The sequence below is a fragment of the Streptomyces antibioticus genome, from assembly GCF_002019855.1.
In the GTDB taxonomy this organism is placed as follows: Bacteria; Actinomycetota; Actinomycetes; order Streptomycetales; family Streptomycetaceae; genus Streptomyces; species Streptomyces antibioticus_B.
This window is the reverse complement of sequence record NZ_CM007717.1, coordinates 4,178,657-4,236,327: the sequence shown is the minus strand read 5'-3', so window position 1 is coordinate 4,236,327 and position 57,671 is coordinate 4,178,657. Positions and strand designations below refer to the sequence as shown.

The 57,671-nt window shown below is 71.5% G+C and carries 42 protein-coding genes, 6 tRNA genes, 1 rRNA gene, 1 pseudogene and 1 riboswitch (1 of these 51 cut by a window edge); of the genes and pseudogenes, 31 read left to right on the top strand and 19 right to left on the bottom strand.

Going from position 1 to position 57,671, the window contains the following annotated elements:
- The 4 genes from purL to purM all read left to right on the top strand — a co-directional run.
- Positions 1–888 carry the final stretch of a phosphoribosylformylglycinamidine synthase subunit PurL gene (gene purL / locus AFM16_RS19035; protein ID WP_037877251.1) on the top strand. It extends 1,371 nt beyond the left edge of the window, so only the last 888 of its 2,259 coding nucleotides appear in the window; its start codon lies off the left edge, out of view; its stop codon occupies positions 886–888.
- A 141-nt stretch (positions 889–1,029) separates the two neighbouring features.
- Positions 1,030–1,827: a maleylpyruvate isomerase family mycothiol-dependent enzyme gene (locus AFM16_RS19030; protein ID WP_078634039.1), complete on the top strand. Its 798-nt coding sequence runs from the start codon at positions 1,030–1,032 to the stop codon at positions 1,825–1,827.
- 221 nt (positions 1,828–2,048) lie between these two features.
- Entirely contained in the window at positions 2,049–3,575 is a 1,527-nt protein-coding gene (gene purF, locus AFM16_RS19025; protein WP_030798026.1) for an amidophosphoribosyltransferase, read from the top strand.
- Between the two features lie 34 nt (positions 3,576–3,609).
- Complete coding sequence (gene purM, locus AFM16_RS19020) at positions 3,610–4,680, top strand: phosphoribosylformylglycinamidine cyclo-ligase (RefSeq protein ID WP_078634038.1); 1,071 nt, start codon at positions 3,610–3,612, stop codon at positions 4,678–4,680.
- Between the two features lie 99 nt (positions 4,681–4,779).
- Here the strand turns inward: purM and AFM16_RS19015 are convergent, their stop codons facing one another.
- Both AFM16_RS19015 and AFM16_RS19010 read right to left on the bottom strand, forming a co-directional pair.
- The gene (locus AFM16_RS19015) at positions 4,780–5,037 is read right to left on the bottom strand and encodes a DUF3073 domain-containing protein (protein ID WP_030798031.1); all 258 of its coding nucleotides are present in this window, start codon (positions 5,035–5,037) and stop codon (positions 4,780–4,782) included.
- A gap of 310 nt (positions 5,038–5,347) precedes the next feature.
- Positions 5,348–6,442, bottom strand: coding sequence for a Leu/Phe/Val dehydrogenase (locus tag AFM16_RS19010; protein ID WP_078634037.1), 1,095 nt, complete (start codon positions 6,440–6,442; stop codon positions 5,348–5,350).
- A gap of 221 nt (positions 6,443–6,663) precedes the next feature.
- Between AFM16_RS19010 and AFM16_RS19005 the strand changes: the two genes are divergently transcribed.
- On the top strand, positions 6,664–7,506 hold the full coding sequence (locus AFM16_RS19005; RefSeq protein WP_030798037.1) for a DUF8083 family protein: 843 nt from the start codon (positions 6,664–6,666) through the stop codon (positions 7,504–7,506).
- A gap of 565 nt (positions 7,507–8,071) precedes the next feature.
- Positions 8,072–8,278 carry a developmental transcriptional regulator BldC gene (bldC, locus tag AFM16_RS19000; protein ID WP_003980577.1) on the top strand — a complete coding sequence of 69 codons (207 nt, stop codon included), beginning with the start codon at positions 8,072–8,074 and terminating at the stop codon, positions 8,276–8,278.
- Positions 8,279–8,733: 455 nt separating this feature from the next.
- Here bldC and AFM16_RS18995 read toward each other — a convergent pair whose 3' ends face one another.
- The 7 genes from AFM16_RS18995 to AFM16_RS18965 all read right to left on the bottom strand — a co-directional run bounded on the left by AFM16_RS18995 (position 8,734) and on the right by AFM16_RS18965 (position 15,269).
- Positions 8,734–8,928, bottom strand: coding sequence for a DUF6274 family protein (locus AFM16_RS18995; protein WP_030798044.1), 195 nt, complete (start codon positions 8,926–8,928; stop codon positions 8,734–8,736).
- A 128-nt stretch (positions 8,929–9,056) separates the two neighbouring features.
- Positions 9,057–9,131, bottom strand: a tRNA-Asp gene (locus tag AFM16_RS18990).
- Positions 9,132–9,225: 94 nt separating this feature from the next.
- On the bottom strand, positions 9,226–13,170 hold the full coding sequence (gene hrpA, locus AFM16_RS18985) for an ATP-dependent RNA helicase HrpA (protein WP_078634036.1): 3,945 nt from the start codon (positions 13,168–13,170) through the stop codon (positions 9,226–9,228).
- Positions 13,171–13,277: 107 nt separating this feature from the next.
- Positions 13,278–13,351: transfer RNA gene (locus tag AFM16_RS18980), tRNA-Phe, on the bottom strand.
- A 24-nt stretch (positions 13,352–13,375) separates the two neighbouring features.
- Positions 13,376–13,450, bottom strand: a tRNA-Asp gene (locus AFM16_RS18975).
- A gap of 49 nt (positions 13,451–13,499) precedes the next feature.
- Positions 13,500–13,572: transfer RNA gene (locus tag AFM16_RS18970), tRNA-Glu, on the bottom strand.
- An 80-nt stretch (positions 13,573–13,652) separates the two neighbouring features.
- Positions 13,653–15,269: a metallophosphoesterase family protein gene (locus tag AFM16_RS18965; RefSeq protein ID WP_078634035.1), complete on the bottom strand. Its 1,617-nt coding sequence runs from the start codon at positions 15,267–15,269 to the stop codon at positions 13,653–13,655.
- 123 nt (positions 15,270–15,392) lie between these two features.
- Here AFM16_RS18965 and AFM16_RS18960 point away from each other — a divergent pair, with 123 nt between their 5' ends.
- The 5 genes from AFM16_RS18960 to AFM16_RS18940 all read left to right on the top strand — a co-directional run bounded on the left by AFM16_RS18960 (position 15,393) and on the right by AFM16_RS18940 (position 20,845).
- Positions 15,393–15,743: a metallopeptidase family protein gene (locus AFM16_RS18960; RefSeq protein WP_030798051.1), complete on the top strand. Its 351-nt coding sequence runs from the start codon at positions 15,393–15,395 to the stop codon at positions 15,741–15,743.
- Between the two features lie 124 nt (positions 15,744–15,867).
- The gene (locus AFM16_RS18955; protein WP_078634033.1) at positions 15,868–16,422 is read left to right on the top strand and encodes a hypothetical protein; all 555 of its coding nucleotides are present in this window, start codon (positions 15,868–15,870) and stop codon (positions 16,420–16,422) included.
- A 240-nt stretch (positions 16,423–16,662) separates the two neighbouring features.
- Complete coding sequence (locus AFM16_RS18950) at positions 16,663–18,984, top strand: DEAD/DEAH box helicase (RefSeq protein ID WP_078634032.1); 2,322 nt, start codon at positions 16,663–16,665, stop codon at positions 18,982–18,984.
- 148 nt (positions 18,985–19,132) lie between these two features.
- On the top strand, positions 19,133–20,671 hold the full coding sequence (locus tag AFM16_RS18945; protein WP_078634031.1) for an amino acid permease: 1,539 nt from the start codon (positions 19,133–19,135) through the stop codon (positions 20,669–20,671).
- 101 nt (positions 20,672–20,772) lie between these two features.
- A tRNA-Lys gene (locus AFM16_RS18940) sits at positions 20,773–20,845 on the top strand.
- Positions 20,846–20,988: 143 nt separating this feature from the next.
- On the opposite strand, the gene AFM16_RS18935 is transcribed toward AFM16_RS18940, so the two are convergent.
- Positions 20,989–21,489, bottom strand: a complete 501-nt coding sequence (locus tag AFM16_RS18935) for a hypothetical protein (RefSeq protein WP_245177735.1) — start codon at positions 21,487–21,489, stop codon at positions 20,989–20,991.
- Positions 21,490–21,632: 143 nt separating this feature from the next.
- Between AFM16_RS18935 and AFM16_RS38600 the strand changes: the two genes are divergently transcribed.
- The 9 genes and pseudogenes from AFM16_RS38600 to AFM16_RS18890 all read left to right on the top strand — a co-directional run bounded on the left by AFM16_RS38600 (position 21,633) and on the right by AFM16_RS18890 (position 27,697).
- Positions 21,633–22,055 (top strand): hypothetical protein, encoded by a 423-nt coding sequence (locus AFM16_RS38600; RefSeq protein WP_107419116.1) that lies wholly within the window; start codon positions 21,633–21,635, stop codon positions 22,053–22,055.
- Between the two features lie 78 nt (positions 22,056–22,133).
- On the top strand, positions 22,134–22,256 hold the full coding sequence (locus tag AFM16_RS40090) for a hypothetical protein (protein ID WP_256861323.1): 123 nt from the start codon (positions 22,134–22,136) through the stop codon (positions 22,254–22,256).
- Positions 22,257–22,564: 308 nt separating this feature from the next.
- Positions 22,565–22,773 (top strand): annotated as a pseudogene (locus AFM16_RS40085) (hypothetical protein).
- Between the two features lie 5 nt (positions 22,774–22,778).
- Entirely contained in the window at positions 22,779–23,315 is a 537-nt protein-coding gene (locus tag AFM16_RS18920) for a DUF6879 family protein (protein WP_078634029.1), read from the top strand.
- Positions 23,312–24,154: a helix-turn-helix domain-containing protein gene (locus AFM16_RS18915; RefSeq protein ID WP_078634028.1), complete on the top strand. Its 843-nt coding sequence runs from the start codon at positions 23,312–23,314 to the stop codon at positions 24,152–24,154. Before AFM16_RS18920 ends, AFM16_RS18915 begins: the two co-directional genes overlap by 4 nt.
- A 478-nt stretch (positions 24,155–24,632) precedes the next feature.
- The gene (locus AFM16_RS18910; protein ID WP_078634027.1) at positions 24,633–25,241 is read left to right on the top strand and encodes a hypothetical protein; all 609 of its coding nucleotides are present in this window, start codon (positions 24,633–24,635) and stop codon (positions 25,239–25,241) included.
- A gap of 515 nt (positions 25,242–25,756) precedes the next feature.
- Positions 25,757–25,993, top strand: a complete 237-nt coding sequence (locus AFM16_RS18905; RefSeq protein WP_245177734.1) for a hypothetical protein — start codon at positions 25,757–25,759, stop codon at positions 25,991–25,993.
- Positions 25,980–27,203 (top strand): glycosyltransferase family 2 protein, encoded by a 1,224-nt coding sequence (locus AFM16_RS18900; RefSeq protein ID WP_245177733.1) that lies wholly within the window; start codon positions 25,980–25,982, stop codon positions 27,201–27,203. The genes AFM16_RS18905 and AFM16_RS18900 overlap by 14 nt, the downstream gene beginning before the upstream one ends.
- Before the next feature lie 95 nt (positions 27,204–27,298).
- Positions 27,299–27,697, top strand: a complete 399-nt coding sequence (locus AFM16_RS18890) for an ASCH domain-containing protein (protein WP_078634025.1) — start codon at positions 27,299–27,301, stop codon at positions 27,695–27,697.
- A gap of 7 nt (positions 27,698–27,704) precedes the next feature.
- On the opposite strand, the gene AFM16_RS18885 is transcribed toward AFM16_RS18890, so the two are convergent.
- Both AFM16_RS18885 and AFM16_RS18880 read right to left on the bottom strand, forming a co-directional pair.
- On the bottom strand, positions 27,705–28,388 hold the full coding sequence (locus AFM16_RS18885) for a GTP cyclohydrolase II (RefSeq protein WP_078634024.1): 684 nt from the start codon (positions 28,386–28,388) through the stop codon (positions 27,705–27,707).
- A gap of 119 nt (positions 28,389–28,507) precedes the next feature.
- Positions 28,508–29,032, bottom strand: coding sequence for a MarR family winged helix-turn-helix transcriptional regulator (locus AFM16_RS18880; protein WP_030798069.1), 525 nt, complete (start codon positions 29,030–29,032; stop codon positions 28,508–28,510).
- Positions 29,033–29,115: 83 nt separating this feature from the next.
- On the opposite strand from AFM16_RS18880, the gene AFM16_RS18875 reads away from it, so the two are divergent.
- The 4 genes from AFM16_RS18875 to AFM16_RS18860 all read left to right on the top strand — a co-directional run bounded on the left by AFM16_RS18875 (position 29,116) and on the right by AFM16_RS18860 (position 32,954).
- The gene (locus AFM16_RS18875; protein WP_078634023.1) at positions 29,116–30,246 is read left to right on the top strand and encodes a dihydrofolate reductase family protein; all 1,131 of its coding nucleotides are present in this window, start codon (positions 29,116–29,118) and stop codon (positions 30,244–30,246) included.
- 47 nt (positions 30,247–30,293) lie between these two features.
- Positions 30,294–30,367: transfer RNA gene (locus AFM16_RS18870), tRNA-Met, on the top strand.
- Positions 30,368–30,680: 313 nt separating this feature from the next.
- Positions 30,681–30,847, top strand: a riboswitch (cyclic di-AMP (ydaO/yuaA leader).
- A gap of 9 nt (positions 30,848–30,856) precedes the next feature.
- Positions 30,857–31,912, top strand: coding sequence for a M23 family metallopeptidase (locus AFM16_RS18865; RefSeq protein WP_078634022.1), 1,056 nt, complete (start codon positions 30,857–30,859; stop codon positions 31,910–31,912).
- Positions 31,913–32,006: 94 nt separating this feature from the next.
- Positions 32,007–32,954 carry an aldo/keto reductase gene (locus tag AFM16_RS18860; RefSeq protein WP_078634021.1) on the top strand — a complete coding sequence of 316 codons (948 nt, stop codon included), beginning with the start codon at positions 32,007–32,009 and terminating at the stop codon, positions 32,952–32,954.
- A gap of 794 nt (positions 32,955–33,748) precedes the next feature.
- Here AFM16_RS18860 and AFM16_RS18855 read toward each other — a convergent pair.
- The 4 genes from AFM16_RS18855 to AFM16_RS18840 form a co-directional block, all read right to left on the bottom strand.
- Complete coding sequence (locus AFM16_RS18855) at positions 33,749–35,131, bottom strand: PrsW family intramembrane metalloprotease (RefSeq protein WP_078634020.1); 1,383 nt, start codon at positions 35,129–35,131, stop codon at positions 33,749–33,751.
- A gap of 51 nt (positions 35,132–35,182) precedes the next feature.
- Positions 35,183–35,941, bottom strand: a complete 759-nt coding sequence (trmB, locus tag AFM16_RS18850) for a tRNA (guanosine(46)-N7)-methyltransferase TrmB (RefSeq protein WP_037877257.1) — start codon at positions 35,939–35,941, stop codon at positions 35,183–35,185.
- 260 nt (positions 35,942–36,201) lie between these two features.
- Positions 36,202–37,434 (bottom strand): L-2-hydroxyglutarate dehydrogenase, encoded by a 1,233-nt coding sequence (gene lhgD, locus AFM16_RS18845; protein WP_078634018.1) that lies wholly within the window; start codon positions 37,432–37,434, stop codon positions 36,202–36,204.
- Between the two features lie 84 nt (positions 37,435–37,518).
- Positions 37,519–38,946 (bottom strand): NsdA family TPR-like regulatory protein, encoded by a 1,428-nt coding sequence (locus AFM16_RS18840; RefSeq protein ID WP_030798085.1) that lies wholly within the window; start codon positions 38,944–38,946, stop codon positions 37,519–37,521.
- 706 nt (positions 38,947–39,652) lie between these two features.
- Between AFM16_RS18840 and AFM16_RS18835 the strand changes: the two genes are divergently transcribed.
- Positions 39,653–41,755, top strand: a complete 2,103-nt coding sequence (locus tag AFM16_RS18835) for an asparagine synthase-related protein (protein WP_078634017.1) — start codon at positions 39,653–39,655, stop codon at positions 41,753–41,755.
- 568 nt (positions 41,756–42,323) lie between these two features.
- Positions 42,324–45,797: an AfsR/SARP family transcriptional regulator gene (locus AFM16_RS18830; RefSeq protein ID WP_078634016.1), complete on the top strand. Its 3,474-nt coding sequence runs from the start codon at positions 42,324–42,326 to the stop codon at positions 45,795–45,797.
- A gap of 6 nt (positions 45,798–45,803) precedes the next feature.
- Here AFM16_RS18830 and AFM16_RS18825 read toward each other — a convergent pair whose 3' ends face one another.
- Positions 45,804–47,729 carry a sigma-70 family RNA polymerase sigma factor gene (locus AFM16_RS18825; RefSeq protein WP_078634015.1) on the bottom strand — a complete coding sequence of 642 codons (1,926 nt, stop codon included), beginning with the start codon at positions 47,727–47,729 and terminating at the stop codon, positions 45,804–45,806.
- Between the two features lie 233 nt (positions 47,730–47,962).
- On the bottom strand, positions 47,963–48,799 hold the full coding sequence (locus AFM16_RS18820; RefSeq protein WP_030798563.1) for a TetR/AcrR family transcriptional regulator: 837 nt from the start codon (positions 48,797–48,799) through the stop codon (positions 47,963–47,965).
- 379 nt (positions 48,800–49,178) lie between these two features.
- On the opposite strand from AFM16_RS18820, the gene AFM16_RS18815 reads away from it, so the two are divergent.
- From AFM16_RS18815 to AFM16_RS18805, 3 genes are all read left to right on the top strand, one after another.
- Positions 49,179–50,558, top strand: a complete 1,380-nt coding sequence (locus AFM16_RS18815; RefSeq protein ID WP_030798561.1) for an NAD(P)/FAD-dependent oxidoreductase — start codon at positions 49,179–49,181, stop codon at positions 50,556–50,558.
- A 264-nt stretch (positions 50,559–50,822) separates the two neighbouring features.
- Positions 50,823–52,496 (top strand): ATP-binding SpoIIE family protein phosphatase, encoded by a 1,674-nt coding sequence (locus AFM16_RS18810; protein ID WP_078634014.1) that lies wholly within the window; start codon positions 50,823–50,825, stop codon positions 52,494–52,496.
- Positions 52,497–52,600: 104 nt separating this feature from the next.
- Positions 52,601–53,392: a class I SAM-dependent methyltransferase gene (locus AFM16_RS18805; RefSeq protein ID WP_078634013.1), complete on the top strand. Its 792-nt coding sequence runs from the start codon at positions 52,601–52,603 to the stop codon at positions 53,390–53,392.
- Between the two features lie 70 nt (positions 53,393–53,462).
- On the opposite strand, the gene AFM16_RS18800 is transcribed toward AFM16_RS18805, so the two are convergent.
- The gene (locus AFM16_RS18800; protein ID WP_078637016.1) at positions 53,463–54,737 is read right to left on the bottom strand and encodes an MFS transporter; all 1,275 of its coding nucleotides are present in this window, start codon (positions 54,735–54,737) and stop codon (positions 53,463–53,465) included.
- Positions 54,738–54,860: 123 nt separating this feature from the next.
- Here AFM16_RS18800 and AFM16_RS18795 point away from each other — a divergent pair, with 123 nt between their 5' ends.
- Together AFM16_RS18795 and AFM16_RS18785 are read left to right on the top strand one after the other, a co-directional pair.
- Positions 54,861–55,409, top strand: coding sequence for a MarR family winged helix-turn-helix transcriptional regulator (locus AFM16_RS18795; RefSeq protein ID WP_030798546.1), 549 nt, complete (start codon positions 54,861–54,863; stop codon positions 55,407–55,409).
- A 662-nt stretch (positions 55,410–56,071) separates the two neighbouring features.
- Positions 56,072–57,597: ribosomal RNA gene (locus AFM16_RS18785) — 16S ribosomal RNA — on the top strand.
- Positions 57,598–57,671 lie beyond the last annotated feature (74 nt).

Sequence of the window (57,671 nt, the reverse complement as noted above, 5' to 3'; positions counted from 1 at the left end):
TCCGGCATGATCCGGATCGACGAGGAGACCGGCCTCGGCGTCGCCATCGCGACCGACGGCAATGGCCGGTACGCCAAGCTCGACCCGTACCACGGCGCCCAGTTGGCCCTGGCCGAGGCGTACCGCAACGTCGCCACGACCGGTGCCAGGCCGCTCGCCGTCTCCGACTGCCTGAACTTCGGCTCGCCCGAGGACCCGGCGGTGATGTGGCAGTTCGCGGAGGCCGTGCGCGGTCTTGCGGACGCCTGCCTCCAGCTCGGCACGCCGGTCACCGGCGGCAACGTCTCGCTCTACAACCAGACGGGCGAGGCGGCCATCCACCCGACCCCGGTGGTCGCCGTCCTCGGCGTGATCGACGACGTCGCCCGCCGGACGCCGGTCGCCTTCCAGGAGGAGGGCCAGTTGCTGTACCTCCTCGGCGACACCCGCGAGGAGTTCGGCGGCTCGGCCTGGTCGCAGGTCGTCCACGACCACCTCGGCGGCCTGCCCCCGAAGGTCGATCTGGAGCGCGAGCGCCTGCTGGCCGAGATCCTGATCTCCGCCTCCCGCGACGGCATGATCGACTCCGCGCACGACCTGTCCGACGGCGGTCTGATCCAGGCGGTCGTGGAGTCGGCGCTGCTCGGCGGCAAGGGCGCGCGCCTGGTCGTCCCCGACGGCCTGGACGCGTTCACGTTCCTCTTCTCCGAGTCCGCCGGCCGCGCCGTCGTCGCGGTCCCGCGCTCGGAGGAGGTCCGCTTCAACGACATGTGCGGCGCCCGCGGCCTCCCGCTCACCCGCATCGGCGTGATCGACGGCGACACGATCGACCTCCAGGGCGAGTTCACCCTCCCCCTGGAAACCCTCCGCACCACCCACGAGGCCACGATCCCGGCCCTGCTGGCGTAGCCCCACACCACGACGAAGCCCGCGCCCGGACACCTGCTCCGGACGCGGGCTTCGCCGTGCGCGCGGTGGGGGCGTCCCCCTCGTACGGCTGAGCCCTGGTGCCGCCACCCCGACCCGCCCGCAAGGCATAAAGTCGCGCCCATGCCTCCCGCCAAAAAACGCCCCCGCACCTACGACCCCTCCCGCACCCGTGCCGCCGTCCTGGCGCAGCTCGGGAATGTGCGGGCCGGTGTGGCCGGGCTGTCGGAGGTGCAGCTTGCCGGGGCGACGAGGCTCGCCGGGTGGAGTGTGCGGGAGCTGGTGGCGCACATCGGGATGGCGGTGACCGCCGTGCACCGGGCGCTGGAGCTGCCCGAGCCGCCGCGGGCGGACGCCGTGCTGCTGGACTGGCCGTTCGCCACTGTGGACAGTGCCCCGGCGATCGATGGTTTCACTCGGGACCTCGTGAAACGGCATCCCGATCTCGGCGTCTATCTCGCCGGTGTCGAGCGGAGTCTGCCCGAGCTGCTCGACTCGCATCCCGGCAGCCGGCTGCTCCAGACCAACGCGGGTGCGCTGTCCCTGGCGGACTACCTGGTCACCCGTACCGTCGAACTCGTCGTCCACACCGACGACCTCAACGCGGCCGTGCCGGGCCTGGACATCCCGTACGACCGGCAGGCCCTCGCCGCCGCCACGCGGCTGCTCGCCGACGCGCTCGCCGTGAAGGCGCCCGGTGGCGCGACGGAGGTGCGGATCCCGCCGTACGCCGTCGTGCAGTGCGTGGAGGGGCCGCGGCACACCCGGGGCACCCCGCCGAACGTCGTCGAGACCGATCCGCTGACCTGGCTGCGGCTGGCGACCGGGCGGGTGAGCTGGGGGCATGCCCTCGGGGAGGCGAAGGTCGCCGCGAGCGGGGAGCGGGCCGATCTGGGAGCGCTCCTCCCGGTCATGTCCTGAGCGGGACGAGGGCGAATGATGTGCGACACCTCACTCATGAGACCGGAACGCGGCCGAGGGAGGCGGTCAGGGGGCGATGGACGATCATCGTCCGAGTCCCGTTCAGGCCATCTGACCTGCGGTAATCAGTCGATCATGGAGTGGGTCGCCGAACGGTGATCCAGTTACCCGCGGGTATCCCCAATTCGGACCAGTGGTCGATCTCGCCTACACTCGATGGCGTGCCACGTGGTGACGGTCGACTCAGTCATGATCTGCTCCCCGGCGAGAAAGGTCCTCAGGACGCCTGCGGCGTCTTCGGGGTCTGGGCTCCCGGTGAAGAGGTCGCCAAGCTCACTTACTTCGGGCTCTACGCCCTCCAGCATCGGGGTCAGGAATCCGCGGGAATCGCGGTCAGCAACGGCTCCCAGATCCTCGTCTTCAAGGACATGGGCCTCGTGTCCCAGGTCTTCGACGAGACCTCGCTCGGTTCGCTCCAGGGTCATATCGCGGTCGGACACGCCCGCTACTCGACCACCGGCGCCTCCGTGTGGGAGAACGCCCAGCCGACGTTCCGCGCCACCGCGCACGGCTCGATCGCGCTCGGTCACAACGGCAACCTCGTCAACACCGCCCAGCTCGCCGAGATGGTCGCCGACCTGCCCAAGCAGGAAGGCCGCACCCCGCGCGTCGCGGCGACCAACGACACCGACCTGCTCACCGCGCTCCTCGCGGCCCAGGTCGACGCCGACGGCAAGCCGCTGACCATCGAGGAGGCCGCCCACTCGGTCCTCCCGCAGGTCCGGGGCGCCTTCTCGCTCGTCTTCATGGACGAGCACACCCTGTACGCCGCCCGGGACCCCCAGGGCATCCGCCCGCTGGTCCTCGGCCGTCTGGAGCGCGGCTGGGTCGTCGCCTCCGAGTCCGCCGCCCTGGACATCTGCGGCGCCGCGTACGTCCGGGAGATCGAGCCGGGCGAGTTCATCGCGATCGACGAGAACGGCCTGCGCACCTCCCGATTCGCGGACGCGAAGCCCAAGGGCTGTGTCTTCGAGTACGTGTACCTGGCCCGCCCCGACACCGACATCGCCGGCCGGAACGTCTACCTCTCCCGCGTGGAGATGGGCCGCAGGCTGGCCGCCGAGGCCCCCGTCGAGGCCGACCTGGTGATAGCGACCCCGGAGTCCGGCACCCCGGCCGCCATCGGGTACGCGGAGGCGAGCGGCATCCCCTTCGGCGCCGGCCTCGTCAAGAACGCCTATGTGGGCCGGACCTTCATCCAGCCCTCGCAGACGATCCGCCAGCTCGGCATCCGGCTGAAGCTGAACCCCCTCAAGGAAGTCATCAAGGGCAAGCGCCTGGTCGTCGTCGACGACTCGATCGTGCGCGGCAACACCCAGCGGGCCCTGGTCCGGATGCTCCGTGAGGCCGGCGCGGCCGAGGTCCACATCCGGATCTCCTCGCCGCCCGTGAAGTGGCCCTGCTTCTTCGGCATCGACTTCGCCACCCGCGCCGAGCTGATCGCCAACGGCATGACCATCGAGGAGATCGGCACCTCGCTCGGCGCCGACTCCCTGTCGTACATCTCCATCGACGGCATGATCGAGGCGACCACCATCGCCAAGCCGAACCTCTGCCGCGCCTGCTTCGACGGCGAGTACCCGATGGAGCTCCCGGACCCGGAACTGCTCGGCAAGCAGCTCTTGGAGACCGAGCTGGCGGCCGGTCCGGCCGCCACGGCCGCGGCCGACGCGATCCGTCGCCCGTAAGCCTCGTAGAAACCAACCCGAAAGATCCCAGGCAATGTCTGAGACCAGCCCCACCGGTGCTTCCTACGCGGCTGCCGGCGTCGACATCGAGGCGGGCGACCGCGCCGTCGAGCTGATGAAGGAGTGGGTGAAGAAGACGCAGCGCCCCGAGGTCCTCGGCGGCCTCGGCGGTTTCGCCGGCCTCTTCGACGCCTCCGCCCTCAAGAACTACGAGCGGCCCCTGCTGGCCTCCGCCACGGACGGCGTCGGCACCAAGGTCGACATCGCCCGCCGGCTGGGCGTCTACGACACCATCGGCCACGACCTCGTCGCCATGGTGATGGACGACATCGTGGTCTGCGGTGCCGAGCCGCTGTTCATGACCGACTACATCTGCGTCGGCAAGGTCCACCCCGAGCGGGTCGCCGCCATCGTCAAGGGCATCGCCGAAGGCTGTGTGCTGGCCGGCTGCGCCCTGGTCGGCGGTGAGACGGCCGAACACCCCGGCCTGCTGGGCGAGGACGACTTCGACGTCGCCGGCGCCGGTACGGGCGTCGTGGAGGCCGACCGGCTGCTCGGCGCGGACCGTATCCGCACGGGTGACACCGTGATCGCCATGGCGGCCTCCGGCCTTCACTCGAACGGGTACTCGCTGGTCCGGCACGTGCTGCTGAACCAGGCCGGTCTGTCGCTGGAGTCGCGCGTCGACGACCTGGGCCGCACCCTCGGCGAGGAGCTGCTGGAGCCCACCAAGATCTACTCGCTGGACTGCCTGGCCCTGACCCGTACGACCGATGTGCACGCCTTCTCGCACATCACCGGCGGCGGACTCGCGGCCAACCTGGCCCGGGTCGTCCCGGACGCGCTGCACGCCGTCGTGGACCGCTCCACCTGGACCCCCGCCCCGATCTTCGACCTCGTCGGCAGGACCGGCGACGTCGAGCGGCTGGAGCTGGAGAAGACCCTGAACATGGGCGTCGGCATGATGGCGATCGTGCCGCAGGAGTCCACGGACGTGGCCCTGGCCACCCTCGCCGACCGCGGCGTCGAGGCATGGGTCGCCGGTGAGATCACCGAGCGCGGCGAGCACACCACCGGCGCGGAGCTGGTGGGGGACTACGCCTGAGTCCGTGCGGCGGGCAGCCGTACGGACTGTGACCGTGTGGACAGCACAAGACCCGGTCGGTGACCGAAGTCACCGACCGGGTGAGTGCGCAGAACAAGGTCAAGCGCCGCGACGGTGTTGTTGCGAGGAGTCCTCGTCGTCGTCCTCGTCGTCGGCCCCGTACAGCTCGGCGTACCGTGCGTACGGGTCGTCGTCTTGCTCATCGTCATCGTCCTCGAACGGTTCACCATTCGGCGGAATGTTCGATGGCGATGCGCCCAGCTCTTCGGCCAGGCGTGAGAGATCCGTCCCGCCGCTGTTGTACTTCAGCTGGCGGGCGACCTTCGCTTGCTTGGCCTTGGCCCGGCCGCGCCCCATGGCTCGACCCCCTCAACGACGGGGCTCGACGGCCCCAGGTTGACACGCGTTCATGATCCAGGACGGTCTCTCCTCGGAGAGCCCGTCGTAGGGCTCCCACGGTACCTGAGCCCACGCCCGTACGGTACGTCGCCCGTAGCACGCGCGTGTGCGCAGGACCTTTGAGGCGCCCCGTCCTCGCTGGTCAGTGGCGATTTTAACCACTTATCGGCGGACGACCCGCCGGGAAGAGTGAGAGTTCTCTCCAACTTTCCTCCCGGCGGTACCGCCGAAACCCTCGAGGCGCCCCCGCGGAGGCCGTCCCGGAACGTCAGCGTCCGCGCGCGTGCGCCGCCTCGTGCATCCGCTGCTCGGCGATCCGGTCGGCCGCGGCGGCCGGCGGAATCCCGTCTTCCTTCGCACGTGCGAAGATTGCGAGGGTGGTGTCGAAGATCTTCGACGCCTTCGCCTTGCACCGATCGAAGTCGAAGCCGTGCAGCTCGTCCGCGACCTGGATGACCCCGCCCGCGTTCACCACGTAGTCCGGCGCGTAGAGGATCCCGCGGTCCGCGAGGTCCTTCTCCACCCCCGGATGGGCGAGCTGGTTGTTGGCCGCGCCGCAGACCACCCGGGCGGTCAGCACCGGCACCGACGCGTCGTTCAGAGCGCCGCCGAGCGCGCAGGGGGCGTAGATGTCGAGCCCCTCGACGCGGATCAGGGCCTCGGTGTCGGCGACCGCCGTGACCCCTTCGGGGTGCCGGTCCAGGATCCGGCCGACGGCGTCCTCGCGGACGTCGGTGACGAACACCTGGGCGCCCTCGCTCCGCAGGTGCTCCACCAGGTGGTGGCCGACCTTGCCGACGCCGGCGACGCCGACCCGGCGGTCCCGCAGCGAGGGGTCGCCCCACAGGTGCTGGGCGGAGGCCCGCATGCCCTGGTAGACGCCGAAGGCGGTCAGCACCGAGGAGTCGCCGGCGCCGCCGTTCTCCGGGGAGCGCCCGGTGGTCCAGCGGCACTCGCGCGCGACCACGTCCATGTCGGCGACATAGGTGCCGACGTCGCAGGCGGTCACGTACCGCCCGCCGAGCGAGGCGACGAACCGGCCGTACGCCAGCAGCAGCTCCTCGGTCTTGATCACCTCGGGGTCGCCGATGATCACGGCCTTGCCGCCGCCGTGGTCGAGCCCGGCCATGGCGTTCTTGTACGACATCCCGCGCGCGAGGTTCAGCGCGTCGGCGACGGCCTCCGCCTCGCTCGCGTACGGGTAGAAGCGGGTACCGCCGAGCGCGGGGCCGAGGGCGGTGGAGTGGAGTGCGATGACGGCCTTCAGACCGCTGGCACGGTCCTGGCAGAGCACGACCTGCTCATGACCCCCCTGATCCGAGTGGAAGAGGGTGTGCAGGACGCCGTTGGATACGTCGGTCACGGTGGTGACTCCTGGGTAACTCGCGGCGATCGGGACGAGGGCTCCCGTACGGGTGGCGGGGCCTGTGGGACGAGGGTAGGGCCTGCGCGCCCCACCGGCGCCGCAGTGGTCGGGATCACCTCCGCACGGGGTACCGGCGTGCGACGATGCGGAGGGTTCCGCCGTGTCCGCGGGCACGGCCCCGCAGGTTTCCCGGCCGTCCCGGAGGGGAGGGAGCAGGCGTGCCCAAGGTGTCCTCGGTGATCGTCCCGTACGCGTCCTATCTGCGGGTGTACGAGCCGCTGGCCGCCTTCCCCGAGCCCGAGCGCACCCACTGGGCGCGCTACGCCCGCCGCCCCGAGCGCCCCTCCTACCAGGACGAGCTGCGCCGCTCGCTGGCCGATCTGCTGCCCACCCCGCCGGTGCCGGTCCCGGTGCACGAGAGCGCCGACGCGTTCGTCCTCGACGTGGACGGCGTGCTGTGCGTGTGCCCCTGGCGGACCCGGCTGCGCGGCTGGCGGGCGCTGGCCGAGCTGGGCGAGGAACTGCCCCGTCCGGTCCTGGAGGCGGTGCTCCCCGAGGTGGTGCGCCGGCAGGCCGCCCAGGACTACGAGCGCTGGCTGGAACGCAACCCCGACGCCCGGCCCTGGATCCGCACGGCCACCTGGCAGGTGCCGCTGAGCTGGTTCGTCCTGGTGGCCGACGAGGAGCGGACCTACGAGAAGGGCACCGCGGAGGTGGCGCCCGTGCTGCGCTACCGCACCCCGATGGTGCAGGCGCGGCGGCGGGTGGCCCGGGGGCTGCGGGCGCTCAAGGACGCGATGGACGAGGGTCCGCTGATCGACGGACTGCTGGACGTGGGGCGCTGGCTGGAGGAGTTCCATCCGCGTTCGCTGGTGGAACTGGACTACGGCGGTCTGGTCCACGCGGTGCCGGCCGGCGATCTGGAGGACGACCACTCGGCGCGGGACGTGGCCGACGGGATCGCCGCCCTGCGCGGCGGGGACGGCGCGGCGGCGGGGGCTGCGTACGCGCGGCTCGCGGAGCGGTGGCGGTCGGTGCGGGAGCGGCGTTCGGCCAACTGACGGCCGACGGCTGACGATGTGACAGACGCGACAACGTTTTCCAGGAGTGACCTGCGTCACGGACGAAATGGTTCGAACAGCGTACGGTCAACGCCACTTCACGGAACTGACGGGACGTAGGTCCCGATCCGGGCTTATGTCGCAAGGGTGATGGACCGCACGTACACGGCCCTTGCGTCGCTTGCCCCTCCTCGTGCCAAAATAGGACAAGGAGTCCGGGGAGGGCTCCGTCCGCCTACTTATGCTCCATCGTGGGGGGAATCTCGGCATTGCACTGTTTTAGGGGGTCTTGTGACTCCTGCACGCCACTGTGACTGATCGTCACAGTGGCGTGACTGTCCGCTATGGCATGGTCCATCGGCTTCCGTCGCCGATGAACACCTGGGGGGCAATTCCATCGGTTTGGCCGACGCGGCTGGACAGATGGTGTAGTTGTAGTGCCGAGGACAAGCCGTTCGTCCTATAACCGACTCGACTCGCGTCCGCCATTTCGGGCAACGCGGGTCAAGGTGCAGAATTTAGAGGAAAGAACCGAGAAGGTTCGGTTCTCCCGAGGAGGCCGCTCATGACCGCTCGCACCCCTGATGCTGAGCCGCTGCTGACCCCGGCTGAGGTCGCCACCATGTTCCGTGTGGACCCGAAGACGGTCACACGGTGGGCGAAGGCCGGCAAGCTCACGTCGATCCGCACGCTCGGCGGACACCGCCGATACCGCGAGGCTGAGGTCCGCGCGCTGCTGGCGGGCATTCCGCAGCAGCGCAGCGAGTCCTGAACAACTGAATAACCGGGCGAATCGTCAGGTCCCCCAACCTGCCGGGCCGTCCGGACCCTGGCCACGAGCGACGCGGGTCTGCCCCAACAGGCCCGTCGCCCACAGGGAGCGTCTTCGATCGCGCTGGACTCCGCCGGGTCCAGCGCGATCTTTTTTGTGCGTCCGGGGCGACCCGAGGGGGCGTATCAGGTGGCTCTGTGAGCGGGCTTGTCGGAGTCTGGGGAGGCTCTGGGAGGGTTCCGGGAGGCATCCTCCAGAGTAGTGCAATTGCACATATTAAATTGACCTGTTGTAGGAGACCGGTAAGAACACCCGGTTCCAAAACTTATGCGGTGACTCCCGTCACATGCCAGTGGCCTTGTCGCCCGCCGCCCGGGTGCGCTATTGGAAGCGCTTGCCGGTCGGCCTCCCTCCATCGCCCCTTCCCTGTACGGCCGTTGACGCCGTCTCGGGCCTCAGGCGGGCGAGGGGCGCTCGTCCTCGGCGGCGGCCTCCTCAGGGGCCCCCGCGCCCCGTGGGGCGCCGTCCATGGCCAGCCGCTGCAAGCGGTGGCAGATCGGACAGTGGCGGGTCAGATGCCGGTAGGACGACGCGGCCGACAGATGCGCGCGGAGCAGGGCCCGCGTCTCGTGCCTGACCGATGCCGCCATACGCCACCTCCCGAGGGCCGCGCGGGGAACGGGCCCTGAGTTCTGGGGTACCGAGGGAAAGTGACGGCGTCAAGGGCATACGAGGAAGGCCCGCGTCCCTCACGGGATGCGGGCCTTCTTCTCAACTGCGGTCCTGACGGGATTTGAACCCGCGGCCTCCACCTTGACAGGGTGGCGAGCACTCCAAACTGCTCCACAGGACCAGGTTTTGCGGCACTTCGTCTTGCGTTGTGCTGCGAGAAGGACTGTACAGGAGGGTGGGCTCCCTGGTCGAACTCACCCTCCGTACGGGCTCCGTCACGGAGCCGCGGCGTCGATGGCCTTCACGATCCGCTTGTCCGAGACCGGGTACGCCGTGCCCAGCGCATGGGCGAAGTAGCTCACCCGCAGCTCCTCGATCATCCAGCGGATGTCCAGCACCTGCTGCGGCACCGGCATGCCCTGGGGAAGCTGCTCCAGGAGCCAGGCGTACTCGTCCTGCATCTCATGGACCTTCTCCATGCGGGCGGTGTCCCGCTGCGCGCCGGTCGCCATCTGCTGGAGCCGGCGGTCGGCGGCCACCAGGTAGCGCATCAGGTCCGGCAGCCGCCGAAGGCCCGCCCATGTCACAAAACCGGGCTTCACCAGGGCGTCGAGCTGCCCCCGCACATCCGTGAGGTTCGCGAGCAGGGTGGGGCTGCGGACGCCCTTCAGACGCCGCTCGCACGCCTGCCAGGCCGCGAGGACCTGCTGCACCTGCCCGACCGTGCGCACCGTGGTGTCGACGATCTCCGCGCGGACCTTGTCGTACAGCTTCCGGTACGACTCCTCGTCCCAGGCGGGACCGCCGAACTCCGCGATCAGCCGGTCCGCCGCCGCCATCGCGCAGTCGTCGAACAGGGCCTGTATCGACCCGTGCGGATTGGCCGACAGGGCGAGCTTCTGGGCGTTGGTGAGCTTCTCCGACGCGAACTTCGCCGGATTCACCGGGATGTTGCGCAGGATCAGCCGGCGGGTGCCCTTCCACATCGCCTCGGCCTGCTCCGCCTCCGTGTCGAAGAGCCGTACGGAGACCGTGTCGCCGTCGTCGACCAGCGCCGGGTACGCCTTCACGGGCTGGCCGGCCCGGCGGGTCTCGAAGACCCGGGTGAGCGAGCCGATCGTCCAGTCGGTCAGACCGGAACGCTCCAGGGACTCCCCGCCCCGGCGCTCGGCGGTCGCCGCGGCCGCCTGCGAGATGGCCTGGCGCGCCTTCGGCCGCAGGCGCAGCCTGAGGGCCTCCAGGTCCTTGTCCTCGGCCAGCTTGCGGCGCCGTTCGTCGACGATCCGGAAGGTGATCTTCAGATGGTCGGGGACCCTCGACCAGTCGAAGTCCGCCGCCTCGAAGGGCACCCCGACCATGCGCTTCAGCTCCCGCGCCATGGCGGTGGTCAGCGGCTTCTGGAGCGGCACCGCCCGGTCCAGGAAGCGCTGCGCGAAGTTCGGCGCCGGCACGTAGTTGCGGCGGATCGGCTTGGGCAGCGAACGGATCAGCTCGGTGACGACCTCCTGCCGCAGGCCCGGGATCTGCCACTCGAAGCCGTCGTCCGTGACCTGGTTGAGCACCTGGAGCGGGATGTGGACCGTGACACCGTCGGCGTCCGCGCCCGGCTCGAACTGGTACGTCACCCGGAACTTCAGCGGCCCCTGGCGCCAGGAGTCGGGATAGTCGGCCTTGGTGACCGCCTCCGCCGACTCCCGGATGAGCATCTCGCGCTCGAAGTCCAGGAAGTCGGGCTGCTCATGCCGCTTGTGCTTCCACCAGGAGTCGAAGTGGGCGCCGGAGACGACGTGTTCGGGCACCCGCTGGTCGTAGAAGTCGAACAGCGTCTCGTCGTCCACCACGATGTCCCGGCGCCGGGCGCGGTGTTCCAGCTCCTCGACCTCGCTGAGCAGCCTGCGGTTGTCGCTGAAGAACTTGTGGTGGGTACGCCAGTCGCCCTCGACCAGGGCGTTGCGAATGAAAAGCTCACGGCTGACCTCGGCGTCGATCCGGCCGTAGTTGACCTTCCGCTGGGCGATGATCGGCACGCCGTACAGCGTGACCTTCTCGTACGCCATCACGGCCGCCTGGTCCTTCTCCCAGTGCGGTTCGCTGTACGTCCGCTTCAGCAGATGTCCGGCCAGCGGCTCGACCCACTCCGGCTCGATCTTCGCGTTGACCCGCGCCCAGAGCCGGGAGGTCTCCACCAGCTCGGCGGACATCACGAAGCGCGGTGCCTTCTTGAACAGCGCCGAGCCGGGGAAGATCGCGAACTTGGCGCTGCGGGCGCCCAGATACTCGTTCTTCGCGCCGTCCTTCACGTCCTTCATGCCGATGTGCGACAGCAGACCGGCGAGGAGCGAGAGATGGACGCTGTCGCCGGGGGCGTCCTCCTCGTTGAGATGGATGCCCATCTGCTTGGCGACCGTGCGGAGCTGGGTGTAGATGTCCTGCCACTCACGGATGCGCAGGAAGTTGAGGTACTCCTGCTTGCACATCCGGCGGAAGGACGACGAACCGCGCTCGCGCTGCTGCTCGCGGACGTACCGCCACAGGTTGAGATAGGCGAGGAAATCGCTGGTCTCGTCCTTGAAGCGGGCGTGCTGCTGGTCGGCCTGGGCCTGCTTGTCGGCGGGGCGCTCGCGCGGGTCCTGGATGGAGAGCGCGGCGGCTATGACCATGACCTCGCGGACACAGCCGTTCTTGTCGGCCTCCAGCACCATCCGGGCCAGCCGCGGGTCGACGGGGAGCTGGGCCAGTTTGCGGCCGGTGTCGGTGAGCCGCTTGCGCGGGTCCTTCTGCTCCGCGTCCAGCGCGTTCAGCTCCTGGAGCAACTGGACGCCGTCGCGGATGTTGCGATGGTCCGGCGGGTCGATGAAGGGGAACTTCTCGATGTCGCCGAGGCCGGCCGCGGTCATCTGGAGGATGACGGAGGCGAGGTTGGTGCGCAGGATCTCGGCGTCCGTGAACTCCGGCCGGGCGACGAAGTCGTCCTCGCTGTAGAGCCGGATGCAGACGCCGTCACTCGTACGGCCGCAGCGGCCCTTGCGCTGGTTGGCGCTGGCCTGGCTGATCGGCTCGATCGGCAGCCGCTGCACCTTGGTGCGGTGGCTGTAGCGGCTGATCCGGGCGAACCCGGGGTCGATGACGTACTTGATCCCCGGCACGGTGAGCGAGGTCTCGGCGACGTTGGTCGCCAGAACGATCCTGCGGCCGGTGTGCTGCTGGAACACGCGGTGCTGCTCCGCGTGCGAGAGGCGCGCGTAGAGCGGGAGCACTTCAGTGAAGCGGTACTGCTTCTTCTCCAGGGCGTCGGCGGTGTCGCGGATCTCCCGCTCGCCCGAGAGGAAGACCAGGATGTCGCCCGGCCCCTCGGCCTGGAGCTCCTCGACGGCGTCGCAGATGGCGGTGATCTGATCGCGGTCCGCGTCCTCGGAATCCTCTTCGAGCAGCGGCCGGTAGCGCACCTCCACCGGATAGGTCCGCCCGCTGACCTCGATGATCGGGGCGTCCCCGAAGTGCCGTGAGAACCGCTCCGGGTCGATGGTCGCGGAGGTGATGACGACCTTCAGATCGGGCCGCCGCGGCAGGAGCTGGGCCAGGTAGCCCAGCAGGAAGTCGATGTTCAGGGACCGCTCGTGCGCCTCGTCGATGATGATCGTGTCGTAGGCGCGCAGCTCGCGGTCGGTCTGGATCTCGGCCAGCAGGATGCCGTCCGTCATCAGCTTCACGAAGGTGGCGTCGGGGTTCACCTGGTCGGTGAACCGCACCTTCCAGCCGACGGCCTCGCCCAGCGGGGTCCGCAGCTCCTCGGCGACCCGCTCGGCGACCGTACGGGCGGCGATCCGGCGGGGCTGGGTGTGGCCGATCATGCCGCGGACGCCACGACCGAGTTCCAGACAGATCTTCGGGATCTGGGTGGTCTTACCGGAACCGGTCTCACCTGCGACGATGACGACCTGGTGATCGCGGATGGCGGCCGCGATGTCGTCCTTCTTCTGGCTGACCGGAAGCTGCTCGGGGTAGGTGACGGCCGGGACGCGGCCGCGCCGCAGCGCCATCCGTTCCTCGACCCGGGTGACCTCCGCCTCGATCTCGGCGAGGACGGCGGCACGGGCCTCCGGCTTGCGGATCTTGCGCGCGCCTTCGAGCCTGCGCCCGAGCCGGTGCGCATCACGCAGGGACAGCTCGGCCAGACGGGGGGCGAGGGCGCCCACGGCGGGGGCGGGGTGCGTAGACATACGCGATCCAGGATCTCATCCCCGGCAAAAACGTGGCTAACGCTTTTGGGGCCGGGAGGTACGGGGGATACACAAAGGCCCCGATCCGGAGATCGGGGCCTGGAGTGTGGCTGGGGCCGGGGTCGAACCGGCGACCTATCGCTTTTCAGGCGATCGCTCGTACCAACTGAGCTACCCAGCCAGGAGGTTTCACGTGAAACCTCGGCGGTCCTGACGGGATTTGAACCCGCGGCCTCCACCTTGACAGGGTGGCGAGCACTCCAAACTGCTCCACAGGACCAAGCTGTTGTGTGCGAACCAGCGACGCAAGTGTCGCACACCGTACTGCGTGCCCCCAACGGGATTCGAACCCGTGCTACCGCCTTGAAAGGGCGGCGTCCTAGGCCGCTAGACGATGAGGGCTATCGGCCCGCCTGGGCGCTTCGCAGCGCGTCGGGGACGTGAGAAGCATATGGGATGCGGGGAGGGATCGCCAAAACGGTTTACGGGGACGGGGTGGAGGGCCTCGCGGAACGGGGGGAGGGGGTGGAAGGCGAGGGGGAGGAGGGGGACGGGCCGGGGCTCGCGCCCGGCTGGTTCTCCTTGGGCAGATGGCGGCTGACCTCGGCCGTCGTCAGGCCCAGACCGCCCAGTTCGATCTCGTCCCATGCCTGGAGGCGGCGGGTGTCGCGGTCGAAGTAGAGGATCGACGCCTGGATCGGGTCGGGGTACTCGCCCTCGACGGCGCGCAGCCCGCTGCCGCCGGTGGAGCCCTCCACGCGGAGCCGGGTGCCCTTCTCCATGACCTCCATCTCCTCGTGGTGGAGGTGCCCGGAGAGGACGAGCGGCACGGCGCCGTCCGTGCGGCGGGCGGCGGACGGCTCGTGCACGACGGCCACGTCCACGGGGGTGCCGGCCGCCTGCTGGGCGAGCAGGGCCGCCGTCAGCCGGTCGCCCGCCTCCTCCTGGCTCGCGCCGGCGCCCGGCACCGTGGAGCGGTCGGGGGTGAACTGGGGGTCGCCGATGCCCGCGAAGCGCAGTCCGGCGAGGGTCACGGCCCGGCCGTCGTCCAGGACGTGCACGTTGTCGATGCCCTCCAGATAGCGCTGGGTGACGCGCGAGTCGTGGTTGCCGCGCACCCAGACGTAGGGCGCGCCCAGGTCGGCGATGGGGTCGAGGAAGCCGTTCTCGGCGGCCGAGCCGTGGTCCATGGTGTCGCCGGAGTCGACGATCACATTGACCTTGTACTGCTCGACCAGCGAGGCGATGATCTTCCAGCTCGCGGGGTTGAGATGGATGTCCGAGACATGCAGGACCCGCACGGTGGTGGGGTCGGGCTGGAACGCGGGCAGCGTGGACGTGACGTCGTAGAGCTTGGTCACGTTCGTCACGAGGCGGGCGAGTTCCTGCTGGTAGACGTCGAACTCGGTGACGATGCTGCGGGCGTTGCCGACCAGCGACGGGGCCGAGGAGAGCAGCCCGGAGAAGCGGGGTTCCAGGACCGACTTGGGGTTCCAGGTGGCGTACGCGGTGGCGCCCGAGGCGGCGAGCAGGGCGAGGGCGAGGCCGCCGGCGGCGAGGGCGCGGCGGGGGCGGCGGTAGACGGCGAGTCCGAGGGCGGTGGCGCCGACGACCACGGCGACGGCGGAGCGCAGGGCGAGGTCCATGGTGCCGTGCGCGACGTCGTCGGCGACCTCGTCCTCCAGGCCCGAGAGGCGTTCGGGGTGGTCGACGAGGGCCTGGGAGCGGGCGGGGTCGAGCTGGTCGACGTTGACGTCGAGGCGGACCGGGGCGGTGTGGCTGTCGAGGTGGAGCGCGCCCAGCGGGGAGATGTTGATCTTCGTGCCGCCGGTGAGGGAGGGGCGCAGGGTCATGGTCGTGTTCATCGGCCCGACCGGGGTGCGGACGTTCCCCACGATCAGCAGGCCCAGCCAGGCGCCGACCAGGACCACCGCGGTCAGCCCGAGGGCACGGACCCAGGGGTTGGGTCCCGCGGCGAGTTCGGGGGTGGCCGGACGGCGCCTGCGGGGGCGGGGGAGGAACCCGGGGCGCTTGGTTTTCCGGGGAGCGGTGGGGCGGGGGCGGCTGGTGGGGCTGGTTCGGGCACGGGCGCGGGCCATTGGTGCCGTATGCCCGGGTGTGGGGGCGGATATGCGGGGGTGCTGCCCGGGGAGGGCCGGCCGGGGGCTTCGGGTGTGGCGTTCGGGGCCTCGTACGGCGGGGGTGTGCCGGACAATGGGGCTGTGCTGGAGATGACGCGCGAGGAGTTCGAGGAACTGGTCGCCGAGGCGCTGGACCGGATCCCGCCGGAGCTGACGCGGCTGATGGACAACGTCGCGGTGTTCGTCGAGGACGAGCCCCCGGCGGACGATCCCGAGCTGCTCGGGCTGTACGAGGGGACCCCGCTGACGGACCGCGGCGAGTGGTACGCCGGGGTGCTGCCGGACCGGATCACGATCTACCGGGGGCCGACGCTGCGGATGTGCGAGACGCGCGAGGAGGTCGTGGCCGAGACCGAGGTGACGGTGGTGCACGAGATCGCACACCACTTCGGGATCGACGACGCGCGGCTGCACGCGCTGGGGTACGGCTGAGCCGTTCGGTGCCGAGTGTGGGCCGAGCGTGGGCCGACGGGCGAGGGGGCGCGTGTCCTCTTGCGGGCGCCGGGAGTTGAGAGGGCGAACCCTTTCGGACCCTCTTCCCGCCCCGGAGGTGCGCGTGCGCCCCAAGTACGTACCCGTTCGCCTGGCCGCCACCGTCCTGGCCGTCGCCGCGGCCGCCGGCTGCATGAGCGTCGGGGACGGCGAGGACGGCCGGGCCAAGCCCTCCCACTCGGCCGGTGAGCGGGGTGGCAAAGCTCACGACGGCGGCCCCGCGGGGGTGGGTGGCGGCTACATGGGCGCGGCGGGCGGCGACGGCAAGCACGGGCACGGCTCGGGCCGGGGGCGGCCGGGCGCGTCGGCGTCCGGGTCCGGGGAGCCGTCGGAGGGGGCGAGCGAGTCCGCCTCGGCGGGGTCCGGGAAGCCCGGGAAGCCGGGGAAATCCGAGCAGCCGGGGGCGCCGGAGCCGACGAAGGCGCAGCCGCCCGAGCCGACCCGCTCCCCCGACCCGGAGCCGCCCGCGGCCTCGCCGGAACCGCCCGCGCCGTCCCCGGAGCCGACGGTCGCCGAACCGTCGTCCTCCGCACACGAGTCCGGTGGCGGGACGGGCGGAGGCTCGGCCCCGCAGCTCGTCGAGCGGGAGCCGGCGCCCGAGGCCGGGGTGCCGGCCTAGCCGACCCGGGCAGGCGGGGGCGCACCTCCCTGAGCTGGGACGATGGGCTCGGTTTGCCTTGAGGGGGGCAGGGTGCGTATGGTGGTAGATCGTTTGATCCCATTTGCCCGGCGCCACTGCAGAGCGCGCCGTGTGGCGCGTTCTCTCCCTTGCCGTGGCTGACCGCATTGAGGCGGTCGTAATGCGAACACGGAGTTGACGGGCGCGTGCCGACGAGACTCCGGAAGGTTTCGCTTACGCATGTCCATTTCCAGTTCTGATCACGCCGTCCTGCCCGAGAACACCGACGTCGAGATCACCGAAGCGGTCTCCGAAGAGATCGCTCAGGCCGTCGACAGTGTCGAGGCAGTCGCGGCCGTCGAGACCACCGAGGTCACCGACGCCGCCGACGAGGCCGACGAGGCCGACACCGCCGACACCCTCACCTTCGCCGACCTCGGTCTCCCCGAGGGCGTCGTGCGCAAGCTCGCGCAGAACGGCGTGACCAGCCCCTTCCCGATCCAGGCCGCGACCATCCCGGACGCCCTGGCCGGCAAGGACATCCTCGGCCGCGGCCGCACCGGCTCCGGCAAGACCCTCTCCTTCGGTCTGCCCACCCTGGCCACGCTGGCCGGCGGGCGCACCGAGAAGAAGCGCCCCCGCGCCGTCATCCTCACCCCCACCCGTGAGCTGGCCATGCAGGTGGCGGACGCCCTCCAGCCCTACGGCGACGTCCTCGGCCTGAAGATGAAGGTCGTCTGCGGCGGTACGTCGATGGGCAACCAGATCTACGCCCTGGAGCGTGGCGTCGACATCCTCGTCGCCACCCCGGGCCGGCTGCGCGACATCATCAACCGCGGCGCCTGCTCCCTCGAGGACGTGCAGATCGCGGTCCTCGACGAGGCCGACCAGATGTCCGACCTGGGCTTCCTGCCCGAGGTCACCGAGCTGCTCGACCAGGTCCCGGCCGGCGGTCAGCGGATGCTCTTCTCCGCGACGATGGAGAACGAGATCTCCACGCTGGTCAAGCGCTACCTGAGCAACCCGGTCACGCACGAGGTCGACAGCGCCCAGGGCAACGTCACGACCATGTCGCACCACATCCTGATCGTGAAGCCCAAGGACAAGGCGCCGGTCACCGCCGCGATCGCCTCCCGCAAGGGCCGCACGATCATCTTCGTCCGCACCCAGCTCGGTGCCGACCGCATCGCCGAGCAGCTGCGTGACGCCGGTGTGAAGGCGGACGCGCTGCACGGCGGCATGACCCAGGGTGCGCGTACCCGCACGCTGGCCGACTTCAAGGACGGCTACGTCAACGCGCTCGTCGCGACCGACGTCGCCGCCCGCGGTATCCACGTCGACGGCATCGACCTGGTCCTGAACGTGGACCCGGCCGGTGACCACAAGGACTACCTGCACCGCGCGGGCCGTACGGCCCGCGCCGGCCGCACCGGCACGGTCGTCTCCCTGTCGCTGCCGCACCAGCGCCGTCAGATCTTCCGTCTGATGGAGGACGCGGGCGTCGACGCCGGGCGTCACATCATCCAGGGCGGCGCGGCCTTCGACCCGGAGGTCGCCGAGATCACCGGCGCCCGGTCGATGACCGAGGTCCAGGCCGAGTCCGCGGGCAACGCGGCGCAGCAGGCCGAGCGTGAGGTCTCCCAGCTCACCAAGGAGCTGGAGCGCGCGCAGCGCCGTGCGTCCGAGCTGCGCGAGGAGGCGGACCGTCTGGTCGCCCGGGTCGCCCGCGAGCGCGGTGAGGACCCGGAGGCCGCGGTCGCCGAGGCGCAGGAGCAGGCCGAGGCCGAGGTCAAGGCGGCCGTCGAGGTCTCCGTGCCGGAGCAGCCGGCCGCGCGGGACATCGACCGGACCGTGCGCGAGGAGCGCGCGCCGTCCACGTCGTCGTACGAGCGCCGTGAGCGTCGGGACGACCGCGGTGGCCGTTCCTTCGAGCGTCGTGACGACAACCGGGGCGGTTTCAACCGGGACCGTGACGACCGTGGCGGTCGCTCTTTCGAGCGTCGTGACGACAACCGGGGTGGCTTCAACCGGGACCGTGACGACCGTGGTGGTCGTTCGTTCAACCGTGACCGTGACGACCGCGGTGGCCGCTCTTTCGAGCGTCGTGACGACAACCGGGGTGGCTTCAACCGGGACCGTGACGACCGTGGTGGTCGTTCGTTCAACCGTGACCGTGACGACCGTGGCGGCCGCTCTTTCGAGCGTCGTGACGACAACCGGGGTGGCTTCAACCGGGACCGTGACGACCGTGGTGGCCGTTCGTTCAACCGTGACCGCGACGACCGCGGCGGTCGCTCCTTCGAGCGTCGTGACGACAACCGCGGCGGCGGGCGTTCCTTCGAGCGCCGGGACGACAACCGGGGCGGTTTCCGCCGCGACGACCGCACCGGTCACCGGGGCAGCGACCGTCCGTTCAACCGCGAGCGCCGCGACGACCGTCCGGGCTTCCGCTCCGGCGGCCACGACCGCCCGTACGGCCGTCGTGACGACCACCGCGGTGGCACCGGCTCCTCCTCGTTCGGCCGCCGTGACGACAAGCCGCGCTGGAAGCGCAACGGCTGATCCCACGGCCGGCACCGGATGCCGGCACTGATCCGACGCCGTGGCCCCCACCGAATCTCCGGTGGGGGCCACGGCGTTTCCGCGTCCGCCCACGCGTGGGTCGTACACACACGTGTGTCGTACCCGCGCCGTGGGAATTGCTGGGTGCATGACAGATGACGCCACCGGAAGCGGGCTCTCGGACGAAGAGCGGCTGGCCCAGCTCGGCTACACCCAGGTCCTCGCCCGGCGCATGTCGGCCTTCTCCAACTACGCGGTCTCCTTCACGATCATCTCGGTCCTGTCCGGCTGTCTGACGCTGTACCTGTTCGGCATGAACACCGGCGGCCCCGCGGTGATCATGTGGGGCTGGGTCGCCGTCGGCCTGATGACCCTGTTCGTCGGCCTCTCCATGGCCGAGATCTGTTCGGCCTACCCGACCTCCGCGGGCCTGTACTTCTGGGCCCACCGCCTCGCGCCGCCCCGCTCGGCCGCCGCCTGGGCCTGGTTCACGGGCTGGTTCAACGTGCTCGGCCAGGTGGCGGTGACCGCCGGCATCGACTTCGGCGCCGCGTCCTTCCTCGGCGCGTACCTGAACCTCCAGTTCGACTTCACCGTCACCCCGGGCCGCACGATCCTGCTGTTCGCGGCGATCCTGCTGCTGCACGGGCTGCTGAACACCTTCGGCGTGCGGATCGTCGCCCTGCTCAACAGCGTGAGCGTGTGGTGGCACGTGCTGGGCGTCGGCGTCATCGTCGGCGCGCTCGCCTTCGTCCCCGACCGGCACCAGTCCGCGTCCTTCGTCTTCGGCGAGTTCGTCAACAACACGGGCTGGGGCAGCGGGATCTACGTCGTCCTGCTGGGCCTGCTGATGGCCCAGTACACCTTCACCGGCTACGACGCCTCCGCCCATATGACGGAGGAGACCCACGACGCGTCGACGGCGGGCCCCAAGGGCATCGTGCGGTCGATCTGGACCTCGTGGATCGCCGGGTTCGTGCTGCTCCTCGGCTTCACCTTCGCCATCCAGTCCTACCAGGGCGCCCTGGACTCCCCGACCGGCGCGCCGCCCGCCCAGATCCTGCTGGACGCGCTGGGCGTGACCGCGGGCAAGCTGCTCCTCCTGGTGGTGATCGGGGCCCAGTTGTTCTGCGGCATGGCGTCCGTGACCGCCAACAGCCGCATGATCTACGCCTTCTCGCGGGACGGCGCCCTGCCCTGGTCGCACATCTGGCACACCGTCAGCCCACGCACCCGTACCCCCGTCGCGGCCGTCTGGCTGGCGGCGGGCGGCGCGTTGGTCCTCGGCCTGCCCTACCTGATCAATGTGACCGCGTACGCGGCCGTCACCTCCATCGCCGTGATCGGCCTCTACATCGCCTACGTCGTCCCGACGCTGCTGCGGCTGCGCAAGGGGGAGGAGTTCGAGCGCGGGCCCTGGCACCTCGGCCGCTGGTCCCGCACGATCGGCGTGGTGTCGGTGGTGTGGGTGGCGGTGATCACCGTGCTGTTCATGCTGCCCCAGGTCTCCCCGGTGACCTGGGAGACCTTCAACTACGCCCCGGTCGCCGTCCTCGTCGTCCTGGGCTTCGCGGGGCTGTGGTGGGTGCTGTCGGCCCGCGAGTGGTTCCTCGACCCCTCCCACGAACGGACCATCGCCCGGGAGTCGGCACGCGCCGCGACGGTGCCGGAACCGGCGGATCCGTGACCGTTCCTCACCATGTGGCGTACCGCGGCGCGGCCGTGTCCCCGATACCCGATCGGAGAGACGGCCACGTCCGGCTATGCTCGGGGAGGCAACTTTCGCCTGGGCCCTTAGCTCAATTGGCAGAGCAGTGGACTTTTAATCCATTGGTTGTGGGTTCGAGTCCCACAGGGCCTACGGTGCGGGTGGCGGGGGTAACCCCTCTGACCTGCTGTGCAGCGTCCGGGTCGGCTTCGGTCGGCTCGGACGCTGACTCGTTTTCGGCGCTGTGCGTGAGTGATGCGTGAGGGGACGCTCCGCCTGTAGAGCCTTCGGCCTGCTCATGCCGACAGATCGAACTGCTTGAGCCAATCCGGATCGGCGTCGCCGACCGTCGCGACTAGGCCGCCGCAGAGCATCACCATGTACAGGGTGAAGTTGATCGGGTCGCCCCCGTAGTGCTCGATCGCCTCGTTGAGCGTCACATTCGGCGCGTCCGGGTGACCGATGAATCCTGCTGCTTGGACGAGATCATCGTGCTTGATTCCCAGGCTGTCTGAGACCCACCTGACGGCGTCGCGCGCCTGCTCCTCGGTGATCTGCTCCCGCGCTGAGACGAGCCAGCCCATCAGGATCGCCCAGACCGCGGTGGGATCTGAAGGATGCTCACCCTCAATGAACGACCCCCCCGGTCCCTTGGAAGGGTTGTCCATCCACGTTGCTATGTCTGCGCGCAGGCGCTTCGCGGTCCGGGCACGGGAGATCTCAGAGAGGTCCGGCCTGACATCGCGCTCCGCCTTAGCGGCTCGTGCGCTTCGGCGGCGCTGGCTGTTTCGTCCCATGGACCGAGCATGACGCCCGTGCCCGCCTGAGGGAGTGGAAATGGCCCAGAACATGGACGCGGCGGCTCCAGCCGGCCGTCTGTGGCCCGTCCCGCCTCGTGCCCGTGAGGACCGGTTCGGTCTTCACGGGGCATGCGGTCGGCATGAGTGACGACAACGTGATCCCCCGTGCCGAATGCATCGCCGCCGCCCGCGCCGTCCTTGACCGGGCCCGAGCCCGCCGCGCCGCCGATCGTGCCGCCGGCCGGCTGTCTCCCGAGCACGAGCTGATCTGCCGCCGCCTCGAAGCCGAGCAGCGCGAGCGAGAGGCCGTCCGCGCCAACGCGACACGCGAGGCCGCCCGGATCTGGCGTCATGGCATGGACGCCATGGACCGCATGAGTGTCGCGGACGCCGCCCGCGCCTGCTACGAGTCCGGCGGACCGTCGCTCGCCGACCTCGAACAGCGCATACGCGACGACCGTGCCGCCCGCACCATCCTGCCCCGCACTACCGCGCCCCAACAGCGCGGTGACGAAATCGAACAACTATCCGATGGTGTCGCCGATGAGCACCCGCACCTGTGACCACCATGAACCCCGCCTGCAATCAGCGGCGATACGGCGAGCCGCGGATACGAAATCCGCAGGAACACGTCCGCCACCATGCCGCTCGACGTCATCCGCCCCGACGGGGCCGTGCTCATCCCCTCCGCGGTGGCGCGCGACGGGCTGCGTGCCCTCGCCCATGACCTCCTGGCTCGCGTGCGTGCCAACGGGGCGAAGTGACCCCCGAAATCCGGCGGCTCCTGTACGCGCTACAGGTGGCGCACAGCGCGAACTGTTCGGCTTCGCCAAGCTCTGTGCCGAGGCGGCCCGCCGCAAGGCCGGCCGTGCAACGTACCCGAGCATGACCGGCCTCGGCGCCCCCACCGTGCCGGGGCATGCTCATTCCCCACCGATCCGAGGTACTGCGGGGGATCCTCACATTTACGCCAAGCTGCGGATTGCGCGCAATCTCGCGCAATCGCCCAGCGCGGTCCGGCTATCCGCAGCCTTCTGGGAGCCCAACCGCAGCAAGACTGAGGAGGCAGGCAATGGCCCGACGGCTCCGTATGCTCGGTACGACCAGCGAGGAAGGCAAGTGCCCCACGCTGTATGAGGACATCGACACCGGCGACATCATCGTGCAGGGCTACACCGTCACCGACCCGACGACGTTGCCCAACTTCAGAACGTCCTCGACGGTGAATCGTTCGTCGTCGTGCCTCGCGATCTGCTCACCCGGTTCGCTCCCAAGGAGTAGACGACGTGCCCGAGTTCATCGACGACGCGACGTTCGGCACCTACTTCGAGACGTTCGAGCACACCGCATGGAGACTGGAGACCCGCCGCGGCTACGCCTCCGACCGGGAAGGCCCCAACTGGGCACGCTGGCAGGCCGGCGAGGACGTCAGCCACGACGCCCCCCGCGCATGGAGCGAGAACGTGCGACGGCAGACCGCAGCCGGGAAGAGGTTCGAGCGCATCCGCATCGTCGACGACCCGCCCACAGAGGGGCAGCGATTCCTCTTGGCACGTGCGACGAACAATGAGGCGTCGGGCGAGGACATCCGCCACCTGTGGCGTGCTGACGCCGGACGCCTCCGACTGCCCGCGGTCGACTTCTGGCTCTTCGACGACCGGCGCGCCCTGATTCTCCACTTCGATGACGCAGATGAGTACCTCGGCGCCGAACTCGTCGAAGACCCCGCGAAGATCGCGGAGTTCTGCCGAATCCGAGACGCCTCCTGGCCTCGCGCGATCCGGCGCAGGGACCTCGCGGGGCAGGTAGCTTCGAGGGCGTGAGCACCGACTTCCAACAGGCCCGCGAAGCCCTCGGTGCGCGGCTGCGAGAGCTGCGCACCGAGGCAGGGCTGAACGGAAAGGACTTTGCCGCCCGGATCGGCTGGCAGCGGTCCAAGGTCTCACGGCTGGAGAACGGCAAACAGACCGCCACGGCAGCCGACGTCGAGGCATGGGCGCAGGCGGCCGGCGTCTCGGAGACCGCCACCGAGCTGAAAGGCCGCGTGCGCGGTCTGGAAACCACGCACCGAAGCTGGAAGCGCCAACTCTCGGCAGGCCACCGTGCCGTACAGGAGAACCACGGCGTTCAGGAGGCTCAGGCCGAAGTCATCCATCTCTTCGAGTCCGGGATCATTCCCGGCGTGTTCCAGACGCCCGAGTACGCCCGTGGTGTGCTCACGGACGTTGCTGACCGCCTCGGTACCCCACGGGACATCGAGGAAGGCGTACGGGCTCGTATGCGTCGCCAGGAGGCTCTGTACCAGCCTGGCCACCGCTTCCACGCCCTGTTGTGGGAAGGCGCCTTGCACGTCGTACGGTGCGCTCCTACGGCCATGGCCGCGCAACTCGACCGCCTCAGTTCCGTGATCGGCCTCGACACCGTGACGCTCGGCATCATCCCGTTCGGTGTCCGTACGCCGTTCTCGCCTAAGCACGGTTTTTGGATCATTGACGACCGGCTGGTCGTCGCCGACATGTGGAACGCGGAACTGTGGCTGGACACCGCCGACGATGTCGCGGTCTATCGGAAGACGTGGGAACTCCTGAGTGCGTCGGCCGTCTTCGATCACAAGGCGCACCGCCTGATCATGCGTGCACGGGCCTCCCTCGACCTCACGTGAGCAACGTGCCCCAACGCCGGTAGGCACACGCGCAATCGTGAGCAACCGGCGCCCAGCCGTGCAATCACCTTGCCTACCTTGCCCGACATGACCACACGGACACCCGTACCGAGCCCTCAGAACGTTCCGTGGTCGCCTCAGGAAAAGGAGGCGTACCGCGACTTGGTGATGCACGTCAGCCGTACGGAGAAGAGCCCGCCGTGCCCCGACTGCAACAGCCCGGAACGCACTTGTGAGACCGGCAGACGGTTGCGCCAAGCCCTGCGGGACGCCACCCGTGCCCGCAGGGGCGCTGGTCTGTGACCGAGTCGGGGCGCGCGTACCTTCCGTCGCTCGGGCGGCACCGCATCGAGCAGTCGCACGGCATGACCTGCGCACTGTGCGGGCAACCGGCGCCCCCTGAGGATGCTGGAAGCCCGGCCTGTGCAGCCACCCGGCTCGAAGTCGCCTCGCCCGCCGACGCCACCGGAGGCGCCTCATGACCGCGCCTGCACCGCCCGTGCCCTACATCGCAGCGTGGTCCGCGGAGCAGACCACCCAGCGGCGCATCATGTGCCGGACCGACGGCATCGCGTACGTCGACGAACAGCCCGATGACCGCGACCAGCACGGAGTTCTGTGGAACGGCCGCACCCGAGCCCGCGGAATGGGCCGCCCACGGTTCGGCGAAGTGCACCCGGGCAGACAGCGCGAGGCCATGGCGCATCTGCTGTGCCAGGTGTGCGGCGCGCCGGCCGACCGTGACGACCGCGGGACCCTGTGGCTGTTGGAGGACAGCAGAGCCGATTGGTCCGGCTGGCCCGACGCGCTGATGACCACACATCCCCCGGTATGCCTGCCGTGCGCGCGACAGGCCGGTGCCCTGTGCCCTCACCTGCGCGGTCGGTGCGTCGCCGTCCGGGTTCGCGAGAGTGACCCGTGCGCCGTGTTCGGCCGCCTGTGGGCGCCGACCGCGCTGGGAACTCCGCAGCGCCTCGACAAGGGCGTGGTCCCCTACGGAACCCCCGCTGCTCGGTGGGTGACGGCCGGACAGCTCATCCGGTCACTGCACGGCTGCACGTTCGTCGACCTCGACGACGCCCGGTAGCGCTGCCCGCGCCCACGCCGACGGGGGCGGGCAGCAGGCCACGAAGCGGTCCTGCATGGGGCTGGCCTCCTTGATCAGAAAGGGTTCGGATCAAGGGGGCGTCCGATGTTGCGAGCATCGGGTGGCGCCGTCGTCGTGTCGGTGGCGAGGTGGTCACGGGTCACATGAGTGGTCACGGACGCGCTGTAGAGGGCCGACACAGGCCGGTACATGGTGTGGGGCTCTAGCCTGCTGACCTGCGTGGGAAGCAAGAGCCGTCATCAGGCACCATTCGGCGGTACGTCTGTACCTGAACTTCTCATCCACTGGTTGTGGGTTCGAGTCCCACAGGGCCTACTCGCGCGGGCGGGGGGAAACCCCTTCTGACCTGCGATGCGGCGCCCGGTTCGGCTTCGGTCGAGCCGGGCGCCGCGGGGTTTTCGGGGCAGTGCGTCGGCGGATGCCGGGAGCGGCGACCAGGCCCCTGCCGTGCATGAGCGGGCAAAGCGGTTCATGTGGTTTGTACGGTGCATAGCGTGAGCATCCGGTTCGAACCCACCCGTACGGTGTCCGCGCGCCGCAGGGTCGCCCTGTTCCTGCTCGGTGCCCTGGTCTGGATCGCGGCGGGGGCCCTCGCGGTCGTCCTCCTCGGGCACAGCTACATCCTGCGCCATCTGCTGATCGCCGTCGTCGTCTCGTGGGCCGTCTTCGGGGTGGCGCTGCTCTGCGGCCGTGCGATGCGGCTCAAGGAGGAGCGCCGTGAGCTTCCTTGACGTCCTGCTCGCGTTCCTCGCCTTCTATCCCGTGGTGACGGGCGCCGCGTGGATGGTGGGCGGCATCCTCTTCCGCGTCCTGGAGGAACGGCGGGCCGTCGTGGTCCCGGAGGGCGGCTGGCCCGGCGTGACCGTCCTGGTCCCGGCCTACAACGAGGAGCCGGTGATCGCCCACTGTGTCGAGGCGCTCAGAAAGGTGGACTACCCCCACCTGGAGATCCTGATCCTCAACGACGGTTCCGGCGACGGCACGGTGGCCGCCGCGCGCGCCGCGGCCGGTGACGATCCCCGGGTCACGGTGCTCGACGACGGCGTGAACATGGGCAAGGCCGACCGTCTGAACGACGGCTTCCGCCGGGCGCGGCACGACCTCGTCCTCGTCACCGACGCCGACACCCATCTGCACCCGGACGCGGTGCGTCACCTCGCCGCCCGGATCTGCCGCTCGCCCCGGTACGCGGCCGTCGCGGGCAGCCCGCGCGTCACCAACCGGCGCGAGGTCATCACGGCCATGCAGATGCTGGAATCGGCGTCGCTCATCGGCCTGATGCGCCGTACGCACGCGCTGGCCGGCAAGGTCGGGACCGTGGCCGGCGTCCTCGGGCTGTTCCGGCGCGACGCCGTCCTCGGCGTCGGCGGCTACGACCCCAGGATGGCCACCGAGGACATCGAACTCACCTGGCGGCTCCTCGAAGCCGGCCATCTGACCGCCTTCGAACCGCACGCCCTGGTCGGCATGCAGGTACCGCAGTCCGTCCGCGGCATCTGGGCCCAGCGCACCCGCTGGGCGCGCGGCCAGGGCGAGGTGCTGCGCACCCACGCCCGCACCGTCGTCCGCCCGCGCCAGTTCACCCTGTGGCCCATCGCGGCGGAGGCCCTGCTCTCCTACGTCTGGGTGGTCACGATGCTGGTCGCCACCGTGTGGGGTGTCGTCCACTGGATCGGCCACCCCGGAGACACCAAGTTCCGCTGGATGATCGCGTGGGGCGTCGGCATCGCCGTCGTCGCGGTGCTCCAGATCGGCATCGCCGTCGCCGTCGAACTCCGCCTGGACCCCAGACTCCCGTACGCCTGCCTGCTCCTGCCGGTCTACCCCCTGGCCTACTGGACCATCAACGCCCTGGCCGCGATCACCGCCCAGACGAGCGGGCTGCTGCGGGGCCCGCGGAAGAAGCGTGTGGTGTGGGATCTGCCGCGCAGTTCGGCCTGAACCCCGGCGGCCACGGGGCGGCGCCTGTGACCACCCGTCACCTAGGCTGGGGTCTTTGTTCCCATAACCCGAACATCCCGGTGAGGTGAGACCCGATGTGGCCCCGAGTCGACGGTATGCGTGCGCTGGAGCTGGGCAGCCCGGGCGAGATGCGCGGCCGGCTGAACGCGTTGGTCCTGTCCGGCCGTAAGCGCGCCACCACCGGGCGGCTCGCGGAGTACGCGGAGGAGGGCGAGGAGCTGGAGCACGTCGGTGAGCGCCTCGCGCTCCTGGACACCGAGGGGCGTTCCGTCGCCACCGTCGAGATCACCGGGGTGGAGCGGACCACCTTCGGCGAGGTGACGTGGGAGCACGCGGCGGCCGAGGGGGAGGGGGACGCGGACCTCGCGGAGTGGCGGGCGGGGCACAGCCGGTTCTGGGCCGCCGCGGGCACACCGGTCGAGGACGGCACCCCGCTGGTCTGCCTGACGTTCCGGCTGGTGCCGGGGAACTGAGGGAGGTTCAGCCCGCCGTCAGGTCGGTGAGTTCCGGCAGGGGCAGGGTGTGCTGGGTCTGGAGGACCTTCGCGCGGAGGTAGCGGACGTTGTGCGGGGTGGTGAAGACGCCGGTCGGGACGCGCTCGTGGACCGTGATGCCGAGGTCGCGCAACTGGCCCGCCTTGTCGGGGTTGTTCGACAGCAGGTCCAGGCGGGTGATGCCGAGGGCGCGGAGCATCTGGGCGGCGGCCGTGTAGTCGCGGTCGTCCTCGGGGAGGCCGAGGGCGGCGTTCGCCTCGTAGGTGTCGAGGCCCTGGTCCTGGAGGGCGTACGCGTCGAGCTTGTTGTAGAGGCCGATGCCGCGGCCCTCCTGGCGGAGGTAGAGCAGGACGCCGCCGGTACGGGCGATGCGCTCGACGGCCTCGCGGAGCTGGGGTCCGCAGTCGCAGCGGGCGGAACCGAAGACGTCACCGGTCAGGCACTCGGAGTGCAGCCGGACCAGCGGGACCCCGCCGCCCGCGCCGACCTCGCCGCCCGCGCCGAGGTCTGGCTCGCCGAGGTCCGGCTCGCCGAGGACCACGGCGATGTGTTCCCGGCCGTCGGCCAGACCGTGGAAGGTGACCAGTTCGGCGTCGACGGAGTAGCCGTCCGGGAAGCGGAGCGGTACCCGGACGCGGGCGCGCTGGGTGGCGGCGGGGGTGTCGGGCATGCGGGTCTCCCGGGTCCGGTGGGCCATCGAGGCGGCGTACTGCTTCAGATTTGAAGCAGATCGACGAAACGCGACCCTACCCCATGCTTTAAAGTTGAAGCAACCAGTTCCGGGGCGCCTCAGGCGGTGCCCGAGCAGGGCGACGAGCGTCTGCGCCAGGGCAGTTCCTCCGGCGGCCCGGCGTCCCCGTCGCTCTCCTGGAGCCCGCGCGCGACCTGCGTGAAGATCTCCTCCAGTTGTCCCACCTGCTCCGGGGTGAGCCGGTCGAAGAGGGTGGCCCGGACCGTCTCGACATGGCCGGGCGCCGCGTTCTCCAGGACCGTCATGCCCTCGTCCGTCAGGACGGCGACGCTGCCGCGCTTGTCCCAGGGGCAGTCCTCGCGCCGCACCAGCCCGTCCTTCTCCAGCCGGGTCACCGCGTACGTCAGCCTGCTGCGGGTGATCTTCAGCCGCTCGGCGAGATCGGTCATCCGCAGCCGCCGCTCCGCCGTCTCGGACAGGTGCGCCAGGATGGAGTAGTACAGGTGGGGCATGCCGGCCTCCTGCTGGAGCTGCCGGTCGATCGCGTCCTCCAGGAGGAGATAGCCGGCCATGTACGCGCGCCAGGCGCGCTGCTCCTCGGGCGTGAGCCAGCGGGTCGTCATGCCCCCAGTGTAGGTTTGTTTCAAACTTGAACCAAGATCCCCCGGCCCCGCACCTTCCGTCGTCTCCCAGGAGAACCGCGCCGATGCCGTACCCGTACGTCCTGCTGTCCGCCGCCGTCTCCCTCGACGGCTTCCTGGACGACACCACCTCCGAGCGCCTGCTCCTGTCCAGCCCCGCCGACTTCGACCGGGTCGACGCCGTACGGGCCTCGGTCGACGCGATCCTGATCGGCGCCGGCACCATCCGCGCCGACAACCCCCGGCTGCTGGTGAACTCCCCCGACCGCCGCGCCGCCCGGCTCGCGGAGGGCCGGCCGGAGTACCCCCTCAAGGTCACCGTCAGCGGCTCCGGCGAGCTGGACCCGGAGGCCCGCTTCTGGCACAGCGGCGGCGAGAAAGTCGTCTATACGACGGAGAAGGGCGCGGCACGGGCCCGCGCGCTCGGCATCGCGGCGGACGTCGTCCCCCTCGGCGCCGAGCTGGACTGGCGGCGCCTCCTCACCCATCTGCACGACGAGCGCGGGGTGCGCCGGCTGATGGTCGAGGGCGGTGGCACCGTCCACAGCCAGCTCCTCCAGCAGGGCCTCGCCGACGAACTCCAGCTCGTCCTCGCCCCCCTCTTCGTGGGCGACCCGGACGCGCCCCGGCTCTTCGGCCCCGGCGCCTACCAGGGCGGACGCCTCCGGCTGACCGAGACGCGGCGGATCGAGGACGTCGTCCTCATGCGCTACGAGCCCACCGCCCCCGGCACCGGTGACCTCCCCGCCGCGGCCGACCGGCACTGGCTCGCCCTCGCCTGCGAGCTGGCCACGCAGTGCCCGCCGTCGGACACGGCGTTCAGCGTGGGCGCGGTGGTCGTGGCCGCCGACGGGACCGAGCTGGCCCGCGGCCACTCCCGCGAGGGCGACGACCTCCAGGCGCACGCCGAGGAGGCGGCCCTCGCCAAGCTCGACCCCGCCGACCCGCGGCTGGCCGGCGCCACCGTCTACAGCAGCCTCGAACCCTGCGCCGTCCGCGCCTCCCGGCCCACGCCGTGCGCCCGGCTCGTCCTGGACGCGGGGGTGCGCCGGGTCGTCACGGCCTGGCGGGAGCCGGACACCTTCGTGAAGAACGCGGACGGCAGCGGCCTGCTGGCGGCCCACGGCGTCGACGTCGTCGTCCTCCCGGAGTACGCGGAACGGGCCCAGAAGCCCAACCGGCACCTGCCCGGATAACCGATGTGCTTTCCACCCCCGGGATGGCGTAGAGTGGTGTTCATCGACGCGGGGTGGAGCAGCTCGGTAGCTCGCTGGGCTCATAACCCAGAGGTCGCAGGTTCAAATCCTGTCCCCGCTACTGAAGGCCGAGGGCCGGAATCCGAGAGGGTTCCGGCCCTCGGTGCGTTCCGCGTCCATGTGCGGCTACCACCGGTGACCGGCCGTGCGCTCTGCGCATAACAAGTGAGTCACCATCAAAACGGGGATGACTACTGAACGGTTCCCGGGGTAGGGGCGGCGCCGGTCAACTCGCCCGTTTTTCATCGTTCATGGCCTGAAAGTCCAGGCCAGAAATGTTGTTGATCAAGGGGAACAGCTTGGAATAGCGCCCCCGGGTCTATTAACGTTCGATAACGCAGCGCGGTCGTCCCAGCCGTCACAAGCGACGGCTCCGTGCGCACGCGCCGAATCCCGCAAGGGAACCGGGGAACCACCACCTTGGGGTGAATCGCACGGCAGCCGCCCGTGAACTCGCAGAGTCACGAACGGTATACGCGCGTAGGAGACCTTCCCGCTCCGAACCCGTCAGCTAACCCGGTAGGCGGCGGAAGGAAAGGAGTGCGCCCGCGTGGTGTCCAACCGGCCTGCCCCCGAAGCCCCGTTCGTGCCGAGTCAGCGGTCCGCCGACACCTTCGTCTACGGCGGCGCGCGCACCGACGACGAGGGCCCCTGGGAGGAGTGGAACCCCACCGCGGAGTCCGTCCGCCCGGTCCGGGGCAAGCACCGGGTCGCCAAGCAGCGCGGCGGCGGAGGAGGGTTCGCCCGTAGCTCCACCGTGCTCGGCGTCGGCGTCATCGCCGCCGTCAGCGCCGGCGGGATGGCCAGCGCCAACACAGGCAAGGCCCCGGTCTCCATCTCCATGCCGGACCTGCCGAACGTCGGCTCGCTGATATCCGACGACGAGCCCGCCGAGGACACCGCCCCCACGCTCAGCAGCTTCGGCAGCGTGACCACCCCGCAGGCCGACGACACCGCCCCGCAGAGCGCCGCCGACGCCGGCGAGGCCCTGCGCAGCCGGATCATGGCCCAGGTCGAGTCGCAGCAGACGCAGGTCGAGACGCAGGCCCAGCTCGCCGCCGCGGAAGCCGCGGCCAAGGCCGAGGCCGACGCCGTCGCCAAGGCCGAGAAGGAGGCGGAGACCAAGGCCACCGCCGCCAAGGAGAAGGCCGAGGCGGAGGCCAAGGAGAAGGCCGAGGCCGCGCGCCTCGCCGAGCTGGCCACGCAGTACGCGCTGCCGACCTCCTCGTACACGATCACCTCGACCTTCGGTGAGGCCGGCGCCTACTGGTCCTCCGGCTACCACACCGGCCTGGACTTCGCCGCCCCCACGGGCACGCTGATCAAGGCCGTGCACAGCGGCACGATCACGTCGGCGGGCTGGGACGGCTCGTACGGCTACAAGACCGTGCTCACCCTCGACGACGGCACCGAGATCTGGTACGCCCACCAGTCGTCGATCAGCGTCAGCGTCGGCCAGAAGGTCGCGACCGGCGATGTCATCGGCCGCGTCGGCGCCACCGGCAACGTCACCGGCGCCCACCTCCACCTGGAGGTCCACCCGGGCGGCAGTGCGTCGGGCATCGACCCGGGGGCCTGGCTGCGGAGCAAGGGCCTCAACCCCTGAGGTTTCCCGGCTCGGACTGATCCGCCCGCCGCTTCACACGCTGTTCGCACGGCGGGCGGAATCGTCCCGGCACCGGTGACCGTTGGGAAGAGGCATGACTGCTCTTCGCAAGCTCGGCACCTCCGACCTCCAGGTCTTCCCGCTCGCCCTCGGCGGCAACGTCTTCGGCTGGACCGCCGACGAGACCGCCTCCTTCGCCGTCCTCGACGCCTACACCGCCGCCGGCGGCAACTTCCTCGACACCGCCGACTCCTACTCGGCGTGGATCGAGGGCAACAGCGGCGGCGAGTCCGAGACCCTGATCGGCCGCTGGATCGCCGCCCGCGGCAACCGCGACGACCTGGTGATCGCCACCAAGGTCAGCCAGCACCCGGACTTCCCCGGCCTGACCGCCGCCAACATCAAGGCCGCCGCCGACGCCTCCCTGCGCCGCCTCGGCACCGACCACATCGACCTGTACTACACCCACTTCGACAAGCCCGAGGTGCCGGTCGAGGAGATCGTCGGCGCGCTCGACGACCTGGTGCGGGCGGGCAAGGTGCGGTACACGGCCGCCTCCAACATCTCGCCCGAACGCCTCCGGGCGTCCCTGGAGTTCGCCGACCGCGAGGGCCTCGCCCGGTACGTGGCGCTCCAGCCCCACTACAACCTGGTCTCCCGCGACACCTACGAGGGCGCCCTCCAGGACCTCGCCGAGCGCTCGGGGCTCGCCGCCCTCCCCTACTCCGGGCTCGCCTCCGGCTTCCTCACCGGCAAGTACCGGCCGGGCGGTGCGACGGTGGACAGCGCGCGGGCGGGGAGGGCCGCCGGGCACCTGGAGACGGAGCGGGGCCGCCGGGTCCTTCTCGTGCTGGACGAGATCGCCCGCGAGCGCGGCGCCGAGGTCGCCACGGTCGCCCTGTCCTGGCTCGCCGCCCGCCCGACGGTCACCGCCCCCATCGCCTCGGCCCGCACCCCGGAACAACTCCCCGCCCTGCTGGCGGTGGCGGATCTGAAGCTGACGGAGGGGGAAGTGGGACGGCTCACGGCGGCGTCGGACTGAGCGGCGGCGGCGTGCTGGGCGCCGTCGGGCTGAGCGGCGGGGGCGGCGAGGGTGTCGTGCCGGGCGCCGCCGGCGCGGGACGGTCGGAGGTGGTGCTGGCGCGGGCGGACGGTCGTGGGCGGCGCCGGGCTGTTCGGGTCGGGGCGAGCCGCCTATCGGGTCGGGGGCGCGCCGCCTGCGCCGTCATGCGCGACGGCGTACCGCCCCGAGCCCCCGGGGGGACGGGGTGCTTGAGCGGTTCGTCTGAGCCCTGGGGCACGTGGCGGCCTGTGCGGTCTGGCCGGGCCTGGGGCGCGTGGTGTCCGAGTGGTCCGCCGGCGCCGGTGCGTCTGCGGTCCTCCGGTTCTGCGGGGCTGGACCTTTCGCGTCCGGCCTGTCCGGCGGCCTGTGCGGTCTGGCCGGGCCTGGGGCGCGTGGTGTCCGAGCGATCCGCCGGAGCCGATGCGCCCGCGACCCCTCCGGTCCTGCGGGGCTGGACCTTCCGCGCCCGGCCTGTCCGGCGGCCTGTGCCGTCTGGCCGGGCCTGGGGCACGTGGTGTCCGAGCGATCCGCCGGCGCCGGTGCGTCTGCGACCCCTCCGGTCCTGCGGGGGCTGGACCTTCCGCGCCCGGCCCGTCCGGCGGCCTGTGCGGTCCGCCCGAGTCTGGGGTACGTGGTGTCCGAGCGATCCGCCGGCGCCGGTGCGTCTGCGACCCCTCCGGTCCTGCGGTGCCGAACCTTTCGCGCCCGCCTGGGCCTGCGGTGCCGGATCTTCCGCGCCCGCCCGGTCCTGCGGGGCCCAACCGTCCGGCGCCCTACGACTGGTAGGGGTTGGGGAGCGGGTGTGGGGCCGTCGGATATGCGTAGGCCGGGGGATGGGCGTGTCCGTAGCCTGCGGGAGGGCCGTACCCCTGGCCCTGTCCGTACACCCCGTACACCGGCCACGGCGCCACCGGGATCCGTACCGGTGGGGCCGTCATCCGGGCCGCGTGGTCCAGGGCCGGGCGGGCGACGTCCTTGCGGCGCCACAGCTCGTTGAGCAGTTCCCGCTCCCGTACGACGAAGTCGGCGCCGGCCCGCCCGCGCCGGCCCCGGTGCCGCAGGAACGCCAGTGACGTGGCGTACGCCTCGTACTCCGCGACCGCCCGCGCGGCCTGTCGGCCCAGGTGGCGTCCGGCGTACTCGCGGGCCAGCCGCCGGGCCCGCATCGAGCCGAGCGCGAAGGGTTCGGCCGGGCTCAGCCAGCCGGTGGCGGTGTAGGCGGGCAGTTCCTCGCGCACGGTGCGCAGTTCCCGCTGGCGGGTCGAGACCACGAGCCAGGTCAGCAGCCCGAACGCCGGGACCATGAACGACGCGTACACCGCGAAGAAGCCCAGCTCGCCGAAGGCCGCCGAGCCGTTCCACAGGGCGTGCATGCCCATCGCGAGCAGCAGTCCGGCCGGCGGGAGCAGCACGCGCCGCACCCGCTGGCGGTCCCCGGCGAACGCGGCGAAGCCGAAGCCGAGGCCGGTCAGCACGGTGAACAGGGGGTGCGCGAACGGGGACATGACGATCCGCACGAAGAAGGTCGCGGCGGTGACCGAGGCGATACCGCTGTCGCCGGTCATCTGGTCGGTGCCGAAGGCGGTGCCGAGGTAGAGGATGTTCTCGGTGAAGGCGAAGCCGGTGGCGGTGATCCCGGCTATGACCACGCCGTCGACGATTCCCGTGAAGTCCCGTCTGCGGAACAGGAACACGAGCAGGACGGCCGCCGCCTTGGCGGACTCCTCGACGACCGGCGCTATCACCGTCGCCCCGAGGGTGTCGGCGCTGGACGGGTCGGCGGTCGCGGTGGCTATCCAGCGGGTCGCGAAGCTGTTGGCGACGATGGCTATCAGCGCTGCCGCGCAGGCTCCCCAGGCGAACGCGAAGACCAGGTTCGGCCAGGGGCCCGGCTCCACCCGGTCCAGCCACCGGAACGCGGCGACCAGCAGCGGCACGGGCAGCACGGCCAGCCCCAGCCCGACCAGGAACCCCTGGGTGCCGGTCTGCTCCCGCACCAGCGCCAGGATGACCAGCCCGGACAGCGCGAGGAGCGTGATGAGCGCCCCGTAGCGCACCCATGCGCGCCGCCACCAGTGCGCGTGCCGCAGCGCGGCGCCCTCGGCGGGGCCGACGGGGCGCGGAGGGTACGGCGGGAACGGGGGACTGATGGCCACGGCATCGACCCTAACGAGGGAGAGGACGGTGGTGGACGGGGGTTTTCCGGGTCAGCGGTCCTCGTGCGGTACGCGACGGAAGAGCAGGTCGTTCACCACATGACCCTTGTCCAGCCCCTGTCCCTCGAAACGGGTCAGCGGCCGGAAGCCCGGTCTCGGCGCGAACCCGCCGTCGGCCCGTGTGTTCTCGAAGAGGGGGTGCGCCGTGAGCACCTCCAGCATCTGTTCCGCGTACGGCTCCCAGTCGGTCGCGCAGTGCACGATCGCGCCCGGCCGCAGTCGCGTCGCGGCGAGGTCCAGGAACTCCGGCTGGATCAGGCGCCGCTTGTGGTGCCGCTTCTTGGGCCACGGGTCGGGGAAGTACACGCGCAGTCCGTCGAGCGCGTCGGCGGTCAGCATCTCGCGCAGCAGGATGATCGCGTCGCCGTTGGCCACCCGGACGTTGGTCAGGCCGTTGTGGTCGGCGAGGTTGAGCAGATTGCCCTGGCCGGGGGTGTGCACGTCCACCGCGAGGATGTTGGTGCCGGGGTCGGCGGCCGCCATCTGCGCGGTGGCCTCGCCCATCCCGAAGCCGATCTCCAGGACCACCGGCCGGTCGTTCCCGAACAGTTCGGCGAGGTCGACGTGGTGTCCGTCGATGTCCAGCCCCCACCGGGACCACAGCCGCTGGAGGGCGTCGGCCTGCCCGGCCGTCACCCGGCTCCGCCGGGGCTGGAAGCTCCGGATCCGCCGCTCGAAGTGCGACCCGGCGGGATCGGCCTTGGGCCCGTCGGGAAACCGGGGCTCCCCCTTCGCCCGGCTGTGCCGCACGGGGACACCGGCGGCGTGCTCGGACTCGGCGGAGGAGTCGACAGCGGTGCTCGCGGCGGTGCTCGCGGCGGTGCTCACGCTGGTGGACGGCGCGGTGGGCGCCCCCGCGGACGGCGTTGCGGGCGTCGCGGGCGTCGCCGTGAACGGTGTGGCGGGCGTCGCGGTGGACCCTCCCGGCGCGGGGCGGGCGGGTTCGGGGGAGGTGAGGGAATCAGACACAGTGAGGTCGATTTTACGGGGCCGAGCTGCGCGCATGCCGTTCACCGGGAGGCGAGCACCTCCAGGGCCCGCCGGGCCACCTCCCGCCCGATCGGCAGCGAGGCCGTCGCGGCCGGGGAGGGCGCGTTGAGCACGTGTACCGCGCGCGGGCCCTGCTGGATCAGGAAGTCGTCCACCAGCGCGCCGTTCCTCAGCACGGCCTGCGCCCGCACCCCCGCCCCCGCGCGCACCAGGTCGTCCGCCTCCACCGCCGGGAGCATCCGCCGCACCGCCGTCACGAACGCCGCCTTCGACACCGACCGCCGCAGCTCCCCGGCGCCGTACCGCCAGTGCCGGCGGCCCATGTGCCAGGTGCCGGGCCAGGCCGCCGTCGCCAGGGCCTCGCGCGGCCGGACGACACCCCAGCCGTACCCCTCGCGGGCCAGCGCCGGTACCGCGTTGGGGCCGACGTGCACACCGCCGTCGATGCCTCGGGTCAGGTGCACGCCGAGGAACGGGAACGCCGGGTCGGGCACCGGATAGACCAGCCCCCGCACCAGGCCGGGCCGGGTCAGCTCGTAGTACTCGCCGCGGAACGGCACGATCCGCGCCTCCGGCTCGTCGCCGGTCATCCGGGCGATGTCGTCGCAGTACAGCCCGGCGCAGTTCACCAGCACCCGGCCGCGCACGACCTCCCCGCGCGCGGTGAGCACGGCCACGCCCCGCTCGGGCCGCCGGTCGATCCGGACGACCCGCTCGCCGTAGCGGATGTCCGCGCCGGAGGCGTCGCCGAGCCGGCGGGCCACCGCCGTGAAGTCGCAGATGCCGGTGGAGCGCACATGGATCGCGGCGAGGCCGCGCACCTCGGGTTCGTACTCCGCGATCTGGGCGGCGCCCAGCTCCTTGACCACGATGCCGTTCTCCCGGCCGCGCTGGACGAGCGCGTGCAGCCGGGGCAGCTCGGCGCGGTCGGTGGCGACGATCAGCTTGCCGGTGACCGCGTGCGGGATGCCGTACTCGGCGCAGAACTTCGTCATCTCCGCCGCGCCCTGGACCGCGTACCGCGCCTTGAGCGAGCCCGGCCGGTAGTAGATCCCGCTGTGGATCACCCCGCTGTTGCGGCCGGTCTGGTGCCGGGCCGGTCCCGGCTCCTTCTCCAGCACGGTCACCCGGGTGCCCGGCGCGGACCGCGTGAGCGCGTACGCCACCGACAGCCCGACGATGCCGCCGCCGACGACGAGCACATCACAGTCGTACGCGGGGTTCCGCACCTGCACCCGCACCACCTCCCACATCCGATAGTGCACTGCACCACTGACAATGCCTTCAAACGTGGGGGGAGGGGCCCCGGGGCGGGGCGGACGGCGGCGGTCCGGGCGTCAGGCGGGGGCGGCCATCAGCAGCGGCCGGGCCCGCTCGCGCAGCTCCACCACCCGCGGCTCGTCGCCGTACGGCTCCAGGCGGTGCAGCAGGTCCTTGACGTACTCGGTGGTGCGGGCGGAGGAGATCCGGCCGGCGACCTCCACGGCCCGCACACCCTGCTCGCACGCGGCGTCGAGGTTGCCCGACTCCAGCTCGGCGACCGCCGAGACCACCAGCCGCAGCCCGTGGGAGCGCACGAACTCCTCCGTCGGCTGCGACAGCGCCTGTTCCGTGAAACGGCGGACCTGGCGCGGCGCCTTCAGATCGCGGTAGCACTCGGCGGCGTCGGCGGCGAACCGGTCGTAGGAGTAGAAGCCGAGCCAGGACGGGTCGTTGTCGCCCTCGCGGGCGCGCTCCAGCCAGCTCTCGGCCGCCTTGAGGGCGGCCCCGGCGGCCTGGGCGTCACCCGCGCGCGCGTGGGCCCTCGCCTCGACGAGGCGGAAGAAGCTCATGGTGCGGGCGGTGGCCAGCCCCCGGTTGCGTTCCAGCGCGGCCTGCGCGAGGTCGACGCCCTCGTCGCCGAAGCCCCGGTAGGTCGCCTGGAGGGACATCGACGCCAGCACATAGCCGCCCAGGGGGACGTCCGCCGCCGCGCGCGCGAGGCGCAGCGCCTGGATGTAGTACCGCTGCGCCGCCTCCTGTTGGCCGGTGTCGAAGGCCATCCACCCGGCCAGCCTGGTCAGTTCGGCGCTTGCCCCGAACAGGGCGCGTCCGACCTCGTCGGAGTACGCCCCGAGCAGCAGCGGCGCCGCCTCCACCCGCAGGCACTCGGGCACCATCGACGAACGCCAGTCGCCGCCCCCGTACTTGGAGTCCCAGCGCCTGGCGTCCTCGGCGGCCTCCCGCAGCTTCTGCACATCGCTGTGGCCGACTTTGAGCGGTGCGCCGGACCCTTCGAGCGAGTAGGGCTCACGCGCCACCGAACTGTCGGCCGGGGTTATCAGCCAGCGGGACGCGGGCGTCGCGTACGCGCTTACTGCGAACGATCCGGCCAGCGACTGCCAGATGCCCCCGGAGCCGGCCCGGCGGCCGGCGAGGTCGAGGCGGTACAGGTCCGTGGCGGAGCGCACGGCCTGGCCGACGTCCCGCGGGAAGGCGAGGCCGACCTCGGGCGCGGGATCCGCGTCGGCCAGGCCGATCTCGTGGAGCGGTACCGGGCGGCCGAGCTTCTGTCCGATGGCGGCCGCGATGAGGTGCGGCGCGGCGCCCTGCGGCACCATGCCCTTCGACACCCAGCGCGCCACGGACGTCTTGTCGTAGCGAAGCGTCAACCCGCGCTGGGCGCCGAGGTCGTTGACGCGCCGCGCGAGTCCTGCGTTGCTGATTCCCGCGAGGGCGAGAACGGCGCCGAGCTTTTCGTTCGGCCCGCGTTGCTCCCTGGACATTGCGCCACCCCTCGACACAGACGGCTGCCGCGCTTGGCATAACCATGCGGCATTCGTAAACCCAGCGTAGTTCGCCGCATCCCAAGCGTTAAGGGGCATTCTTCCGGATGGCGGGATTGTGGTCCGTACTGAAGTGCGGGCTTCGGCACGGTCTGTCGCGGTGTGCTCCCGCTGTGTGGCCGTGCGCCCGTGCGTGCGCTCTTCTCCGGCCATGGGGGAAGCGGTTCCATGGGCCGTGCGTGGGTCGGCCCGCTGTACTGGATCCAGTGGGCTGGGGGACACCGCCGCCTTCATCCCCGCGGGCGGCGGAGCGGTCCGGGAGGCGGCGTCCGTCTCCCGGACCGGCGCTGCCCGTCACGGGCACGCGCGTGTGTACGGAGCGTGTGCGGAGCCTGCCCGCCGGGACGCCGACTCGGCCCGCACGTACGGGATTTGGCTGAAAACCGACCCTCTGTTCCATGGGTGACAACGCCTCCCACCACGCAAATCGAGGGCGCGCAGGGCGTTTTCGGGGAGCGTAGCGGGGGCGCATTCACGTCGCAGCGGCAGGGGTGCCGTCACCCCCTCCCGTCGGCGCCGACGCCGGTGTGCGGGCGCACTCCCCGGATCGCAAGCCGCGCCGCCTCCCTCTGGCACGCGTTCTTCGTGGCAGCATGTGAACCGTTCGTACGGTGCACTCGTTTGTCCACAGCCTGTGGAGGCGTCGATGCGGTGGTTGGTGGGATGGAGCAGCACCGCCGCGGGTGCCCTCGGCAAGACCGTCGGATTCGACGGCCGGGAGCCCTACGGCGGCCAAGTGGGCGACGAGGGCGAGACCTTGCACCCCGTGGGGTCCCAACTCCTGTGGGGCGACCCGGATCCGCTGTGGGCGGTCGGCGACTGGCGCCCCGACGAGGTGCGCGTCGTCCGGGCCGACGCCCAGACCCGGATCGCCGTTCTCGGCATCTGCGGGGCCAGCGACGAGCAGTTGCGCGTGGGGCTGTTCGCCGCGCGCGGGGGCGCCCTGCGCCACCTCACCGCCTGGCCCGGCAGCTACACCGCGGTCGTCCAGGTCGGCCGGCGCGTCACCGTCTGCGGCGATCTGGCGGGCGCCCGCCCGGTGTTCCACACCCCGTGGGCGGGCGGCACCGCCTACGCGACGGCCGCGCTGCCGCTGGCCGACCTCATCGAGGCCAACCTCGACTTCGGCCACCTCGCGGCGCTGCTGGCCGCCCCCGACGTCCCGGCCGCCCTGCACGACTCCACCCCCTACGACGGCGTACGACGTGTTCCGCCGGGGCACGCGCTGATCCTGCGCGCCGGGGCGCGTGAGATCGCCGGCTACGAGCCGGTCGCCTCCCTCGCCGTCGCGGCACCCCCGTCCGACCCGGACCGCGCGGTCGACGGGGTCCGCGACGCGCTCGTCGACGCGGTCCGCGCCCGGCTCGCCGCACCCCGGCACGTCCCCGACATCGACCCGGGCCCGGTTCCCGGCATGGGCCCCGCCGAACGGCGCGCCGCGCGCGGGATGCCCGTCCCCGGCATCGGCGCCGACCTCTCCGGCGGCCCCGCCTCGGGCACCCTCGCCCTGCTCGCGGCGGGCCTGCCCGGCCGTCCGGGCACGGTCCTGGGCCACGGCACCGGCGCCGGGGAACGCCTCCTGGCGGTCACCTTCAACGACCTGGCCGTCGGCGGCCGCGAGGCCGAGGTGCAGCGGGCCGGCACCCTCGCCGCCAACCCGCGCCTGCACCACGTCGTGGTCGCTGGCGACGAGGCGACCCTGCCGTACGCCGACCTGGACGGCCCGCTGACCGACGAGCCCGGCCCGAGCCTCGTCACCGCCGCCCGGCACCGCGCGCGGCTCGCCGCGGGCAGCGCCGACCACTTCACCGGCCACGGCGCCCGCCAGGTCCTCGACGCCCACCCGGCCCGCCTCGCCGACCTGCTGATGGACCGCAAGCGACGCCACCTGGTGCGCCCCGTCGCGGCCCTCACCAAGGCCGAGGGCTCGGTCCTCGTCCCCGCGCGCGTGTACGGCGCGGCCCGCCGCCTCGCCCGCACCCCGTACGGCGCCGGCGTGGAGGGCCTCGCGGAACGGCTCCGCCAGCGCCGCTTCGACGAGCCCGGCGGCGCCGTCGGTGCCTCCCTCGCCGCCCTCGCGTGGGGCGGCCCCGGCCCCGCGGCACGCTGGCTGACGGGCGAGGCCCTGGCTGAAGTATCGGTTCGCCTGGAGGGCGGGGCGTACCGCAACGGCGGTGGCCCCGGACAGCGCCCCGGTGACCACCGCGCGCGTGCCGCCCTGTCCCGGCACGCCGCCGACCTGCGCGTCCTGGAACAGGCGGCCGAGATCCGCTCCCAGCGCCTGCACGCGCCCTTCCTCGACAACCAGGTCGTCCGCGCGTCCCGCGCGCTCCCCGAGACCCTGCGCGTACGGCCCGGCGCCCGTGCGGAGATCCTGCGTACGGTGCTCAAGGCGTCCGGCATCGCCGATCTGCCGGCCGGCTGGGGCACCCCCTCCCAGGCGTCCGCCGACGCGGCCGCCCGCGCGGGCCTGCGGATGTCCACCGACCCGCTGCTCTCCCTCTTCGACGCGCCCCTCCTGGCGGAGGCGGGCCTGATCGAGGCGAGAGTCGTCCGCAAGGCCCTCAGAGCGGCCGCCTCCGGCGAACGCCTCCCCCTGGACGGCCTGGCCGACCTCGTCTCCCTGGAACTCTGGCTCCGCCGCCTCCTGTCCCGCCGAGGCACCTGCTGGACGGGAACACCGGCACGCGCACGTGCGGTGCCCGCGGGCATCGCACCGCAGCGGCGGGCGGTGTCCTCCGGGGGGTGAGGGGCGTGCGGTGTCCTTCGGGGTGGGTCAGGGGACCTGTGGTGTCCTTCGGGGGGTGAGGCGTCGGGTGGAGCCTTCGCGGCAGCGAGGCGTCCGGGCTGGGGCCGTTGGGTGGAGCCTTCCGGGTCTGAGTGTCGGGGCAGGGCTGTGGGTCTGAGCCGTCGGGCTGGGGCCGTTGGGTGGAGCCTTCCGGGTCTGAGTGTCGGGGCAGGGCTGTGGGTCTGAGCCGTCGGGCTGGGGCCGTTGGGCGGAGCCCTCTGGGTCCGAGCGCCGGGGCAGGGCTTTCGGTCTGAGCCGCCGGGTGGGGCCCTCGGGCGGGATCCTTCGGAGTTCGAGGCGTCCGGGCGGAGGCGCGGGCCGCGTCTTCGGGGGCTGAGCAGCCCGGCTGAGCCCCCGGCCGTGCCTTCGGGCTGAGCCCTCGGGCTGAGCCGCGGCCGAGCCTTCGGGTCGGCCGGTCAGGCGGGTCGGCCGGTCAGGCGGGTCGGCAGGCCACGCCGGGCCGGTCACGCCGGGCCGGTCACGGGAAAATCGGCGACGCCCTTCCCCGCGCCCCGGTGACAATGGGCGGGTGCGGTACAGAATCCTGGGCGTCACCCAGACAGCGGACGACCACGGCATCCCCGTACCCGTTCCCGGCAGCCGGCTGCGCACCCTGCTTACCGCGCTGGCGCTGCGGCCCGGCCGCCTCACCGCCCCGGACGTCCTCATCGACGAGGTCTGGGCCGACACTCCGCCCCAGGACGCCCCCGCCGCCCTCCAGGCCCTCGTCGGCCGACTGCGCCGCACCGTGGGCAAGGACACCGTCACGTCCGGCCCCGGCGGCTACCGCCTCGCCGCGACCGAGGACGACGTGGACCTCTTCGTCTTCGAGAAACTCGTGCACCGGGGCACCGCCGCCCTGCGCCACGGCGACCCGTCCGACGCCGTCCAGGCCCTGGACACCGCCCTCGCGCTGTGGCGCGGCCCCGCCCTGGCCGACCTTCCCGACCGCACCGCGGCCGCCCGCCCCGAGGCCCTGCACCGGGACGCCGTCCGCGCCCGCGCCGAGGCGGACCTCCTCCTCGGCCGTGCCCACGAGGCTGTCCCGCGCCTGTCGGAACTCACCGCCGCCCACCCGTACGACGAACCGCTGCACGCCCTCCTCATCCGCGCCCTGCGCGACACCGGCCGCGCCGCCGACGCGCTCGCCGCCTACGAGACGGCCCGCCGCACCCTCGCCGACGGCCTGGGCACGGACCCCGGGCCGGAACTGCGTGCGCTGTACGCCGAACTGCTCGACGGGGAGGGTGGCGGCGACAGTGACGGCGAGGGCAAGGGGGAGACGGGTGGTGGGACCCCCGCACCGGACCCCGTCCCCGGCCGGTCGGCTTCGCCCCTCACCCCGCCCCCGTCGCCCGAGCGGAACGGCAACCTGCGTCCGCGTCTTACCTCTTTCGTGGGCCGGGAACCCGAGCTGGATGCCATCCGTTCCACTCTGCACAGGGCCCGTCTCGTCACCCTCACCGGTCCGGGCGGCTCGGGCAAGACCCGTCTCGCCGAGGAAGCCGCCGCCGGGCTTCCGCAGGCGTGGCTGGTCGAACTGGCCCCGCTGGACCGGCCGGAGGCCGTGCCGGGCGCGGTGGTCAGCGCCCTCGGTCTGCGCGAGACCGTCCTGCTGGCCTCTGACCTGGCCGTCCCGCAGGACGACCCGGTCGCCCTGCTCGTCGAGTACTGCGCCCCGCGCAGCGAACTCCTGATCCTTGACAACTGTGAGCATGTCATCGGCGCGGCCGCCGCCCTCGCCGAGACCCTCCTCACCCGCTGCCCGGGTCTCACGATCCTCGCCACCAGCCGCGAGCCCCTGGGCGTCCCCGGCGAGCAGGTCCGCCCGGTCGAACCCCTCCTGCCCGACCAGGCGCACCGCCTCTTCCGGGAGCGCGCGGCCGCCGTCCGTCCCGACGCGGCCGCCGCCCTCCGGGAGCGGGACGAACAGGCGGTCGCCGAGATCTGCCGCCGGCTCGACGGCCTGCCCCTGGCCATCGAACTGGCCGCCGCCCGGCTCCGGCTGCTCACCCCCCGCCAGATCGCCGACCGGCTCGACGACCGCTTCCGCCTCCTCACCTCCGGAAGCCGCACGGTCCTGCCCCGCCAGCAGACCCTGCGGGCCGTCGTCGACTGGTCCTGGGACCTGCTCGACGCACCGGAGCGGACCCTGCTGCGCGAGCTGTCCGTCTTCGCGGGCGGCTGGGACCTCGACGCCGCCGAGGCCGTGTGCACCGGCCCGGTCGCGGACCTCGTCGGCGCCCTGGTCGACAAGTCCCTGGTGGTCGCCGCCCCGGCCCCGCCCGGCCCGGACGGCACCGAGGGCATGCGCTTCCGCATGCTGGAGACGATCCACGAGTACGCCACCGAGCGCGCCGCCGAGGTCCCGCACGCGCGCGTGGCCGCCGAGCGACGGCACCGCGCGTGGGTGCGCGCGCTCACCGAGCGGGCCGACTCCAAGCTGCGCACCGCGGAGCAACTGCCGTGGATCGCACGGCTGGAGACCGAGCTGGACAACATCCGGGCGGCGACCCGGCGCGCGCTCACCTCCGGCGACGAGGAGGAGGCCACCGCCCTGTGCCTCGCCATGGGCTGGTTCTGGTGGCTGCGCAACTACCGCCACGAGGGCGCCGAGTGGACCGACAGCACCCTTCGCCTGGCGGCCGTCCTGGACACCCTCCCCGAGGGCTCTGCGACCGTCCCTGGCGACCTCGACGCCCTGGCGGCCGCCGTCGACCCCCTGGAGGTCTTCCTGGCCGAGCCGGCCGGTGAGCGGGACCACCCGCGGCACACCGGACGGATGGACCTGCGGATGCTGCATCTGTTCCTGCTGTCCGAGTCCCGGCCGGGCATGAGGACCGACGGGCGGTACCGCGAGTACCTCCTGCGCCTGCTCGCCCGCTACGAGCGCGGCGGCCCCGAGTCCGCCAGGATGCCCGGCCTGATCTGGCCCGTGACGGCCTTCCAGCTCCGGGACGGCGTCGACCCGCCGGCCCCTTTCGACCCGCCGGCTCCTTTCGACCCGCGGGAGCCGACCGACGCGCGGGTCACGGCGGGCGGCGTGACGGACGTCCGTGTCGTCATGGACGAGGCCGTCGCCAACTGCCGCCGCCACGGCGGGGAATGGGAGCTGGGCTGCGCCCTGATGTTCCGTGCGCACACGGTCGTCGACTCGCCCGGCAGGCTGCGCGGCGTCGACGACGACCTCGCGGAGCTGCGTGAGATCGCCCGCCGGGTCGGCGACCGCTGGATGCGGGCCCAGGTGTGCGGCGCGTCGGGTGAGGCGGCGATGGCGCGGGGCCGTTTCGCGGAGGCGGAGCAGGAGTACCGCGAGGGGCTGCGGCTGGCGTACGAGGTCGGCGCGTACACCGAGACGCCGTTCCTGATGACCCGGCTCGCGGAGATCGCCTACCGCTCGGGTGACCTCGACGCCGCCCGGGCGGCGCTCGACGAGGCGCAGATCGCCGCCGACCGGCACAGCGCCCTGGACGCCCAGGCGTTCGTGTCCCTGCTGAGGGCCCATATCGCGCTCGCCGACGGCGATGTGGCCGGCGCGCGCGAGTTGTGCGAGGCGGCCCGGGTGGAGACGGGGAGGGGCAGCCCGCCGCCCCAGTTCACGGCGGCCCTGCGCATGCTCGACGCGCAGATCCTGGCGGCCGAGTCCGGCCCGGCGTACGGCCTGCCGCTGCTCGCCGACGCGCTGCGGCGGGCGCTGGTGGACCAGTGCTCCGAGGCGATCATGTCGGCGGTGGTGGACAGCGCGGTGGAGCTGTTGGTCCGGCTCGGGGACTTCCCGCGCGCGGCGGGGCTGCTGGCGGCCGCCGACGTGCTGCTCGGTCCGTTCCCCCGCCCGGCCCCGCAGGCCGCGCAGAGGGCGAAGGCGGAAGCCGCGGCCCGTACGGCCCTGGGCGCCGAGCGGTACGCGGCGGAGCGGGCCAGGGGCGAGGCCCTGCCCGTGGCCGAGGTGGTCCGTGAGCTGACCGCCGCCGCCCGCGCCCACGCCGTGCCCGCGCGTCGCTGAGGCGGCCTACGCGCAGGTGAACTTGGAGTCCGCCCAGTCCGCGAGGGCCAGCTTGTCGAAGTGGCTGTGCGGTTCGACCACCAGGCGCACGCTCTCGTGGCCGGTGAGGTTCACATGGACGGGCACCGCGGGGTCACCGCCCTCGATCACCCCGGACCGCCACAGCGGGACCCCGTCGGCGAGGACGGCGAAGGTGACCTTGCCGAGCTTCATCGTCAGGTCGTCGATGCCGACCATCGCGTCGTAGGCGGTGCAGGGCCGGTTGAGGTCGACGGTGACGGCGGAGGCGCCGTGCACGGTCACCCCGCGCGCGTACTCCCGGTCCGCGATGGACAGTCCGGAGCGCTGCCACACCCAACTGCTGCGGGCGAGCCGGATCTCCGGTCCGCTGCCGTCCCCGGTGATGTCGAAGGACAGCTCGCTCAGCGGGAAGACGGCCGGAGCCGGCGGGGGAGGGGGCGTCGGGGTCGGCGTGGGTGTCGGTGTCGGGGTCGGAGTGGGGGTGGGCGAGGGGGTCGGCGTGGGTGTGGGGGTCGGTGTCGGAGTGGGCGTGGCCCGCGGTGTCGGGGTGGGTGTCGGCGTCGGGGCGGTGGCCGGGACGACCACCGGCGGCACCGGCGCGGGCGCCCGGGTGGGGGTCGGCGTGGGTGTGGGCACCTGGGGCTGGACCACGGGCGCGGACGGCGCGGGTTCGGCCTGCGGCCGTGGGGCCGGGCTGTCGTCGCCGACGAGCGCGAGGGCGACGACGGCGGCCGCCACCGCCACCACACCGGCGGCGATTCCGGCCTTCACCGGGGCACCCAGCCCCTCCGAGACGGCCGCCCCGCCGCCGGCTCCGGCGCTGCCCGAGGAGCCGCCGCTCGCCGCGGCCGCCGCGCCCGCGATCCCCGCCGCGCCCGCTCCGGTGCCCCCGGCGACGAGCGCGAGGGCCTTGGCGTATCCGGCGGCGCCGAACCAGCCGATGACCGCGACCGGCACCACCGCCGGGATGCTGCTGGCCACTTCCTCGATCTGGAGGGCGGCCAGCCGGCACTTGGCGCACTCCTCCAGGTGCTTGCGCAGGCCCCGTTCGGCGCGGGTGCGCAGCCGGCGGCGGGCGTAGGTGCCGAGCTGGTCGGCGTAGGCGGCGCACTCCTCGTCGTCGGTGAGGGTGGCGCTGACATGGGCCTGGAGGTACGCCTGCTTGAGGCCCTCGCGGGCGCGGCTGGCGAGCACGCGCGTGCCGTTGGCGTCGAGGCCGAAGAGCATCGCGACCTCGCTGGGCGACTCGTCCTCCACCTCGGTGTGCCAGAGCACGGCCTGCCAGCGCTCGGGCAGCGAGCGGAAGGCCTGCATGGCCATGGACTGTTCGGCCTCGTGCATCGCGCGGACGTCGGCGCCGAGGTCCAGGCCCGCCCCGAAGGAGCCCATGGAGGCCGAGTCGTCGGCCACCTCGGAGGCGCGGGCGGCCTGCGTGGCGAACACGGCGAAGTCGTCGACGAGCTGCTCGCGCTTGGCCGACTGCGTCCAGCCGGCGGCCACCCGCCGGACGGAGGTCAGCAGATAGGCGCGGACGGCGTACTCGGGCCCGGAGCCGCCGCGCACGGCCTGGAGCATGCGGGCGAAGACCTCGGCGGTGAGGTCGTCGGCGGTGTGGGCGTCCCGGCAGCAGGTGCGGGCGTAGCGGCGTACGGCGTCGGCGTGGCGCCGGTACAGCTCCTCGTACGCGGTGTCGTCCCCGGAGCGCATCCGGGCGATCAGATCGGTGTCGGGCGGCGGCAGATCGCGCGGCGGTGGCAGCACGCCGTCGTCGGACCGCTCCCACTGGGCCGGTACACCGCCCTGTGGTGCGCCCTGGGCACCTGGGCCGCCGGAGCGCCCGCCGGGGGCACCGGAGGCACTCGCCCGCCCGCCCTGGCTCGGTACCTGCTCGTCGCGTCCGTCAACGCTCATCGCGGAAAGCCCCCGCCGACTGCCCTACCCGTCCAGACCACCGGGTCAGACTGCCATAGCGACTTTGCTCGCGACCCGCCAGGACGGACCATCCACTCTTCCGTGGGGAACTGTCGAGATCCAGTACTAACTTTCACTCGAACGGGGAAGGTTCAACTGCCGTTTCCAGGGCAGGAGTTGGGCCGCTGTTCCGGGACCGCCGCCGCGACCGCGGCCGCGACGGACGGTCCGAGTCAGGAAGCCGGGGTCGGCCGGGACCGCAGCCCCTCCAGCAGGATGTCCAGCAGTCGCGCCGAGGCCGCCGCCTGCTGTGCCGCGTCCGGCAGCGAGGGCGCGGCCGTGGCGATCACCAGCAGGACGTCGGAGACCGACACGTCCGGCCGCAGCTCGCCCGCCTCGCGCGCCCGCTCCACGAGCCGGCCCACCACGTCGAGCAGCGCCGCCGCACCGGAGTCGTCGCCCAGGGAGGCACCCGAGCCGTCCGGGACACCCGACGCGTCCGAGGCTGCGGCCGAAGCACCCGCAGCCCCCGACACACCCTCGTCGGCCACCAGCCGCAGCTCGCCGCCGCCCGGCTGGGTCCGCTGCTGCGGCACCCGGGCCTGGTCCACCGGCGCGCCCTCGGCGCCGTCCTCCTCGGCGACGCCGACCCGCAGCACCTGCGGCGGCAGCAGGCGGCCGGCACCCGAGGCGACCGACGTCCGCAGGAAGCGCGACAGCGCCGACCACGGCTCGTCCTCCTGCCCCAGCGCCGCCCGGGCCTGCTCGGTCAGCCGGGAGGTCTCCTCCTCGGCTATCCGCCGCACCAGGACGTCCTTGCTCGGGAACCGCCGGTACACCGTGCCCACGCCCACACGCGCGCGCCGCGCCACGTCCTCCATCGGCGCGCCGTACCCCAGCTCGCCGAAGACCTCGCGCGCCGCCCGCAGGACGTGTTCGAGATTGCGCTGTGCGTCCACGCGCAGGGGTGCGCTGCGCGCGTCCCCGCGTCCGCTGTCCACCGCCGCTCCCGCGCCGCCGCTGTGCGCGAGGGCGGAGGCGGACGACCAATGAGTGTCCTGAATGTGCATGAATGATCCCCCGGTAATGACGTCTCCCCCCGGAGACTCCCCGTCATCGAAAACCTGGGGTGTGTGGCACAGGGGATCGCGACCGGCCCGCGTCCGCCGCTCGCGGACACGGAAGGTGTATCCCCCTACACCCCGTCGACACGAACATAGTTGAGAGACAGTCAATTCAGAAGGGGCAGGTTCCGCACGGAGCGCCCCCCGATCGGAGTACGAGCCGCATACGTCCCGATTGCGCCCCTTCCGCCACCCCGGTGCACCCCCGCTGACCTGCGAACTTGCCCCGCACTCCCCGGTTTCGGCCAACCCCGCGGCGCCATGACGTGCGGTCACACAAATTGTCGAGGCTGTGGACAAAGTCCGGCGCCCGGTGCGTCATGGGATGGTGAAGGAACGTGCGCGCATTCTCGTTGTCGGCGGCGGCTACGTCGGGATGTACACGGCCCTGCGGCTCCAGCGGCAGTTGAGACAGGAACTCCGCCGGGGCGAGGCCGAGATCACCGTCGTCACCCCCGAGCCGTACATGACGTACCAGCCGTTCCTGCCCGAGGCGGCCGCCGGTGCCGTCTCCCCGCGGCACGTCGTGGTCCCGCTGCGCCGCGTCCTGCCGCACTGCCGGGTCCTCGTCGGCGAGGTCACCGCCGTCGACCACGCCAAACGCAGCGCGACCCTCACCACCCTCGCCACCCAGGAGGAGGGCACCGGACCCCGGCAACTGGAGTACGACGAACTGGTCCTCGCGCCCGGCTCCGTCTCCCGCACCCTCCCGATCCCGGGCCTCGCCGACTTCGCCATCGGCTTCAAGACCGTCGAGGAGGCCATCGGACTGCGCAACCACGTCATCGAACAGATGGACATCGCCTCCTCCACCCGCGACCCCGCGATCCGCGACGCCGCCCTCACCTTCGTCTTCGTCGGCGGCGGGTACGCGGGCGTGGAGGCGCTCGGCGAACTGGAGGACATGGCCCGCTACACCACGCGCTACTACCACAACGTCAAACCCGAGGACATGAAGTGGATCCTGGTCGAGGCGTCCGACCGGATCCTGCCCGAGGTCGGCGAGGACATGGGCCGCTACACGGTCAGCGAACTGCGCCGCCGCAACATCGACGTACGGCTCGACACCCGCCTGGAGTCCTGCGCCGACCGCATCGCCGTCCTCAGCGACGGCGCCCGCTTCCCGACCCGTACGGTCGTCTGGACGGCCGGGGTGAAACCCCACCCCGTGCTCGCCGCCACCGACCTGCCCCGCACCGAACAGGGCCGGCTGAAATGCACCCCCGAGCTGGCCGTCGAGGGCGTCACGCACGCGTGGGCGGCCGGTGACGCCGCCGCCGTACCCGATGTGACGGCCTCCGCCCCCGGCGCCCTCACCGCGCCCAACGCCCAGCACGCCGTCCGCCAGGCCAAGCTCCTCGGCGACAACATCGTGCGCTCCCTGCGCGGCGAACCCCTGCGCACGTACGCGCACGCGTACGCCGGATCCGTCGCCTCGCTCGGCCTCCACAAGGGCGTCGCCCAGGTCTACGGGCGCAAGGTCAAGGGCTACCCGGCCTGGTTCATGCACCGCGCCTACCACCTCAGCCGCGTGCCCACCTTCAACCGCAAGGCACGCGTGCTCGCCGAATGGACGCTTTCCGGGCTCTTCAAACGGGAGATCGTCTCGCTCGGATCTCTCGAACATCCCCGCGCCGAGTTCGAACTCGCTGCCGGTGGAAAGCCTTCTGACAGGTCTTCCGACGACCCGAAGGGGTCGTCCTGACCGGATCCAGGAACTCCCCCGGCCGCCCCCGCGTCTGACGAATACCGGACCCCCGACGGCGGCCGCACTGCCAGACTGCTCCCTGCCCACAGCCCCCGCGCTCAAGCCCCCTCCCCGACCCCCCGTCCCCACCCATCCCACGACGCCGTTCCCACCCGCTCCACCTCCCGGGTACTGCGACAATGTGCGGCCACCGCCGCGCGGCCCCCCGAGCCCAGGCCGGGCCCGGAGCCGGCCGACGACGACTACACGAGGCAAGGATTCGTGAACTTCACGCGCTGGAGCGCCCGGCTCCCCGGAACGCAGCGCCGCGCCGCCGCGCGGGCCGAGCACCCGGTCACCACCACGGACCGGCGGAGCGAGGGCTCCGTACCCGCGGCCCGCGCCGAACACCTGACCGACGAACCGTCCCCCGTCCCCGCCGTCGACGAACTCCCGGTCCGTGAGGTCCTCGACCGCGTCCCCGCCCTCGTCGCCCTCGTCCACGGCCCCGACCACCGCCTCGCGTACGTCAACGACGCCTACACCGCCGCCTTCGGCCACCGCTCCTGCGGCGCACCCGCCGCCGACGCCCTCCCCGAACTCCGCGACCTCGGCCTGCTCCCCCTCCTCGACCAGGCCCTGCGCAGCGGCAAGCCCCGCACCCTGAAGTCCCGCAAGGCCCCCGACGGCCGCTCCTACACCTTCACCTGCACCCCGGCCGCCGAGAAGAACGGCGAAGGCGCCGTCCTCGTCTTCGCCACCGACGTCACCGACCACGCCGAGGCCGCCGAGCGCCTCAGAGCCAGCGAGCGCCGCCAGCGCGAGACCGCCGTCACCCTCCAGCGCTCCCTGCTCCCCCAGGAACTCGAACAGCCGGACGACCTGCGCATCGCCGCCACCTACCAGCCCGGCGGCACCGAAGCCGCGGTCGGCGGCGACTGGTACGACGTCATCACCCTCGGCGGCGGCCGCACCGCCCTCGTCATCGGCGACGTCATGGGACGCGGCGTCCGCGCGGCGGCCGTCATGGGCCAGCTCCGCACCGCCGTCCGCGCCTACGCCCGCCTCGACCTCCCCCCGCACGAGGTCCTCCAGCTCCTCGACGGCCTCGCCACCGAGATCGACGCCAACCAGATCGCCACCTGCGTCTACGCCATCCACGACCCCAACGAGGGCCGCCTGGTGTACGCCTCCGCCGGCCATCTGCCCATCCTGGTCCGTGACGACCAGGGCCGGGTCCAGCGCGCCGACGAACCCACCGGACCGCCCCTGGGCACCGGCGGCTGGATGCACTCCTCCGGCTCCATCGCCCTCGGCCCGGGCTCCACCGCCGTCCTCTACACCGACGGTCTGGTCGAGCGGCGCAACGAAGACCTCGACGAGGGCATCGCCGCCCTGGAGCGCGCCCTGGCCGGTGCCACCGGCACCCCGCAGGTCGTCTGCGACCGCCTGGTCCGCTCGGCGGGCGTCACCGCCGACCATGACGACGATGTCGCGGTCCTCGTCCTCCAGCACCCCGCCCGCACCGGCCCCGACGGCGAACTGTTCCGCAACGCCGCGCTGGACCTCCTCGGCGGTGTCGAGGCCGCCCCACGCGCGCGTGCCTTCGCCTCCGGCGTCCTCACGAGCTGGCGCTTCCCGCCCGAACTGCACGACACCGGCGTCCTCGCCACCAGCGAACTCGTCGCCAACTCCCTCCAGCACGGCACCCCGCCGATGCGGCTGCGCCTGCGCCGCACCGACCGCCGCCTGATCATCGAGGTCACCGACGGCGACGACCACCTGCCGCGCCGCCGCCGCGCCGAACCGGCCGACGAGTCGGGCCGCGGCATCGCCATCGTCGCCACGATCGCCACCCACTGGGGCAGCCGCCGCACCCCGGGCGGCGGAAAAGCGGTGTGGTGCGAGTTCGCCCTACCGAAGAAACCGGCCGACCGAGCCGACCGGGCGAGCTGACACACGGAACGCGGCGAGGAGAAACGACCGAAACAGGGACCCGAACACCCCTTCCCCGCGCGTAGCACCTAGGCGAACCCGCCCCCCGGTGCTACTAGCTCCCCATGGCAGACGCAACGGGCTTTCACCTCAAGGGAAGCGCCCCCGAGCGCTACGAACACTATGTCGCGCCCCTCATGGCGCCCTTCGTCACGGCACTCGTGGACGCCGCGGACCTCTTCCCCGGCGCCACCGTCCTCGACCTCGCCTGCGGCACCGGCTTCGCCGCACGCGCCGCGGCCGCCCAGGCGGGCCCCACCGGGCGCGTCGCCGGCGTCGACCTGAACGACGGCATGCTCAAGATCGCCACCGCGTGCCACCCCCGCCTCTACCCGGACATCGAGTTCACCCCCGCCCCGGCCGACGACCTCCCCTACCCCGAGGCGGCCTTCGACGCCGTGCTCTGCCAGCAGGGCGCCCAGTTCTTCCCCGACCTCGACGCCGCCCTGCGCGAGACCGCGCGCGTCACCCGCCCCGGCGGCCGCTTCGCCGCCACCGTCTGGTCCCACCTCGACGACTCCCCGTACTTCCTCGCCCAGCGCGACGCCCTGGCCGAGCACGGGGAGACGGTGGTGCCCTTCGAAGCGGCCTTCCAGGCGGCCGACCGCCTGACCGCGGCCGCCGCCCGCGCCGGCTTCCACGACATCATCCGCCGCCGGCTGACCTTCACCGTCACCCTCCCCCCGCTGGAGGAGTACGTCCCCGGCCATCTCTCCGCGACCCCCTGGGGCCAGACCATCGCCGACAGCGGCGACGACGAGGCCCTCCTGAGGACGGCCCGCTCGATCGTCGACCGCCTCCCCGAGGCCACGACGGCCTTCCCCTTCACCGCGACCCTGGTGACCGCCGTCCGCTGACCCGGCCGCGCACACGACGAGAGGGCGGCCGCCGCGCACCGCACGACGACCGCCCTCCCGCACGACGACCTCAGGCCCCCGCGCCCACGGACTCCACAGCGGCCCCACCCTTGGCCACCACCCGGTTCCGCACCCGCCACGGCTGATCCTGTACGGCGGTGAGCTGCCGCCCCAGCCGGAGAGCGAGCCAGCTGATCCCCAGCGAGAACAGCAGGAACGTCACGATGTACGGCGCGTGCAGCGAGGCCCCCATCGGCCCGCCCACCGCCGGACCCACGGCCAGCGCGAGCTGCTTGACCAGCGCGAACGCCGAGTTGTACTGCCCCGCGAGCCCGCTCGGCGCCAGATCGGCGACCAGCGGCGCGACGGTCGGCGACAACATCGCCTCACCCAGCCCGAACAGCGCGTACGTCGACACGAACGCCGCCGTCGCCATCGCCTGGCTGCCGTGCCCGAGACCGGCGTACCCGGCCACGGCCCACGCCACGGCCCAGATCAGCCCCACGGCCGCGATCACCCGGGACCGCTTCTGCCGCTCGACGAACCGCAGCACCGCGAACTGCGCGACGACGATCACCGCGGTGTTGGCGGCGAGCGCGGTCCCCAGCGCCGAGGTGGAGATACCGGCCGCCTCCACGCCGTACGCGCTCAGACCCGACTCGAACTGCCCGTAGCAGGCGAAGAACAGGACGAAGCCCAGGACGCACAACTGCACCATGGCCCGATTGCCCAGGAGCTGCTTCCAGCCGCCTTTGGCGGACCCCTGGGGCGCGTCCTCCACGCGCGGGGCGCGCGGCATCCGCACCGTCGTCATCACGACGGCCAGCATCAGGAAGATCGCCGCCTCGATGGAGAACAGCAGGGTGAACGACGAGACACGCGTGGTGTCCACCAGGTGCCCCCCGATCAGACCGCCGACGCCGAGGCCGAGGTTCTGAAGGAAGAACTGCGTGGCGAAGGCCCGCGACCGCGTCGCCGCGGTCGAGCAGTCCACGATCATCGTCGCGAGCGCCGGCTGCATCACGGCCTGCCCGGCACCCAGCGCGGCCGAGGCCGCCAGTACGGCGGCGGCACTGCCGGCCAGCCCCAGGCTCAGCGCGCCCAGCGCGGCGGTGACCAGAGCGACGAGCAGGACCGGCAGTGGTCCGCGCCGCACGATCGCCCGGCCGGCGAACGGCAGCACGATCAGCGCGGCCACGGCGAAGACGGCGAGCACGAGTCCCGCCGTCATGGCTCCGAGGCCCCGCACCTGCGCCACATAGACGTACAGGTAGGGGACCGTGAAACCGAGCCCGAACGCGCTGAGTGCGTTGCCCACGTGGATCCGGCGCATCGCTGCGCCCATCGCCATGGTCACGTTCACCTCTCTCAACCAGTTAGGAGTGAAGACTTCAAAGCTAAAGTTCGAAGCTAAAGAGTACACATCGAAGAACTTCAAGGCAAAGGGCGATCGTGGGATACTGCCGCCATGGCCGACACCAGCGGCGTCCCGGAGCCGACACTCGAGGAACAGATCGCCGCCTACCAGCGCGAGTTCCAGGACCTCGACCCCCAGGTCGAGAAGATCGTGTCCGCGCTCTCCCGGCTGAACCGCCGTATGAACGTCGCGTACGGCCGCCAGACCGCCGCCCTCGGCATCAGCAACGCCGAGTGGGAGGTCCTCAAGGCCCTCGTGCTCTCCGGCGCCCCCTATCGGATGGGCCCGAGCGACCTCGCCAAGCGGCTGGGCCTGACGCCGGCCGCGATGACCCACCGGATCGACCGCATGGTGACCGAGGGACTGGTGACCCGGGAGCGGGACGAGTCCAACCGGGTCCGCGTCATCGTGGAGCTGACGCCGGAGGGCCGCGGGAAGTGGCTGGAAGCCATGCGGCTCGCCTCGGTCTTCGAGGAGGAGCTGCTCCAGGACCTCGCCGCGGACGAGCGCGCGACCCTGGGCGAGGTACTGACCCGCCTCCTGCGCCGGGTGGAGCACGCCCAGCCGGACGCCGGCGGACGGCTCAGCGACCTGGACTGACCCCTCCAGCAGGGGCAACGAAAAGATCTTGACAGGGGAGCTTGACTCGGCCCGTCGGGATCCGTAGAGTTCTTCGGGTTGCCGCGGAGCCGTAACGGTTCTTCGGTGGCACTCCGCCGCGATAGCGGCACTCACACCAAACGCACGATCTCCCGACGGGGTTGAATTCGCATGCCCGAATTCAATTCGATTCGGGACCGGCAGCTCGATTAGCAACTGCCGAGCGGATCCGCTAAGGTTTGAGACGTCGGAACGGCCCAACAGCCGGGAAGGCAAACCCCCTCTGACTGGGAATCAGACGCCGAAAGGATCTGATAGAGTCGGAACCGCCGGAAAGGAAACGCGAGAGCGGGACCTGGAAAGCACCGAGGAAATCGGATCGGGAAAAGGTCTGATAGAGTCGGAGACGCAAGACCGAAGGGAAACTGCCCGGAGGAAAGCCTGAGAGAGTCTCTTGGGTGAGTACAAAGGAAGCGTCCGTTCCTTGAGAACTCAACAGCGTGCCAAAAATCAACGCCAGATATGTTGATACCCCGTCCATGGCAGTGATAGCCGTGGATGAGGTTCCTTTGAAACAAAACACAGCGAGGACGCTGGATGCGAGGGGATTATTCCTCCTCTCGTTCCGCTCTCGTGCGTGTTGTCCCGATCACGGGAAAACATTCACGGAGAGTTTGATCCTGGCTCAGGACGAACGCTGGCGGCGTGCTTAACACATGCAAGTCGAACGATGAAGCCCTTCGGGGTGGATTAGTGGCGAACGGGTGAGTAACACGTGGGCAATCTGCCCTGCACTCTGGGACAAGCCCTGGAAACGGGGTCTAATACCGGATATCACTCTTGCAGGCATCTGTGAGGGTCGAAAGCTCCGGCGGTGCAGGATGAGCCCGCGGCCTATCAGCTTGTTGGTGAGGTAATGGCTCACCAAGGCGACGACGGGTAGCCGGCCTGAGAGGGCGACCGGCCACACTGGGACTGAGACACGGCCCAGACTCCTACGGGAGGCAGCAGTGGGGAATATTGCACAATGGGCGAAAGCCTGATGCAGCGACGCCGCGTGAGGGATGACGGCCTTCGGGTTGTAAACCTCTTTCAGCAGGGAAGAAGCGAAAGTGACGGTACCTGCAGAAGAAGCGCCGGCTAACTACGTGCCAGCAGCCGCGGTAATACGTAGGGCGCAAGCGTTGTCCGGAATTATTGGGCGTAAAGAGCTCGTAGGCGGCTTGTCACGTCGGGTGTGAAAGCCCGGGGCTTAACCCCGGGTCTGCATTCGATACGGGCTAGCTAGAGTGTGGTAGGGGAGATCGGAATTCCTGGTGTAGCGGTGAAATGCGCAGATATCAGGAGGAACACCGGTGGCGAAGGCGGATCTCTGGGCCATTACTGACGCTGAGGAGCGAAAGCGTGGGGAGCGAACAGGATTAGATACCCTGGTAGTCCACGCCGTAAACGGTGGGAACTAGGTGTTGGCGACATTCCACGTCGTCGGTGCCGCAGCTAACGCATTAAGTTCCCCGCCTGGGGAGTACGGCCGCAAGGCTAAAACTCAAAGGAATTGACGGGGGCCCGCACAAGCAGCGGAGCATGTGGCTTAATTCGACGCAACGCGAAGAACCTTACCAAGGCTTGACATACACCGGAAACGGCCAGAGATGGTCGCCCCCTTGTGGTCGGTGTACAGGTGGTGCATGGCTGTCGTCAGCTCGTGTCGTGAGATGTTGGGTTAAGTCCCGCAACGAGCGCAACCCTTGTTCTGTGTTGCCAGCATGTCCTTCGGGATGATGGGGACTCACAGGAGACCGCCGGGGTCAACTCGGAGGAAGGTGGGGACGACGTCAAGTCATCATGCCCCTTATGTCTTGGGCTGCACACGTGCTACAATGGCCGGTACAAAGAGCAGCGATACCGTGAGGTGGAGCGAATCTCAAAAAGCCGGTCTCAGTTCGGATTGGGGTCTGCAACTCGACCCCATGAAGTCGGAGTTGCTAGTAATCGCAGATCAGCATTGCTGCGGTGAATACGTTCCCGGGCCTTGTACACACCGCCCGTCACGTCACGAAAGTCGGTAACACCCGAAGCCGGTGGCCCAACCCCTTGTGGGAGGGAGCTGTCGAAGGTGGGACTGGCGATTGGGACGAAGTCGTAACAAGGTAGCCGTACCGGAAGGTGCGGCTGGATCACCTCCTTTCTAAGGAGCACAGTACCGATTGCAGGCAAATGTTCTGCACGGTCAGCTCATGGGTGGAACGTTGATTATTCGGT

Excerpts from the sequence above, each read along its gene's own strand:
- AFM16_RS18910 (WP_078634027.1), top strand. The coding sequence starts at position 24,633 with ATGACCGCGCCTGCACCGCCCGTGCCCTACATCGCAGCGTGGTCCGCG.
- AFM16_RS38600 (WP_107419116.1), top strand. The coding sequence starts at position 21,633 with ATGAGTGACGACAACGTGATCCCCCGTGCCGAATGCATCGCCGCCGCC.
- AFM16_RS18805 (WP_078634013.1), top strand. The coding sequence starts at position 52,601 with ATGGCAGACGCAACGGGCTTTCACCTCAAGGGAAGCGCCCCCGAGCGC.
- AFM16_RS18965 (WP_078634035.1), bottom strand. The coding sequence starts at position 15,269 with ATGGCCCGCGCCCGTGCCCGAACCAGCCCCACCAGCCGCCCCCGCCCC.
- AFM16_RS18840 (WP_030798085.1), bottom strand. The coding sequence starts at position 38,946 with ATGTCCAGGGAGCAACGCGGGCCGAACGAAAAGCTCGGCGCCGTTCTC.
- hrpA (WP_078634036.1), bottom strand. The coding sequence starts at position 13,170 with ATGTCTACGCACCCCGCCCCCGCCGTGGGCGCCCTCGCCCCCCGTCTG.
- purM (WP_078634038.1), top strand. The coding sequence starts at position 3,610 with ATGTCTGAGACCAGCCCCACCGGTGCTTCCTACGCGGCTGCCGGCGTC.
- AFM16_RS18800 (WP_078637016.1), bottom strand. The coding sequence starts at position 54,737 with ATGGGCGCAGCGATGCGCCGGATCCACGTGGGCAACGCACTCAGCGCG.
- AFM16_RS18880 (WP_030798069.1), bottom strand. The coding sequence starts at position 29,032 with ATGACGACCCGCTGGCTCACGCCCGAGGAGCAGCGCGCCTGGCGCGCG.
- AFM16_RS18825 (WP_078634015.1), bottom strand. The coding sequence starts at position 47,729 with ATGAGCGTTGACGGACGCGACGAGCAGGTACCGAGCCAGGGCGGGCGG.
- AFM16_RS18885 (WP_078634024.1), bottom strand. The coding sequence starts at position 28,388 with ATGCCCGACACCCCCGCCGCCACCCAGCGCGCCCGCGTCCGGGTACCG.
- AFM16_RS40090 (WP_256861323.1), top strand. The coding sequence starts at position 22,134 with ATGCCGCTCGACGTCATCCGCCCCGACGGGGCCGTGCTCATCCCCTCC.
- AFM16_RS18950 (WP_078634032.1), top strand. The coding sequence starts at position 16,663 with ATGTCCATTTCCAGTTCTGATCACGCCGTCCTGCCCGAGAACACCGAC.
- AFM16_RS19015 (WP_030798031.1), bottom strand. The coding sequence starts at position 5,037 with ATGGGGCGCGGCCGGGCCAAGGCCAAGCAAGCGAAGGTCGCCCGCCAG.
- AFM16_RS18875 (WP_078634023.1), top strand. The coding sequence starts at position 29,116 with ATGCCGTACCCGTACGTCCTGCTGTCCGCCGCCGTCTCCCTCGACGGC.
- AFM16_RS18835 (WP_078634017.1), top strand. The coding sequence starts at position 39,653 with ATGCGGTGGTTGGTGGGATGGAGCAGCACCGCCGCGGGTGCCCTCGGC.
- AFM16_RS18995 (WP_030798044.1), bottom strand. The coding sequence starts at position 8,928 with ATGGCGGCATCGGTCAGGCACGAGACGCGGGCCCTGCTCCGCGCGCAT.
- AFM16_RS18815 (WP_030798561.1), top strand. The coding sequence starts at position 49,179 with ATGGTGAAGGAACGTGCGCGCATTCTCGTTGTCGGCGGCGGCTACGTC.
- lhgD (WP_078634018.1), bottom strand. The coding sequence starts at position 37,434 with ATGTGGGAGGTGGTGCGGGTGCAGGTGCGGAACCCCGCGTACGACTGT.
- bldC (WP_003980577.1), top strand. The coding sequence starts at position 8,072 with ATGACCGCTCGCACCCCTGATGCTGAGCCGCTGCTGACCCCGGCTGAG.
- AFM16_RS18935 (WP_245177735.1), bottom strand. The coding sequence starts at position 21,489 with ATGGGACGAAACAGCCAGCGCCGCCGAAGCGCACGAGCCGCTAAGGCG.
- AFM16_RS18795 (WP_030798546.1), top strand. The coding sequence starts at position 54,861 with ATGGCCGACACCAGCGGCGTCCCGGAGCCGACACTCGAGGAACAGATC.
- AFM16_RS18820 (WP_030798563.1), bottom strand. The coding sequence starts at position 48,799 with ATGCACATTCAGGACACTCATTGGTCGTCCGCCTCCGCCCTCGCGCAC.
- AFM16_RS18890 (WP_078634025.1), top strand. The coding sequence starts at position 27,299 with ATGTGGCCCCGAGTCGACGGTATGCGTGCGCTGGAGCTGGGCAGCCCG.
- AFM16_RS18860 (WP_078634021.1), top strand. The coding sequence starts at position 32,007 with ATGACTGCTCTTCGCAAGCTCGGCACCTCCGACCTCCAGGTCTTCCCG.
- AFM16_RS19030 (WP_078634039.1), top strand. The coding sequence starts at position 1,030 with ATGCCTCCCGCCAAAAAACGCCCCCGCACCTACGACCCCTCCCGCACC.
- AFM16_RS18945 (WP_078634031.1), top strand. The coding sequence starts at position 19,133 with ATGACAGATGACGCCACCGGAAGCGGGCTCTCGGACGAAGAGCGGCTG.